This is a genomic window from Pseudobutyrivibrio ruminis CF1b, assembly GCF_000424005.1.
In the GTDB taxonomy this organism is placed as follows: domain Bacteria; phylum Bacillota; class Clostridia; order Lachnospirales; family Lachnospiraceae; genus Pseudobutyrivibrio; species Pseudobutyrivibrio ruminis_C.
Window position 1 is genome coordinate 141853 of record NZ_KE384121.1, and the last position, 54941, is coordinate 196793.

General features: G+C 41.6%; 52 protein-coding genes (1 of these 52 running past the window's edge). 7 read left to right on the top strand and 45 right to left on the bottom strand.

Annotated elements, in window-relative coordinates; genetic code table 11:
* The 13 genes from G592_RS0114880 to priA all read right to left on the bottom strand — a co-directional run.
* On the bottom strand, positions 1-1188 hold the 5' portion of the coding sequence (locus tag G592_RS0114880; protein ID WP_028248496.1) for a heavy metal translocating P-type ATPase. The gene continues 678 nt to the left of window position 1, outside the view; only the first 1188 of its 1866 coding nucleotides appear in the window; the start codon lies at positions 1186-1188; its stop codon lies beyond the left edge, outside the window.
* 15 nt (positions 1189-1203) lie between these two features.
* On the bottom strand, positions 1204-1422 hold the full coding sequence (locus tag G592_RS0114885; RefSeq protein ID WP_028248497.1) for a cation transporter: 219 nt from the start codon (positions 1420-1422) through the stop codon (positions 1204-1206).
* A gap of 101 nt (positions 1423-1523) precedes the next feature.
* Complete coding sequence (locus tag G592_RS16740; RefSeq protein ID WP_051194962.1) at positions 1524-2261, bottom strand: GDSL-type esterase/lipase family protein; 738 nt, start codon at positions 2259-2261, stop codon at positions 1524-1526.
* A 23-nt stretch (positions 2262-2284) separates the two neighbouring features.
* On the bottom strand, positions 2285-2947 hold the full coding sequence (locus G592_RS0114895) for a thiamine diphosphokinase (RefSeq protein ID WP_036953150.1): 663 nt from the start codon (positions 2945-2947) through the stop codon (positions 2285-2287).
* A complete protein-coding gene (gene rpe, locus G592_RS0114900) occupies positions 2944-3597 on the bottom strand; it encodes a ribulose-phosphate 3-epimerase (RefSeq protein WP_028248499.1) in 654 nt (217 codons plus the stop codon). The genes G592_RS0114895 and rpe overlap by 4 nt, the downstream gene beginning before the upstream one ends.
* Before the next feature lie 9 nt (positions 3598-3606).
* Positions 3607-4491 (bottom strand): ribosome small subunit-dependent GTPase A, encoded by an 885-nt coding sequence (rsgA, locus tag G592_RS0114905; protein ID WP_028248500.1) that lies wholly within the window; start codon positions 4489-4491, stop codon positions 3607-3609.
* Positions 4492-4494: 3 nt separating this feature from the next.
* A complete protein-coding gene (gene pknB / locus G592_RS0114910; protein ID WP_028248501.1) occupies positions 4495-6357 on the bottom strand; it encodes a Stk1 family PASTA domain-containing Ser/Thr kinase in 1863 nt (620 codons plus the stop codon).
* A 22-nt stretch (positions 6358-6379) separates the two neighbouring features.
* Complete coding sequence (locus tag G592_RS0114915) at positions 6380-7099, bottom strand: Stp1/IreP family PP2C-type Ser/Thr phosphatase (RefSeq protein ID WP_028248502.1); 720 nt, start codon at positions 7097-7099, stop codon at positions 6380-6382.
* Positions 7099-8163, bottom strand: a complete 1065-nt coding sequence (gene rlmN, locus G592_RS0114920; RefSeq protein WP_028248503.1) for a 23S rRNA (adenine(2503)-C(2))-methyltransferase RlmN — start codon at positions 8161-8163, stop codon at positions 7099-7101. Before rlmN ends, G592_RS0114915 begins: the two co-directional genes overlap by 1 nt.
* Positions 8142-9413 carry a 16S rRNA (cytosine(967)-C(5))-methyltransferase RsmB gene (gene rsmB / locus G592_RS0114925; protein WP_028248504.1) on the bottom strand — a complete coding sequence of 424 codons (1272 nt, stop codon included), beginning with the start codon at positions 9411-9413 and terminating at the stop codon, positions 8142-8144. The genes rlmN and rsmB overlap by 22 nt, the downstream gene beginning before the upstream one ends.
* Complete coding sequence (gene fmt, locus G592_RS0114930; protein ID WP_028248505.1) at positions 9400-10335, bottom strand: methionyl-tRNA formyltransferase; 936 nt, start codon at positions 10333-10335, stop codon at positions 9400-9402. The genes rsmB and fmt overlap by 14 nt, the downstream gene beginning before the upstream one ends.
* A gap of 3 nt (positions 10336-10338) precedes the next feature.
* Positions 10339-10833, bottom strand: coding sequence for a peptide deformylase (gene def / locus G592_RS0114935; protein WP_028248506.1), 495 nt, complete (start codon positions 10831-10833; stop codon positions 10339-10341).
* A gap of 25 nt (positions 10834-10858) precedes the next feature.
* Complete coding sequence (gene priA, locus G592_RS0114940) at positions 10859-13090, bottom strand: replication restart helicase PriA (RefSeq protein ID WP_036953196.1); 2232 nt, start codon at positions 13088-13090, stop codon at positions 10859-10861.
* A 95-nt stretch (positions 13091-13185) separates the two neighbouring features.
* On the opposite strand from priA, the gene pyrB reads away from it, so the two are divergent.
* Together pyrB and G592_RS0114950 are read left to right on the top strand one after the other, a co-directional pair.
* Entirely contained in the window at positions 13186-14100 is a 915-nt protein-coding gene (gene pyrB / locus G592_RS0114945; RefSeq protein ID WP_028248508.1) for an aspartate carbamoyltransferase, read from the top strand.
* Between the two features lie 13 nt (positions 14101-14113).
* Positions 14114-14551, top strand: coding sequence for an aspartate carbamoyltransferase regulatory subunit (locus G592_RS0114950; RefSeq protein ID WP_028248509.1), 438 nt, complete (start codon positions 14114-14116; stop codon positions 14549-14551).
* Between the two features lie 681 nt (positions 14552-15232).
* Here the strand turns inward: G592_RS0114950 and G592_RS0114960 are convergent.
* From G592_RS0114960 to G592_RS0115060, 21 genes are all read right to left on the bottom strand, one after another.
* Complete coding sequence (locus G592_RS0114960) at positions 15233-16861, bottom strand: GH25 family lysozyme (RefSeq protein ID WP_028248510.1); 1629 nt, start codon at positions 16859-16861, stop codon at positions 15233-15235.
* A 46-nt stretch (positions 16862-16907) separates the two neighbouring features.
* Positions 16908-17099 carry a DUF6472 family protein gene (locus G592_RS0114965; RefSeq protein ID WP_028248511.1) on the bottom strand — a complete coding sequence of 64 codons (192 nt, stop codon included), beginning with the start codon at positions 17097-17099 and terminating at the stop codon, positions 16908-16910.
* A complete protein-coding gene (locus G592_RS17645) occupies positions 17087-17263 on the bottom strand; it encodes a hypothetical protein (RefSeq protein ID WP_155942216.1) in 177 nt (58 codons plus the stop codon). Before G592_RS17645 ends, G592_RS0114965 begins: the two co-directional genes overlap by 13 nt.
* 1 nt (position 17264) lies before the next feature.
* Positions 17265-17756, bottom strand: a complete 492-nt coding sequence (locus tag G592_RS0114975; protein WP_036953153.1) for a COG2426 family protein — start codon at positions 17754-17756, stop codon at positions 17265-17267.
* Positions 17756-18820, bottom strand: coding sequence for a histidinol-phosphate transaminase (gene hisC, locus G592_RS0114980; RefSeq protein WP_028248513.1), 1065 nt, complete (start codon positions 18818-18820; stop codon positions 17756-17758). Before hisC ends, G592_RS0114975 begins: the two co-directional genes overlap by 1 nt.
* A complete protein-coding gene (locus tag G592_RS0114985) occupies positions 18804-20510 on the bottom strand; it encodes a L,D-transpeptidase family protein (protein WP_028248514.1) in 1707 nt (568 codons plus the stop codon). Before G592_RS0114985 ends, hisC begins: the two co-directional genes overlap by 17 nt.
* 113 nt (positions 20511-20623) lie before the next feature.
* The gene (gene hslO, locus G592_RS0114990) at positions 20624-21493 is read right to left on the bottom strand and encodes an Hsp33 family molecular chaperone HslO (protein ID WP_028248515.1); all 870 of its coding nucleotides are present in this window, start codon (positions 21491-21493) and stop codon (positions 20624-20626) included.
* Positions 21493-22236: a class I SAM-dependent DNA methyltransferase gene (locus tag G592_RS0114995; protein ID WP_028248516.1), complete on the bottom strand. Its 744-nt coding sequence runs from the start codon at positions 22234-22236 to the stop codon at positions 21493-21495. The genes hslO and G592_RS0114995 overlap by 1 nt, the downstream gene beginning before the upstream one ends.
* A 3-nt stretch (positions 22237-22239) precedes the next feature.
* Complete coding sequence (locus G592_RS0115000) at positions 22240-23283, bottom strand: DUF6709 family protein (protein WP_028248517.1); 1044 nt, start codon at positions 23281-23283, stop codon at positions 22240-22242.
* An 18-nt stretch (positions 23284-23301) separates the two neighbouring features.
* Entirely contained in the window at positions 23302-24246 is a 945-nt protein-coding gene (locus G592_RS0115005) for an alpha/beta fold hydrolase (protein WP_028248518.1), read from the bottom strand.
* A gap of 177 nt (positions 24247-24423) precedes the next feature.
* Positions 24424-24849, bottom strand: a complete 426-nt coding sequence (gene atpC / locus G592_RS0115010) for an ATP synthase F1 subunit epsilon (RefSeq protein ID WP_028248519.1) — start codon at positions 24847-24849, stop codon at positions 24424-24426.
* A gap of 3 nt (positions 24850-24852) precedes the next feature.
* The gene (atpD, locus tag G592_RS0115015) at positions 24853-26250 is read right to left on the bottom strand and encodes a F0F1 ATP synthase subunit beta (protein WP_028248520.1); all 1398 of its coding nucleotides are present in this window, start codon (positions 26248-26250) and stop codon (positions 24853-24855) included.
* A 39-nt stretch (positions 26251-26289) separates the two neighbouring features.
* Positions 26290-27300: an ATP synthase F1 subunit gamma gene (gene atpG / locus G592_RS0115020; RefSeq protein WP_028248521.1), complete on the bottom strand. Its 1011-nt coding sequence runs from the start codon at positions 27298-27300 to the stop codon at positions 26290-26292.
* A 3-nt stretch (positions 27301-27303) separates the two neighbouring features.
* Positions 27304-29313, bottom strand: a complete 2010-nt coding sequence (atpA, locus tag G592_RS0115025; protein ID WP_051194963.1) for a F0F1 ATP synthase subunit alpha — start codon at positions 29311-29313, stop codon at positions 27304-27306.
* 2 nt (positions 29314-29315) lie between these two features.
* Positions 29316-29798: a F0F1 ATP synthase subunit B gene (gene atpF / locus G592_RS0115030; RefSeq protein WP_028248523.1), complete on the bottom strand. Its 483-nt coding sequence runs from the start codon at positions 29796-29798 to the stop codon at positions 29316-29318.
* Positions 29799-29845: 47 nt separating this feature from the next.
* The gene (atpE, locus tag G592_RS0115035) at positions 29846-30070 is read right to left on the bottom strand and encodes an ATP synthase F0 subunit C (protein WP_028248524.1); all 225 of its coding nucleotides are present in this window, start codon (positions 30068-30070) and stop codon (positions 29846-29848) included.
* A gap of 20 nt (positions 30071-30090) precedes the next feature.
* Positions 30091-30777 (bottom strand): F0F1 ATP synthase subunit A, encoded by a 687-nt coding sequence (locus tag G592_RS0115040; RefSeq protein WP_028248525.1) that lies wholly within the window; start codon positions 30775-30777, stop codon positions 30091-30093.
* Between the two features lie 196 nt (positions 30778-30973).
* The gene (locus G592_RS0115045; RefSeq protein WP_330365478.1) at positions 30974-32266 is read right to left on the bottom strand and encodes an amidohydrolase family protein; all 1293 of its coding nucleotides are present in this window, start codon (positions 32264-32266) and stop codon (positions 30974-30976) included.
* A gap of 30 nt (positions 32267-32296) precedes the next feature.
* Positions 32297-32563 carry a hypothetical protein gene (locus G592_RS0115050; protein WP_028248527.1) on the bottom strand — a complete coding sequence of 89 codons (267 nt, stop codon included), beginning with the start codon at positions 32561-32563 and terminating at the stop codon, positions 32297-32299.
* A gap of 48 nt (positions 32564-32611) precedes the next feature.
* A complete protein-coding gene (locus tag G592_RS0115055; protein WP_028248528.1) occupies positions 32612-34720 on the bottom strand; it encodes an amylo-alpha-1,6-glucosidase in 2109 nt (702 codons plus the stop codon).
* A gap of 66 nt (positions 34721-34786) precedes the next feature.
* On the bottom strand, positions 34787-35329 hold the full coding sequence (locus G592_RS0115060; RefSeq protein ID WP_028248529.1) for a glutathione peroxidase: 543 nt from the start codon (positions 35327-35329) through the stop codon (positions 34787-34789).
* A 198-nt stretch (positions 35330-35527) separates the two neighbouring features.
* Between G592_RS0115060 and G592_RS17255 the strand changes: the two genes are divergently transcribed.
* Both G592_RS17255 and G592_RS16750 read left to right on the top strand, forming a co-directional pair.
* Positions 35528-36682, top strand: coding sequence for a D-alanyl-D-alanine carboxypeptidase family protein (locus G592_RS17255; RefSeq protein ID WP_051194964.1), 1155 nt, complete (start codon positions 35528-35530; stop codon positions 36680-36682).
* A 117-nt stretch (positions 36683-36799) separates the two neighbouring features.
* Complete coding sequence (locus G592_RS16750) at positions 36800-37516, top strand: N-acetylmuramoyl-L-alanine amidase family protein (protein ID WP_051194965.1); 717 nt, start codon at positions 36800-36802, stop codon at positions 37514-37516.
* A gap of 179 nt (positions 37517-37695) precedes the next feature.
* Here the strand turns inward: G592_RS16750 and G592_RS0115075 are convergent, their stop codons facing one another.
* The 11 genes from G592_RS0115075 to G592_RS0115125 all read right to left on the bottom strand — a co-directional run bounded on the left by G592_RS0115075 (position 37696) and on the right by G592_RS0115125 (position 50420).
* Positions 37696-38391 (bottom strand): L-ribulose-5-phosphate 4-epimerase, encoded by a 696-nt coding sequence (locus G592_RS0115075; protein WP_028248530.1) that lies wholly within the window; start codon positions 38389-38391, stop codon positions 37696-37698.
* A gap of 10 nt (positions 38392-38401) precedes the next feature.
* Positions 38402-39997 carry a xylulokinase gene (locus G592_RS0115080; RefSeq protein ID WP_028248531.1) on the bottom strand — a complete coding sequence of 532 codons (1596 nt, stop codon included), beginning with the start codon at positions 39995-39997 and terminating at the stop codon, positions 38402-38404.
* Positions 39998-40024: 27 nt separating this feature from the next.
* On the bottom strand, positions 40025-40681 hold the full coding sequence (gene fsa / locus G592_RS0115085; RefSeq protein WP_028248532.1) for a fructose-6-phosphate aldolase: 657 nt from the start codon (positions 40679-40681) through the stop codon (positions 40025-40027).
* A 130-nt stretch (positions 40682-40811) separates the two neighbouring features.
* Positions 40812-42311 (bottom strand): L-arabinose isomerase, encoded by a 1500-nt coding sequence (gene araA, locus G592_RS0115090; protein ID WP_028248533.1) that lies wholly within the window; start codon positions 42309-42311, stop codon positions 40812-40814.
* A 152-nt stretch (positions 42312-42463) separates the two neighbouring features.
* Positions 42464-43531, bottom strand: a complete 1068-nt coding sequence (locus G592_RS0115095; RefSeq protein WP_028248534.1) for a GntR family transcriptional regulator — start codon at positions 43529-43531, stop codon at positions 42464-42466.
* Positions 43532-43588: 57 nt separating this feature from the next.
* The gene (locus G592_RS0115100) at positions 43589-44803 is read right to left on the bottom strand and encodes an LL-diaminopimelate aminotransferase (protein WP_028248535.1); all 1215 of its coding nucleotides are present in this window, start codon (positions 44801-44803) and stop codon (positions 43589-43591) included.
* 26 nt (positions 44804-44829) lie between these two features.
* Entirely contained in the window at positions 44830-45618 is a 789-nt protein-coding gene (gene hisA / locus G592_RS0115105; RefSeq protein ID WP_028248536.1) for a phosphoribosylformimino-5-aminoimidazole carboxamide ribotide isomerase, read from the bottom strand.
* Between the two features lie 62 nt (positions 45619-45680).
* Complete coding sequence (locus tag G592_RS0115110; protein WP_028248537.1) at positions 45681-46985, bottom strand: M18 family aminopeptidase; 1305 nt, start codon at positions 46983-46985, stop codon at positions 45681-45683.
* Entirely contained in the window at positions 46985-47557 is a 573-nt protein-coding gene (locus G592_RS0115115) for a flavin reductase family protein (protein ID WP_028248538.1), read from the bottom strand. The genes G592_RS0115110 and G592_RS0115115 overlap by 1 nt, the downstream gene beginning before the upstream one ends.
* Before the next feature lie 126 nt (positions 47558-47683).
* The gene (locus G592_RS0115120; RefSeq protein ID WP_028248539.1) at positions 47684-48565 is read right to left on the bottom strand and encodes an exonuclease domain-containing protein; all 882 of its coding nucleotides are present in this window, start codon (positions 48563-48565) and stop codon (positions 47684-47686) included.
* A gap of 4 nt (positions 48566-48569) precedes the next feature.
* A complete protein-coding gene (locus tag G592_RS0115125) occupies positions 48570-50420 on the bottom strand; it encodes a GGDEF domain-containing protein (RefSeq protein ID WP_028248540.1) in 1851 nt (616 codons plus the stop codon).
* A gap of 520 nt (positions 50421-50940) precedes the next feature.
* Between G592_RS0115125 and pflB the strand changes: the two genes are divergently transcribed.
* The 3 genes from pflB to G592_RS0115140 all read left to right on the top strand — a co-directional run bounded on the left by pflB (position 50941) and on the right by G592_RS0115140 (position 54551).
* On the top strand, positions 50941-53199 hold the full coding sequence (gene pflB / locus G592_RS0115130) for a formate C-acetyltransferase (RefSeq protein WP_028248541.1): 2259 nt from the start codon (positions 50941-50943) through the stop codon (positions 53197-53199).
* A gap of 18 nt (positions 53200-53217) precedes the next feature.
* Entirely contained in the window at positions 53218-53952 is a 735-nt protein-coding gene (gene pflA / locus G592_RS0115135; RefSeq protein WP_028248542.1) for a pyruvate formate-lyase-activating protein, read from the top strand.
* 143 nt (positions 53953-54095) lie between these two features.
* The gene (locus tag G592_RS0115140) at positions 54096-54551 is read left to right on the top strand and encodes a hypothetical protein (RefSeq protein WP_028248543.1); all 456 of its coding nucleotides are present in this window, start codon (positions 54096-54098) and stop codon (positions 54549-54551) included.
* Positions 54552-54941 lie beyond the last annotated feature (390 nt).

Genomic DNA, 54941 nt, shown 5'->3' on the forward strand with positions numbered 1-54941 from the left:
GTCTACATTAGCCTTAATTCCAGCTCCTGCCACTTCCTGTACATCAACAACCTTAGATGAGTCTATAGGTTTACCATAGGCCTCTTTAAGGCTCTTGGAAATAGGGTGATTAGAGAAAACCTCAGCCATTGCAGTCTTCTCTAAAAGCTCTTCCTCTGAAATGTCAAACGGAACAATCTTCGTAACCTGAAATACACCTTCTGTAAGTGTACCAGTTTTATCCATTACAACATATTTTGCTCGTGATAATAAATCTAAATAATTAGAACCCTTAACCAAAACACCTGCATGGCTGGCGCCACCAATTCCTGCAAAGAATGTGAGTGGAATACTGATAACAAGGGCACATGGACAGCTGATTACAAGGAATGTAAGAGCTCTGTAAATCCACTGTGTCCAAAGTGGATCCATACCGATAATAAGTCTTACCACTGGTGGTATAACTGCAAGTGCCAATGCTGAGTAACAAACCACTGGTGTGTAAACTCTGGCAAATCTTGAAATGAAATTCTCCGGCTTAGATTTCTTTGATGAAGCATTCTCCACCAAATCCAAAATCTTAGAAGCTGTAGACTCACCAAATTCCTTTGTAGTGCGGATTGTAAGTACACCTGACATGTTGATACAGCCAGATATTACCTCGTCTCCTACCTTAGCACTTCTAGGTACACTCTCACCTGTAAGAGCTGCTGTATCGAGACTGGCAGAACCATCGATAACCACACCATCAATAGGTATCTTCTCGCCGGGCTGAACCACTATCTCGCTTCCAATTTCAACCTCATCAGGATCAACCTGAACAAGCTCACCATTCTGCTTAAGATTAGCATAATCAGGTCTGATATCCATAAGGGCTGAAATATTCCTACGGCTCTTTCCGATGGCATATGACTGAAACAGCTCACCAATCTGATAGAACAACATAACTGCGACGCCCTCTGTGTACTCGCCAAGTGCCATAGCACCAATGGTGGCCACTGCCATAAGGAAGTTTTCATCAAAGACCTGCTTATTCTTAATTCCCTTAAATGCCTTTTGTAATATGTCATAACCTATTACGAAATATGGAACCAAAAACAGGGCAAATCTGATGATGCTGCCCTCTTCCAGTGGAAGAACCAGCAACACTCCCATCAGCACCGCTGCAATTATTATTCTATATAAAACCTTCTTCTGCTTCTTAGTCATGCCATCACCTACTTCTTAAAGATATATCTCACAGTCGTCCTCAACCTTTTTACAATTCTTAAGAACCTCATCCATTACAGCCTTTACATCTGCGCCTTCCTCGAACTCTACGCTCATCTTAAGAGCCATAAAGTTTACAGATGCATCTGCAACACCTGCAGTATCCTTAGCTGCCTGCTCCATTTTATTTGCACAGTTTGCGCAATCAACTTCAATCTTATAAGTCTTCTTCATTTTATATTTCCTCCTCGCTTGAACATTTGAATGATTGTTCATATGTTGATATAAATATAACCCCATTAACATCATCTGTCAATGGGGTTCATAATTTTTTCTTATTTTTTATTTTCTTCCTTAACTGCTTTCTTTATGAAATCATATACAGTGTCAGAAATCAAATCATAGCCTGCTGCTGTAAAATGAATTCCATCAGTATATAATTTCTCTTTACCGACTGTTACTGCATTTAAATCTATTAGATTTACACCTGTCTCCTCTGCCACAGAAGAAATAATATCTCCAAGCTCACCGTTTACAATATCGTTTTGAACACTATATTCCGCCTGAATATTATTATCTATTGGGAAGCAATAAGGACTTCTCATCAAATAAACTACCGGCTTAGAATCAAGGTTCTGATAGCTTTTTACCAGATTTAAAAGTCCCTCTCTGTAGTCCTCCTGATTCCAGTTAAAAGTCTTTGTGTCATTTGTGCCAAGCATCAAAATAACAATATCCGGATTAGATTTTAATGATTCCTTATACTGCTCCGACTCCACGTATGGCAAATCACCACTTGCTGATGCTGTAGCATTTCTAAGGCCATAATTTGATACAAGATAACCTGTTCCAAGCTTAGTCTGAAGCTGTGAAGGATAAGAATCTATTTCTCTAGTCTTTAAAACACCACTGCCGTAAGTAAGGCTGTCACCAACACAGGTGATACGAACTCTGGTGTCTTTGCCTCCAAACATTCCTGAATTAAAAAGCACAACAAAAAGCAAAACTATCGCAACTAGTAATACAACCATCTTTCTCTGAAATAAGCCTCTCACAATTCTTCTAATGTCCATGACATCTACCGTAAGCCAATGTATTAGTCTACTGACTCAATTACAATCAGCGTCCCCTCTTCTATAGTTATGACTCCCTCATCTTCAGCAAGCTCGTTGCTGACAGTAAGTGTACTAAAGCCCTGTATTTCGCCATCCTTTACAGGGTATTTGAAACCTGTCATATTCAGGCCCTTTACTGGTCCCATATACGGAAATACGGAAATGTATTTTCCAAACTGGTAATCCTTTTCCACCACGTAGGTTTCACCAGGCTGAATCATCTGAATAGAATTGTGTGAATCCATCATTGTAACCATTCTGCCTGCCTTAAGGCCCTTGCCCACAAGGCTAATATTTCCCAACACATGATCCAGACGGGTACCTGTGGCTCCAAGAAGGAAAATCTCATCATCTTCTGAAGTCTTTTCTATGGCAAGATCAAGGGCGGCCTCTGTGTCAGTGTCGTCCTTAACAGGATTAAGGGTAATCACCTGCACACCTGCTGCCGTGGCTCTGGAACTAACGTCCCCTTTAGCAGAATCAAAATCTCCTATCAACACATCAGGTTTTACTCCCATGCGCTCACATGCCTCGTACCCTTTGTCACAAGCAATCAAAAATAAGGAGGACTCATCTAAATCCTCAATGAATCCTCCTGTAAACTTTTCATCAATATTGCCACCTGCAATTATAACTACTATCACTGCATTTTCTCCAATAATTTTTCAGCGTTAGCTTTCACGTCGCCGTTAAATACAGCTGAGCCAGCAACAATAATATTAGCTCCAGCTTCTAATACATCCTCGATTGTGTCCTCGTTAATACCGCCGTCCACTTCGATATCAATCTTTAACTTTCTCTGGCGAGCCATAACGGAAAGTTCTCTAACCTTATCAATAGTGTAAGGAATAAGGCTCTGTCCACCAAAGCCTGGATTAACAGTCATGATAAGAACCATATCCACCTTTTCAAGGACATGCATAATCTGCGAAATTGGTGTGGCTGGATTGATAGCAACGCCTGCCATAACCCCTGATTTTTTAATTAAATCGATTGTAGCATCAAGATGCTTACATGCCTCAGCATGAACTGTTATAATATCGGCTCCTGCATCTACAAAGTCCTTAATGTAGCGTTCAGGATCCACAATCATAAGATGTACATCAAAAAGTCTGTCTGTATATTTACGAATGGTACGAAGAACAGGAAGTCCAAAGCTGATGCTAGGAACGAATACACCGTCCATTACATCAAAATGAACATACTGGGCGCCTGCCTCGTCAATAAGCTCCAATTGCTCCTTAAGTATTCCAAAATCAGCAGATAAAATTGATGGTGCCAGACATTTTTCCATGGTCTTCTCCTATCGATATTTATTATTTTGTTGCTCAACCATTTCAGAGTAAATCTGTAAATAGTTTTCATATCGGCTGGCTGCGATTTCTCCAGATTCCACAGCAGCCTTGACTCCACAATCAGGCTCCTTGTGATGGGCACAGCCTGTAAATCTACAATTTTCAGCAGGCTCGATAAATTCAGGAAACAGCCTGTATAAATCCACTGGTTCCACCTTTGGGACAAACAAAGATGAGAACCCTGGAGTGTCCATAATGTATGTGTCATCTCCAAGATATAAAAGCTCTGAATGTCTTGTGGTGTGCTTTCCTCGACCAATCTTCTCGGAAACTTCTCCAGTCTCCATAACCTGACCTTCGGTAAGAATATTCACAATGGAACTCTTTCCAACACCGGAAGGGCCAGCCACAGTGGATGTCTTTCCCTTTAAAATCTCTTTTATAGCATCAATACCTGCCTCTTCTTTGGCAGATGTAAAGATAACTTTGTAGCCAGCAGGCTCGTAGGTCTCACGCATCTGCTGTTGAAAACCTTCGTCCGCCAGGTCGTCTTTGTTGAAACAAATGATGATTGGAAGCTCCTGCTCCTCCATCATACATAAAAATCTATCCAAAAGATTGAGATTAGGCTCAGGGCTTTTAGTAGCAAAAATGAGCAATGCCTGATCTACATTCGCCACGGCAGGTCTGATAAGCTCAGACTTTCTTGGCAGAATGCTGATAACATTGCCCGTCATTTCCTCTTCTGAAATAACGTCGATTTCCACGTCGTCCCCTACAAGAGGCTTTATTTTGTCTTTTCTGAAGGCGCCCTTGGCCTTGCACTCGTATACACCGGATTCTGCCTGTACGTAGTAGAATCCGGCGATACCTTTAATAATCTTACCTGTCATAAATTAGTTTGGTGTTCCCTTTACAGTCTGAGTTGATGTTTCAGTTGCATTAGGATTTTCCTTCATAGTTCCATCTCCTGAAAGATATAAAGGAACATATGTGAGTGTTACAGTAAGTGTATCTACCTTAACCTCAGAAATATTAATTGAACCATTCTTTGGTATTGTTCCTGACTTACCAAGCTCAGCGATTTCATACTTGCACTCGCCATCATATGGATTTGGAATGCTGTAGCTGTATGTAACATCTTCCTTGCCCTTGCTGATTACAAGAGTAATGTTTGTGTTAGGTGTTACCTTCTCGCCTGCTTCGATAGACTGGCTTACAACAGAACCTGCAGGAACGTCCTCTGAGAACTCCTGGGTTGTGCTTGTAACAATAATCTGTGAGTTGCTAAGTGTCTGTGTAGCATCTGCCTGAGTCATACCAACAACACTAGGAACTGATACTGTTCCATCAGCAGATGAATCGCCTGAATCAGAACTTCCCGATTCTGACTTTCCTGAATTAGATGAACCATCAGAGCCTTCTACTGTAAGACGAAGTGTGTCACTAAGAGAGAATTCCTTTCCCTCTGGAACTGACTGCTCTGTAATAATTCCATCTTCAACATCATTGTTATCTTCATAAGATACAACTACGTTCTTTTCTGTAAGTCCAAGTTCCTCAAGCTGCTTAAGAGCCTCTTCGTACTGTGTACCAACAAGATTAATCATTGTGACCTTCTTTGAACCAAAGTTGAAAAGGCCTACAAAATTACCAGCGATAACTACAAGGATTGCAACGATAGCGATAGCTGCAACGATACCTGAGATTGTAAGGATGCGATCCATCTTTGAATCTTCCTCTTCATCATCGTAATCGTCGTCATCGTAATATTCGTCATCATAGTACTCATCATCATAGTACTCGTCTTCATATTCATCGTTGAATGTAAGAGCCTCTGCTGCACGCTTTGTAAGAGTCTCCTCCTGCTCTGGTGTAACCTTGTGCATAACACGAGTCTGACCAAGATCTGACTCGACGATAGTAACGAAATCTTCGTTAGGGCTGACGAGAGCTTTCTTTAAATCCATAAGCATGTCTGAAATAGTGGCATAACGTCTGTCTGCCTTTTTCATAGTAGCCTTAAGGATAATTTTCTCAAGTGAAATAGGAAGGTCTGGTGCATAAGCGCTAGGTGCAACCATCTCCTCCTGAAGGTGCTGGATAGCAATAGCTACAGTGTTGTCGCCATCAAATGGAACGCGGCCTGTAACCATCTCGTACATAACGATACCCAGTGAATAAATATCGCTCTTTCCATCTACGAAACCATTTCTAGCCTGCTCTGGTGATGAATAATGAACAGAACCCATAACATCTGCATGGATAGTGTTTGAGCTTGCTGCGCGGGCAATACCAAAGTCTGTAACCTTAACCTTACCCTCTGTAGAAATGATGATATTCTGTGGCTTAATGTCACGGTGAATGATGCCCTTCTGATGAGCAGCCTCAATACCACGACCAACCTGAATTGCAATAGAGATAGCCTCTTTGAAATTGAGCTGTCCCTTCTTCTCAATGTATGTCTTAAGAGTGATACCTTCTACATACTCCATAACGATGAAGTACATACCATTCTCAGAACCTACATCATATATGTTAACGATATTTGGATGTTCAAGACCAGCTGCTGACTGAGCTTCTGTTCTGAACTTTGCTACGAAAGTAGCATCCTCGGAAAATTCTGGTTTTAAAATCTTAATAGCAACCTCGCGGCCAAGGATGTGATCCTTTGCGCGATATACATCAGACATTCCGCCTGAACCAACCTTGTCTATAATTTCATATCTATCTGCTATAAATACGCCTTGTGTAATCATGTATTCTCCTTCTACTCGATATCTATTCTATGATAATAACCGAAATATTATCTTTACCACCATTACTGTTAGCTCGCTGGATGAGCTCCTTGGCTCTTGCCTCCAGTGATTCTGAAGCTGTTATGACTGAATAAATATCCTTATCTTCAACCATATTTGTAAGACCATCGGAACAAAGTAAAACTTTTTCTCCGCCCCTAAGGATAACATCAAAATAATCCGGGGTGATTTTGTCTTCTGCGCCAATGGCTCTTGTAATCATGTTCTTGCGTTTGTCGGTGCGGGCAACATCCTCATCAAGCTCTCCCGTACGAACAAGCTCTGCCACCACAGAATGATCCTTAGTGATTTGCAAAAGCTTTGTAACGGTAGCCACATAAAGGCGGCTGTCCCCAACATTTGCAACGTAAAGATGTCCATCAATGAATGTGGCCAAAACCAGGGTGGTACCCATTCCAGCCTTTGCCGAATCATTTTTAGACTCCTGATATATTATTTGATTTGCTGATTGAATTGCCTGCTCAAGAATTTTAACAGGCTCTGACTCTCTGGAAGTTCTGACACCATCTACTACAATCTCGACACATTTGGCTGAGGCATAATCTCCTGCCAGCTCGCCACCCATGCCGTCGGCGACTATATATAGATTCGGTAAATTGCCAACTCCACTGTCATTGGCATAAACGGTGTCCTGGTTGACTTTTCGCTTAATGCCAACATCAGTTATCTTGTAACTTATCATTAATTATTCCCTTTCAAGGCATCTGAATGCCTCTTTCTAAGTTGTCCACAGGCCCCGTCGATATCGCGGCCCATTTCCCTTCTAATAGTAGCATTATTGACATATTTTTCAATCTTTTTTTGGAATGCGTAGGCTCTATCCATTGAAGGACTAACGAAATCTCGCTCCTTGATAGGATTAACTGGAATGAGATTTACATGGCAATTAAGGTGCCCAATAAGCTGACCTAATTCAGCTGCATCCTCATCTCTGTCATTGACTCCGCCCACCAGTGAATACTCGAAAGTGATACGGCGTCCTGTCTTTTTGAAATAATATTCGCAGGCATCAATAAGCTCATGAATTTCATATTTATTCGCCACTGGCATAAGCTCTGCTCTCTTCTGCTGATTTGGTGCGTGAAGAGAAATGGCAAGTGTGATTGTCAAATCCTCCTCTGCCAGCTGCTTAATACGTGGCACAATACCGCAGGTGCTGACTGTAATATTTCTCTGGGAAATATTAAGTCCATTTTCGTCTGAAAGAAGGCGAACAAACTTAACGATGTTATCGTAGTTGTCCATAGGCTCACCTGTACCCATAACTACTAGGTTGGATACGCGCTCGCCAGTATCCTTCTGGATTGCATAAATCTGTCCAAGCATCTCTGATGGAGTAAGATTTCTAACCCATCCATCAAGAGTAGATGCACAGAAACGGCATCCCATCTTACAGCCTACCTGTGAGCTGATACATACGGAATTGCCATGCTTGTAGCTCATCCATACACTTTCCACCATCTGACCATCGTAAAGCTCAAATAAATATTTGCGAGTGCCGTCGATTTTGGAAACCTGCATATCAATCTTCTTAAGAGGATGATAATTGCAGTTAGCCGCAAGCTTTTCCTTTAGGGACTTAGGGATGTTTTTCATCTCGTCATAATCCTGAGCCAAATGCTGATGCATCCACTCATAAAGCTGCTTTGCTCTAAACTTCGGCTCCCCAAGCTCTGTTGTGACGTAGTCTGTAAGCTCTGTTAAATTAAGTGACCGAATATCGGTTAATTCTTTTTCATTACACATATAAAAAATCCATCGTGCTCTTCATTGGGAAAGAGCTGTTCCATCCTATCTACCTTAAATTCCTTATGTGACGATAAGAAGTTTTCTACCTGATTTTCATTTTCATCTTTATTAATAGTACAGGTGCTGTAGCAAAGAACTCCTCCGTCCTTAACGTACTGGCAAACTGTGTCAAGAATCTGGCACTGAAGCTTTGCAAGCTCAGCCAATGATTCCTCTGTCTGATTATATTTTATATCAGGCTTTTTTCTGATGATACCAAGACCAGAGCATGGTAAATCAGCTATAACAGTATCGTATTTACGAACTGATTCTTCATCTAAAACCGTGGCATCCCACTGCTGTGCCTTGACGTTTGTGGCATCGGTACGTGAGATATTTTCCTGGATCAATGCCACCTTCTGTTCTGTAAGATCTCGTGCTGTGACTGTTCCGTCTGCCACAAGCTCTCCACAGTGAAGTGCCTTCCCACCAGGTGCTGCGCACACATCAATAACCTGCTGCCCTGCTGCAACCTGCGCCATAAAAGGAACCATCTGTGAGGAATAGTCCTGCACATAGAAAAGTCCTTCATTGAACTCTGGTATTGCTGTCAGTGAGTCATAATCTGAAATGTAGCAGGCACTGTCTACTGTATCGCATATACGAATTGAAATTCCCTGACCCTTAAGTCGCTCTGCCAAATCCTTGCGGGAAATCTTATTAAGATTAACTCTGATGCAAAGCTCCTCAGGTGTAAGGAATCCTGCCAAAATCTCTTCTGTCTTTTCTTTGCCATAGTCAGCAGTCCATTTGTCTACAATCCACTGTGGCATAGAATATTTAACGCTTAAAGCCTCGAACTCAAGGGTGCCCTTTTTACGGGAAATGTTTCTGAGGACACCGTTTACAAATCCTGATAAACCTGCGAAGCCTCGCTTCTTGGCAAGCTTCACATATTCGTTGCAGGTCGCAGAATCTGGCACTGCATCCATATAATAAATCTCATAAACTCCCAAACGCATAATGGTGCGAATGAGAGGCTTCATCTTTTTCACTTTTGTTTTAGAGAAGCTGTCAATAATGTAATCCAGCTGAAGCTTACGCTCCACAGTGCCGTTTACAAGACGATTCAAAAAGGCTCTCTCGTTTTTCTCGAGATATCCATATTTATCTAAAACTGCCTTTAGATAAATATGCGAAAACTGGCCATTTTCAAGAATCTCTATGACAGTCTCCATGGCGATTTCTCTTAAATTAATCCCTGCCATTTACAAACCTCTTACCTGCTTCAATGCTATAGCCTCTGAGGAAATCTCCTGATGCCATACGCTTCTTGCCTTCCAGCTGGAGTTCATTAATCTCTAATGCACCCTCTCCACAGGCTACGGTAAATCCGTTTTTATTAACATCTATAACTGTGCCTGGCTCGCCAGACTTTTCTACTACTGTAGCTTTCCAAAGTTTAAGCTGCTTTCCATCTACAAATGTAAATGCTGATGGCCATGGATTAAGACCCCTGATAAGACGCTCAATCTCCACAGCTGGCTTTGTCCAGTCCACAAGACCCATCTCTTTTTTAATCATGCCTACGTGTGTAGCCTGAGCTTCGTCCTGAGGCTCTGGTGTAATCTCGCCTCTGTCAAGAGCCTCGATAGTCTTAACAGCAAGCTGTCCACCATCGATAGCAAGCTTGTCGAAAAGGCTTCCACCTGTCTCGTCTGCTGCAAGAACAACCTCTGATTTAAGAAGCATATCTCCATCATCAAGACCTGGTCCCATAAGCATTGTAGTGTTTCCACTGACCTTCTCCCCATTGATGACTGCCCACTGAATAGGAGCAGCACCTCTGTACTTAGGAAGAAGTGAGCCGTGAACATTTACACATCCAAGACGTGGCATATCAAGAATTACCTTTGGTAAAATCTGACCGAATGCTGCTACCACAAATACATCTGCTTCGTATTTACGAAGATACTCAACAGACTCCTCAGCTCTGATTTTTACCGGCTGATAAACTGGGATGTCGTGCTCTACAGCAAATTCCTTAACAGGAGTAGGCTGAAGTTTTCCGCTACGCCCCTTTGGCTTATCTGGCTGAGATACTACTAAGATAATCTCATGACCAGCTTCATATATTGCTTTTAAAGTCTCCACCGCAAAATCCGGTGTACCCATGAAAACAACTTTCATTTATTACTCCTCGTCCTCGTCGATTTCTTCAACTAAATCTTCTACATCGTAAAGCTCACCCTCTACCTTCTCTGTGTAGATGTGGCCATCAAGGTGATCAATCTCATGAAGAAGTGCACGAGCCATAAGCTCCTCACCCTCTACGATAATCTCTTCCATATCTTCATTGAAAGCCTTAACCTTAGCGTAGTTAGGACGTGTAACAACACCTGTCTTTCCTGGAACTGAAAGGCATCCCTCGTTTCCTGTCTGCTCACCTGATGTCTCAAGTACTACTGGGTTAATAAGAGTAACAGGGCCCTCACCGATATCGATAACACAGATGCGGCGAAGTACGCCAACCTGAGGTGCTGCAAGACCAACACCATCTGCATCATACATTGTGTCATACATATCCTCGATTAATGTCTTGAGCTTTGGTGTAAGCTCCTTTACAGGCTTACATGTCTTTAAAAGAACATCATCCTTACCATATTCTCTAATGTCTAAAACTGCCATTTTATTTCCTTTCTATAAAACACATTTACAAAGTATTGATTGGATCAAAATCGAACCATGTGCTGGTATTTCGATATTGTTTTTGCTCCAATAAAAATTTATCGATTGCATCTTTAATTCGGACAAGCCTGTCGTAATCGTCAGCCCTGAGATAAATTACCCTGCGGTAAACATCCTTAAGCTTTCCGATGTAGGCATCCTCAGGACCCATTATAACAATTTCAGGGTCGGTTCGTCTAATCAGGTCCGCCAGAACATCTGCCTGACCGTAGGCATCCTTTTGCTTGTCGCAGCTCACCTGAATGCCAAGCATATGTGAGCAAGGTGGATATGACAATAATTTTCTATAGGCTATCTCCTGAGAATAGAAGCTGTCATAGTCCTGATTTGCAGATGATACTACAGCATAGTTCTCTGGCTGATATGTCTGAATAACAGCAATACCTGGCTCCACGCCACGGCCTGCACGACCTACAGCCTGGGTAAGAAGCTGGAAGGTACGCTCTCCACTGTGGAAATCAGACTCATTCAAAGAAATATCTGCAGCGATAATTCCTACCAAAGTAACATTGGCGAAATCATGGCCCTTTACAATCATCTGTGTGCCGATAAGCACATCTGCTTCATGGGCTGCAAAAGCTGCTAAAATCTCCTCATGACCGTTTTTGCCTGAGGTGGTATCAGCATCCATGCGAAGTACTCTAGCCTGTGGGAATGATTCCTTAACAATCTCCTCCAGGCGCTGTGTACCAGCCTTGAAGCTGCCGATGTATTTGCTTCCGCAGCTAGGACAAGTCTTTGCCGCTTTGGTAGTAAATCCACAATAGTGGCATTTCATAATACCGCCATTGTGTAAATGCAGGGCAACATCGCAATGTGGACATTTTAACACATGACCACATGCCCTACAAGAAACGAAGCCCATTAGGCCTCTTCTATTTAAAAACAGCATAATCTGCTGCTTTTTTGCTAATCTGTCTGCCATAAGCTCTTTGAGCCTGCGGCTAATCATGGAACGATTGCCAGACTGAAGTTCTGCTCGCAGATCCACGATTTCACATGTGGCCATATCCTGGCCCATGGCTCTGTTTTGAAGAGTGATAAGCTGATACTCCCCAGCAGCGGCTCTGCTGTATGCCTCAAGGCTTGGGGTGGCAGAACCTAAGATAACTGTGGCACCTGCAAGCTTTGCCCTGTAAACAGCTGTCTCCCTGGCATGATATCTAGGAATGACCTCTGACTTGTAGCTTGGCTCGTGTTCCTCGTCTATGATAATAAGCCCAAGATTTGCAAATGGTGTGAACAATGCAGAACGAGGGCCAACCATAATACTAATCTCACCGGATTTGGCACGCTCAAACTGATCGAAACGTTCTCCCGGTGACATGCGGCTGTTTAGAATGCTGACCTTATCTCCGAAACGGGTGTAGAATCGCATAACAGTCTGGTATGTGAGTGCAATTTCTGGAATCAGCACAATAACCTGCTGTCCCATGTTAATCACATGTTCCATAACATCCATGTAGACCTCCGTCTTGCCAGAGCCTGTGACACCATGGATGAGATAAGTCTTGTGGCGCCCTGTATCTATGTCTGCCTTAATCTGTTCAGCTGCAGCCTCCTGCTCCTCATTGAGGGTAATCTGTTTTCTGTTTGCATCTTTATTAAGATGTGGATTACGGAAAGTACGAACTGATTCGATGTGGATAATCCCCTTCCTTTCCAAATCACGAATGTTAGCTGTAGGTACCTGAAGCTTTTTTGTGGCAAGCTCCCAATCAAGAGTGTCCACTTCCAAGAGCTCTCGGAGTAAACGCTCCTTACCAAGGGCATGATTCTTCTTTGTAAGAAGCTCTGTTAATTCAATCTTTGCCTGCTCCAGTGATATAGCAAGTGAAATTTCCTTCTTAAGTTTTTCATTCTCTTTTTTCTTAATAGGAATGACTGTCTTAAGTGCCTGATTCATGGTGCTACCGTAATTACGTTTTAAAAAGGCAGCCAAAGAAATAAGCTGAGACTCTATGGCGATACTGTCCTTTACAACTCTCGCAATAGGCTTCAGCTTAGTAACATCGAAACCCGGCTTGTCATGGCATCCTACCACATAACCTGTGATGGCACGATTGCCCTGACCGAAGGGAATAACTACCTGAACCCCTTCTGTAACCTGCTCTTCCAACTCATCTGGAACTATATATTCAAATGTCTTATCCAATCTCTCATGAGAGATGTCAATAATAACGTCTGCGTATTTCATAAAAAATATTTTAGCATAAAAGGGTTTTATTTTGAATTCAATATGATAGAATAAATTGATTTGAAAACAATCATTCATTTTCAGGGAGGATACATATGCGTCATCTAATGAGCCCTCTGGACTTTACCAGAGAGGAGCTAGAGCAGCTTATGGACCTGGCGGATGATATTAAAGCTCATCCAAGCTCGTACAGCGAGAAGTGCCACGGCAAAAAGCTAGCTACATGCTTCTATGAACCAAGCACCCGTACAAGACTTTCTTTTGAAGCTGCCATGCTTAATCTTGGTGGTTCTGTACTTGGTTTTTCTTCAGCTGATTCTTCATCAGCATCAAAAGGCGAAAGTGTTTCTGATACTATTCGTGTTATTTCTTCTTACGCAGACATCTGCGCTATGCGTCATCCAAAAGAAGGCGCTCCATTAGTCGCTTCTCAGCGATCTCTTATTCCCGTTATTAATGCCGGTGATGGTGGTCATCAACATCCCACACAAACACTTACAGATTTATTTACCATTCGCTCTTTACGTGGCGAAATCAAAGACCTTACTATCGGACTTTGTGGTGACTTAAAATTCGGCCGTACAGTGCACTCTCTTATTAATGCACTTGTTCGTTATCCGGGAATTAAATTCGTACTTATTTCACCAGAGGAACTTCGTGTTCCAGAGTATATTCGCGAGGATGTACTTGATAAAAATGGATACGAGTATAAGGAAGTAGATTCCTTAGATGATGTTATGGGCGAGCTGGACATCCTCTACATGACAAGAGTTCAGCGTGAACGTTTCTTCAACGAAGAAGACTATATCCGCTTGAAGGACTTCTTCATTCTCACTCCTGAGAAGATGCGTCTTGCCAAGAAAGATATGATGGTTCTTCATCCACTTCCACGAGTTAATGAAATCTCTGTTGATGTGGACGATGACCCAAGAGCAATGTACTTTACCCAGGCTAAGTACGGTGTATTCATCAGAATGGCGCTGATACTGACGCTTCTTGAATTAGTATAGGGAGGGAATACAAATGCTTAACATTAGTGGAATTCATCAGGGATTCGTACTTGATCACATCAAGGCCGGCGAATCCATGACAATATACAACGACCTTCAGCTTGGAAATCTTGGCTGCGACTGTACAGTAGCTATGATTATGAATGCCAAGTCAAACAAGATGGGTCGCAAGGACATTATCAAAATCGAGTGTCCTATCGAGAGAGTTGATTTAGACATCCTTGGTTTCATCGACCACAACATCACCTGCAATATCATTAAGGATGATGTTATCGTAGAGAAGCGTGCACTTAAGCTTCCTAAGGAAATCAAAAATGTAATTACCTGCAAGAATCCTCGTTGCATCAGCACTGTGGAGCAGGAACTTGCTCAGATATTCGTACTCACCGACGAAGAGAACGAAGTATATCGTTGTAAATACTGTGAAGAGAAATATACAGGAAAGAAATAAATTAAAGTTTAACTCAGAGGTTTAGTCTATGGCTAAACCTCTTTTTATTTTCACACTGCTTGATACAGCATATCAGCTCAGTCTCAAAGTCAATGCTTCCCTTTGGCGCTGCGCGGCATTGACATCTCGACCTTTAGCTGATATGTGATAATCAAGCAGGGGTGAAAATAGGATTGTGACAGAGCCACACTACATATTTGGAACTGGGACAATTATTTATATAAAAAAATACAGATAGATTATCAATTTTACTATCTAATGGTAAATATATTGATATAGGTAGTAAGAAAAAATTGGAGTTTTACTACCTGAAAAGATTTTGCTTATAGAGGTAGTAGTTTTTGACTTATAAACTACTGCCTATTTTGATAGTTTTTCCTGAGGTAGTAAAAAGTTACTACCTGTGTTCATTTCTTGTATATAGGTAGTAGAATATCTAAAAAAATTTACTACCTTATCAAATTAGTAGGTCTCAGGTAGTAAATGCAATGGGCTTTGCCACAGTCCTATTTTTTTTGAGCTTGTTTGCCTAGTATCTGCCAAAAGAGGCTCTGTCAAGAGGCGGCGAAGCCGAGCCGCCAGGCCTTGCACTTGACTGGGACTCTTGGCAGATAGAATGAACAAAGCTCAATAAAAAGAGGTTTAGCCATCACTGACTAAACCTCTGAATTAAGCTTATCTTTATTGTGCTGGAGTAGCTGGAGCCTGTGCAATTACGATGCCTGCTGCATCAGTCTGATAATACATATTTCCAACCTGTACAAGCTGGTTAACTACAAGCTTGCCATCTGCTCCGAAGAGGTATGGCTTCTTGTCGATGGTGATTACCTGATTGAATACAAGCTTGCCATCCTTACCTGCGTAGTAGATACCGTCAGGTGTTGCGAAGCTTCCTGTAACCATGGCACCATTCTCACCGAAGTAGAAGATTCCATCTCCGATAGTCTGCATGCCTGTCTGCATCTTGCCATCAGCTCCGAAGAAGAATGTTGCTCCGTTAACCTTAACTACACCTACCTGCATCTGGCCCTGCTCGTTGAAGTAGTATACTGCTCCATCGATAGCTGCAAGTCCTGTTACACGATGTGCATCTGTAGGGTCTAAGTAGTAGACACCTGTAGCATCGTTCCACCATCCCTTGTATAGCTTACCGCCATCCAATGGATTGAACATGTATGTAATCTTATCAAGTGTAACCCATCCAACCTGAAGGAATCCCTTCTCGTTGAAATAGTAAACATCCTTATCAATAGCGTTGAGACCTTTAACCAAGTGACCATCTGTGGCATCTAAGTAACGAACGCCCTCTACATCATTCCACCAGCCTGTGTAAAGCTTACCATTTTCTGCTGGATTAAAGAGGAATGTATTTCCACCAAGGTCAATCCAACCTGTCTGAAGCTGTGCAGCCTCATTGAAGTAGTAAATACCTTTATCGATGGTATTTAAACCTGTAACAGCATTCGCTGCTCCTGGAAGGAAGTAATATGCTCCAGTCTCATCTGCAAACCAGCCTGTGGTAACAAGACCTGTAGCTGGATCTGTGTGATATTTAACTCCTGCAATGTCTACCCAACCGTACTGTTTACGGAAGTTGTTGTAGAAGAATACATTGCCCTGTCCAAGGTCGAGTAAACCAACCTGAGGAATGAAAGCTGTGTAATCCTTAACAGCTACGTTCATATCAACACGACCATTTACACCAGGTACTGCTCCGCCTGAAGAGTACTGCCAAATCTGCCATCCTGCAATGTCGTTGTGGTCTGCATACTGAGCAATCCACTTGTCACATGCAAGTGCTGATGTAAAATGTGACTTATAGAAATTTGTGTATGTGTAAAGAATTGGTGTGTAACCAGCCTGGTTGATAACACTTGCAAAAGCGTTTGCCATGGCTGTACATGTGTTGGCATCCAATCCCTTCTGAGTCTTATCCTCAATATCGAAGGCTACAGGGAAATTGATGTTGTATCCCTCAATCCACTGTACTACAAGCTGTGCCTCCTGAATGGCAGCCTCAACTGTTGTGGCATACGAATAGATGTATACACCTGTACGTATACCTGCAGCCTGCGCTCCCTTAACGTTTGCTGCGAAATATGGGTCTATTCCGGTGTTTGTACTACCCACCTTAATAAATGTGTAGGTGATACCAGACTGTGCAACTGCAGCCCAGTTGATGCCTCCCTGATACTTGGAAACATCGATACCCTGAATGCCTGCCGCACTAGCTGTAAGTGGTGTGGAAACCATTAATGCAGCTGAAAGCATTAACGCAGCGCACGCCTTTACCAAACCTTTAAATTTCATAAACTAAACCCTCCTCCATTATATTAAGTTTATTCTATCATATTTGTTAGTTCTGATGTCTAACAACTTTATATTCGTCCCCATCTACGAAATATGGACACTCCTTATAGTGACCTGAAACCAGGCGGACATAATCGTCCTCATCCATATCCATTTCGCAGTAATACTGCTCATCCTCTTCGTCCCAAACGAAGTTATTGCAGTACTCACAAGCTGTTGAGCCTTTTACACCAGCCATCTTATAAATCCTCCTACTAAAACTGCAAAGAGAATTGTTCCAAGCATAATGGCATACTGATAGCCTTCATGCTCCTTCCCCCACTTGGTGTTTGTAACACCAATGTAGAGAAATAACCCTGCTAAAATTGCAACTACGTTTATTAACATATTTGCTGTATCCATACTAAGCTGCCACTCCTATATAAGCACCAAGACCTAATGTACAAACTAAACCTACGATACAACCTGCAAGTGCAATTCCACCTACAACAGCAAGAATTGTTGACTTGAAATCCATATCAAGAATAGATGCTGCAAGTGTACCTGTCCAAGCTCCTGTTCCTGGAACTGGAATACCTACGAAAAGAAGAAGTGCTACGAAAAGGCCACGACCTGCCTTCTCCTGAAGCTTCTTTCCCCCCTTCTCTCCCTTTTCAAGGCAGAAGGTAAAGAAACCACCGATAACTGGCTTATCCTTACCCCACTCAAGAACCTTACGTGCAAATAAATAAATAATTGGCATTGGAAGCATATTTCCGATTGCAATTATGATATATGATGCTAAAAGATTAAAGTTTGGATCTAAAGCCTTATATCCATATGCCCATGGAATAGCTCCTCTAAGCTCTACAAGTGGTACCATTGAAACAAAAAATACAATTAAATATCTAATCATTACTTTACTCCTAAAATTTCCTTAATATTTTTTATAAGCCTCTGCATCTCCTCATCCGTACCAATACTGATACGAAGGTAATCTGCGATGCGCTCTGGCTTTGAGAAGTGACGGACATAAATGCCCTTCTTTTTCAGCTCCTCAAAAATGTATACCGCATTTACGGATTCATGCTTGGCAAAAATAAAATTGCTCTTTGAATCTGGGAAGGTAAATCCCAATGATTTAAGCTGTTCCTTTGTCCACTCTCTTGTGGCAATGACAGCATCAATCTTTTCTTTGAAATACTTATCATCCTGGATAGAGGCTACGCCTGCTGCAAGAGTGATAGTATCCATAGTGTAAGAATTGAATGAGAATTTGCAATCAGACAAATACTTAATCAATTCTGGTGAGCCAATGGCATAACCAATGCGGTTGCCTGCCATGGATCTGGATTTTGAGAATGTGCGAACAACAAGCACATTATCATATTTATCTGTCAAATCTATGCAAGATTTTGAACCGAAATCAACATAAGCCTCATCGATGATAACAACACACTCTGGGTGAGCTGCTACAATCCTCTCGAAAAACTCTACTGGCTCTGCCACACCTGTTGGTGCGTTTGGATTCGGAATTACGATACCGCCACAAGGCTGCTCATAATCTGATGCCTTAATCTTAAACTCCTCATCAAGTGGCTTTTGAACATATGGGATTCTGAATAAATCAGCCCACACATCATAAAATGAATAAGTGATATCCGGGAAAAGAACCGGCTTATCTGAATTAAAGAATGTAAGGAATGCCATTGCCAGAACATCGTCTGAACCCACTCCCACGAAAACTTTTGAAATATCCTGATTGTGATAATCAGCCAAGGCTTTAATCAATACTGAGCAGGCTGGATCAGGATATTTTCTAAGGGAATCCATACTAACTTCAGAAATAGCTTTACCCACCAAAGGACTTGGTGGGTATGGATTCTCATTTGTATTTAACTTAATAATATTTTTGACTTTTGGCTGCTCGCCTGGTGTGTAAGGTATTACTTTTCTAATGTTGTTAGTCCATGATTGCATTTCCATCTACAACTTCTCCCTCTGTAGGTGCCAACTCCGCTGCCTGTGCCTTTAAAGTCTGAAGAACGAGCTCAGCATTTACAAGATCCTCATAATTCGTAACAAGAGGCTTCTGTTCCTCTGAAAGTGAATCATATTTCTGTCTTGCAAGAGCAATCTTTGCCTCAGACTCAAGGGTAACTGTCTCAATATCTGCGATAAGATTCATAACATCAATCTGTGGATTCTGAAGTCTGAAATTCTCCTCTTCAGTATCACCTGTATAAAATACGATTACTGGCCAACCAGCCTCAACGATATCGTAAATCTTCTCAGCCTGTGAAAGTGGAAGATTTACACAACCGTGGCTACCGCTGGTCTTGTAAAGTGTGCCTCCGAACTTAGATCTCCATGTAGCATCGTGAAGACCTTCGCCCAAATTAAATGGCATCCAGTAATTTACGTGAGACTCGTAATTATCTCCTCTAAGGGTGGCATCCTTCTGCTTGTAAGCGATTGGATATACACCTGTGTGTGTGCCATGTCCCTTAGAAATATTTCCTGATACACAGCTTGTATCAAGAACCATTACTCCATCTTTATAAACGTAAACATGCTGAGTGGTAAGATTTACCTCAACATACGAGTTACCGTAATCCTTCTCGCCATGGCTTGTTCCACGGTAAAGGTATGTGAAATCTCTGGTCACATCCTCGCCAGCTTTAAGATCTGCAATGATGGCATCAATCTCACCATCGTATGCGATTCTCCAGCCAAATGAACCTGCAGGTACTTCTATCTCTTCACCTTCTGTAGTAACAAACTGCTTTTTCTTTCCATAGGTGTTGTATTTGTCGCCCATGGAATTAACGTATTCGCCAATGGCCTCTCTGTCGAAATCAACTTTGAAATCGTCATCCCAGGTGAAGAATCCAGCCTTAATATCCTTTGGAATCTCCTCTGAGATGCCCTCGCCTAAATCATAATGAATATTAACATTCATGTATTTATTAAGGAGTTCCTTAGCTGCGATAATATTAGCATCCTCAGCCTTAACTTCTGGCTTGTGATAGCATGTGCCATCTGCAAGACTAATCTTTGTCTGGAGATTCTCTACTGCATAGATGATAGCTTCCTCTACGCCCTGTGCGTCGATTCGGTCTCCATAAACCTCGTCAACAATAACGAACTCATTACCGTCGAACTTAATGTATGCATTCTCAGATTCCTTAGTGGATTTCTGATGACTAAAATCAAGACTTGATGCTACTGCTCTAACCTTTGTCTCATCGTAAGCATTACCTGTCTTTGTGTAATTCTCTTCTGGGATAATAAGACGTCCAATCCAGTTGAAACCAGTCTGCTGGTCCAAAAGAGCCTGAACCTCATCTACCTGATAATTTACATCCACACCAAGGTCAGCAGCGCTAACCTCGTTAATCACTTCGCCTTCTGCATTTTCAAATGTGATGGTGTATTTATCTGCGTTTGTAAGAATCTTCTCGTATGCGCCTTCTGCAGTCTTAAATGATGCCCCTACTCCATTTACCTTGCTTCTGATATAGAAATGGCTTCCAAAGAAAATACTTCCAGCCAGATACACAAATAAAACAATGCCCGCGATGATTTCTATACGAAGCATTGTTCTTTTATCAAAATAAAATTTATGAGCTTTTCTACGAGCTTTTGCCGTCTTCTTAACTCCACTCATTATCTTAATTCCTCTATATCTATATATAAGTACATACTTTGTCCGCTTGATAGTTTACAGGAAAAATCCAAGTAAAATCAACTAAAGTTTTCCCTGTAAACACTCATCTATCATTAATTTTTCCTAAAGCTCTTTAACTCATCAATAGCAAACTCGTAAGCCTCGTTACAGAACTGGCATCTAACCTCAACAGGCTTGCCATCTGAAATGATATCATCCATATCTTCTTTACCTAAAGATGCAAGGCTTTTTATCACTCTGTCTCTTGAGCAATCGCACTTATAACATACCTGGTATGTCTCCTTGAAGTCGATATCAAGACCAGCAAGAACTGTCTCAAGCATCTGCTCTGGTGTCTTGCCAGCTGAAAGCATATCCGTAACTGATGGAAGTGTCTTAAGGTTCTCCTCAATCTTTGCAATAACTTCTTCTGCTGTAAATGGCATAAGCTGGATGATAAATCCACCTGCACAGTTTACAGTGTTGTCCTTATTCATAAGAACACCAAGACCTACAGATGATGGAATCTGCTCTGATACTGCATAGTAATATGTCAAATCTTCTGCAATCTCACCTGTCTGAAGCTCAACTGTACCTACATATGGCTCCTTAAGACCCATGTCCTTAATAACACGCATAATACCAAGGTCAATAGCACCGCCTACATCGAGCTTACCATTCTTTGGAGGTAAATCTACCACTGAAACGTTAGGGAATCCCTTTACCTCACCCTTGCTGTTAGCTGTAACAGTAACGCCCTTAAGTGGACCGCTACCCTGAATCTGAAGAGTGACTAAATCGTCCTCGCCCTTAAGCATAACACCCATCATTGAGCCTGCTGTAAGCATACGGCCAAGGGCAGCTGTAACTACTGGAGAAGTGTTGTGACGTACACGTCCTTCCTCTACTAATTCTCTACTTGTAATTGCAAATGCACGGATGGCATCATTTGCTGCTGTTGCTCTAACTATATAATCACTCATTATTTTGTTACCTCTCTTGCTATAAAATACAACCTGTCACTATCTGCTTTTGGTTCTGACATGGATGCCACATCAAGAACTTCCAAAAGCTCTAATCCGCTTTCTTTAATAGCGGTCTTTATCTCATCTACTGTAAAGCCATGCTGAAGATGCTCCTCCTCATATCTGTCGAAGGTACCTTCTTCATTTTCCTCGTAAATCGTAAGATAATAAGCATTATCTCTGGTCTCAGAGTCATAATCATTTTCCCAGATAAAGCTGCCCTCTTCACGATTCTCTGCTATGGTGCTGCACCCTAGCTGCTGATAAAAATGCTCTGTCTTTACATCAAAAATAAACAATCCCTTAGGATCAAGATAATTGTTTGCAAGTTTACAAACTGTAAGAAGCTCTTCGTAATTACGAAGATAATTTATGCTGTCACAGAGACTAACAACAGCGCCCACTGTACCGTACAGCTCGAACTCGCGCATATCCTGACATAGATAAAGGATTCCTTCGGAATCCTCTGCAGTCATCGCCTCCATAAGCATATCATAGGAAACATCAATGCCAATCATGTCATATCCTGCTTCCTTAAGCCTTCTGGTAATCTGACCAGTACCGCAACCAAGGTCGCAGACAATCTCCATTGGCATATTATATTTTTTAAATAAAGTCTTTATATTTTCTGTCCAGGTGTCGTATGGCACATTATCCATGTACCTGTCATACACACTGGCAAAACCTGTATAAGCTTCCATCCTCTATACCCTCTTAGATAAAAAGCCTGATATCTTTCTAATAATTTCGAAATCGTCCTGGATTTCTTCCACCTTGAGACGATTCTCCTCTGAGAAGCCCACAAGAATGTCATGATTGGCCTCTGCAAGGTAGTCCATAATACCGTCGATATCACTCTTAATATTCTTAGGGCACTTGATGTAATGACGCTTAGCCGCAGTAATATAAAGAGTGTAGGTGATTGAAAAATGATGCCATAAGAACTTATGCATAGTGGAATATTTATAAATCCAAATGATGGCATCAATAGGAACGATAGCCACGCCGTAGCTGCTGGTCTCGATGAAGTAATGCTCAGTAATGAACATATCCTCTGTGGCCAACTGTGGAAGTGTGGCAAGCTCTTCCTCTGCCTCCGCCAAAATCTCCGCAGGCTTTCCGTAAGCCCTTGTCTTTTGGACCGGAATAGATACTACAGGAAAAGCTATAAAAACGCAATATACAATGATAGATATAATGCTATATATACTAGAAAAAACATAGAAAAACTCGAATAGTTCAGATACCAGTCCTGTGGCATCAGGCTCCGAGATAGTATAGCTGGAAACAGTAGACAAAATACCTTCTTCACTCCAATTAAGATCTCTGGCCAGATTAGAAAGCAAGGATCTGGCTGCCTCTGACTCATAGAGAATCTGTCCCTTTACAGTAAGTTCATCTATAGTAGGTGCGCCCTGCTCGCAAGTATCTGGATCCAAAAGGACAATAACACACTCTGAATTAAACATAGTGTAGTAATAGTAGCCTCTGGTTCTATCCAGCCATTTACTGGTGTAACCTGTAAAATAAAGATTATTCAGCTTAAATTTGCCGTATGTCTCTTTATTATTATAGAGCTGGTACAGGCTAACATTGTCTGCAGTGTAGGTCTTTGGAAAAAGCATATGCTTTACCGGAAAAATTGCTGCCAATGTCAGAAGAATAACCAGAAATATGATAGGAGCATAAAGCCTATTTTTGTAATATGTTTTTATTGACCTTGTAATTAAATGCTCCAGTGAATCCATATAATCTCCAGAATATAATTATCTATGTGCCTCTAACCACTGATAGAGATCCTGGAAAACCTGCTCTCTATCCATCTCGTGGAGAATCTCGTGTCTGTCCCCTCTGTAAAGCTTCATAGTGACATCTTTAATGCCACCCTTTCTGAAAGCTTCAAACGCTGCTGTTGTGCCTTCTCCGAGATTTCCAACAGGGTCAGAATCTCCAGAAACCACAAAAAGTGGCATGCTAGTGCGCATCTTTGAAACACACTCTGCTGTGCCTACATATTTAACTGCTTCAACCAAGCCCTTATAGGCATTGACTGTAAACAGGAATGTGCAATATTCATCGCTGTAGTATTTCTCTACCTCTTCAATATTCTTTGTGAGCCATGAATTGGCATAGTCCTTACCAAAACAATCGAACTTTTTATAAGGAGCGCTGTAGCTCATATCCCTTACAAGTGTGCTTCTGAAGTTCTTACCTCTGAATATTGATAAAAGCTTAATAACTGCCAGACCACCATTACATGTAGCTGCAGTTTCCTGACCAGTACCCATGATAATGGCACCGCTCATAGCCTCAATATATGCTGATTTAACAGAAAGAAACTTTCTTACCATGTATGAGCCCATTGAATGGCCCAAAATAAAATATTTTAAAGCTGGATAAGCTTTTCTTGTCATTGAATAGTGTGTATAGATGTCCTCCACCATATCATCTGATGGATGAACTCCTGTCATAACACCAAGTTCATCATTACTTGCAACTGAATGACCATGACCAATATGATCATGTCCAACAACCACGTAACCTCTTTCAGCCAAAAATGTAGCAAACTCATCATATCTTTCAATATATTCAAGCATTCCATGAACCAACTGCAAAACTGCAACAGGTTCCCCCTCTGGAAGCCATTTTCTACAGTGAATCACCGAGTGCCCATCGGCTGAATTAAATGTATACTCCTGCTGTGTAATCATAACACATCCTCCAATCCTACCCTTAAGTACTACCATTTTATTGTATTTCACATGGTTATTCAATATAAAACTAAACCCCTGGTTTCACTATCAAGCCTGATGATTTCTCCGCTCGACTACATGTCTCGCTAAAGAAATATCAGAACTTGATAGCTACCAGGGGGATTGTGGTATACATTAAATTTTATAAAGATTTTTCGCGCCTGCGCCTTTGAGTCGGGCCATGGCACGAGCCATATTATTTGTAGAAATCTGATAGTCGATGCGGCTCTGCTTCTGCTGAAGCTGTTCCTGAGCACGCTCAAGAGCTTCCTGCGCACGGAATGTATCAATATCCTCTGGGCGCTCGCATGAATATGCAACTACTACAACCGAACCATCAGGCTCAACTGTAACTAGTCCATCGGAAATAATAGCATGTCTCAATTCGCCATCACCTGTTGTGAAGCGGATGTTACCAATCTCCACAATGCCGGTAAATACCTCGTGATGATTGAGAATAGCATACTCACCATCGGCGCCTGGAAATACTAAGATTTCACATGGCCCATCATAGAAGATTCCATCGCAGGCAATTATTTTAAGATTAAATAAAGATGCCATAGGTTACTCCTTTGCAAGATCTGCAGCCTTCTTCTTAACATCCTCGATTGTACCAACATTGAAGAATGCAGCTTCTGGATACTCGTCCATCTCACCATTTAAGATAGCCTTGAATCCGCGAACTGTCTCTTTTACAGTAACAAACTGTCCCTTTACGCCTGTGAAGTTCTCAGCAACTGAGAATGGCTGTGAAAGGAAACGCTGCACCTTACGGGCACGATATACTGTAAGCTTATCCTCGTCTGAAAGCTCTTCCATACCAAGGATAGCAATAATATCCTGAAGTTCTTTATACTTCTGAAGAATCTCCTGAACGCCACGGGCAACTGCATAGTGCTCCTCACCAACAACGTCTGGCTCAAGGATACGCGATGTTGACTCAAGTGGGTCAACAGCTGGGTAAATACCCTGCTCAACAATCTTACGTGAAAGAACTGTTGTAGCATCCAAGTGAGAGAATGTTGTAGCTGGTGCTGGGTCAGTTAAATCGTCAGCTGGTACATATACAGCCTGTACTGAAGTGATAGAACCGTTCTTTGTAGATGCGATTCTCTCCTGAAGCTCACCTAAGTCGTTTGCAAGTGTAGGCTGATAACCTACGGCTGATGGCATACGACCAAGAAGGGCTGAAACCTCAGAACCTGCCTGTACGAAACGGAAAATATTATCAATGAATAAAAGCACATCCTGATTCTTAACATCACGGAAATACTCAGCCATTGTAAGTCCTGTCTCAGCAACACGCATACGTGCTCCAGGTGGCTCATTCATCTGACCGAAGACTAAGGCTGTCTTATCAAGAACTCCTGACTCAGCCATTTCTGTCCAAAGGTCATTACCTTCACGGGAACGCTCTCCAACACCAGTAAAGATTGAATAACCACCACTCTCTGTAGCGATGTTGTGGATAAGTTCCTGGATAAGTACGGTCTTACCTACACCGGCACCACCGAAAAGTCCGACCTTACCACCCTTAGCGTAAGGAGCAAGAAGATCGATAACCTTGATACCTGTTTCAAGCATCTCAACTACAGGGCTCTGATCCTCGAATGTAGGTGGCTCACGGTGGATACTCCAATGTTCCTCATTATCAAGCTTCTCACCCTTATCAAGTGTATCGCCGAGAACATTGAATAAACGACCAAGAGTACATTCACCAACAGGAACAGTAATGCTCTCTCCTGTGGCTACAACCTCCATATCGCGGGCAAGTCCCTCAGATGGCGCAAGTAAGATACATCTTACAACGCCAAGACCGATGTGCTGAGAAACCTCCATTACTCTCTTTTCGTCCCCTACCATTACGTAAAGGGCATCTCTGATGGCAGGAAGGTCATTCCCTGAAAATTCTACATCTACGACAGGTCCTGAAACCTGTACGATTTTTCCTTTTAATTTCATGTTTGTTCCTTTCCTAATGTAGAACTGCCTACAAAAAAATTACTTTTTTGCTTTTTTCTTTTTGAGTGCCTTGGCACCACTGATTACCTCGGTAATTTCCTGGGTAATAGCGGCCTGACGCACTCGGTTGTATTCAATAGATAATTCACGAAGAATTGCCTCTGCATTATCTGTAGCTGACTGCATGGCCATCATTCTGGCATTTTCCTCACTGGCTGAACATTCTACAAGTGCTCCGTAAATGAAGCCTGTAAAATTATTGTGAACCAGCTGTTCCAAAACTGCCTTAAGTGATGGGAAGAATGGCATCCATTTGTCGCCACCCTTTGTTACAGCCTCGTACTCATAACTGTTAATTGAGTGAACATGCTTAACTCCGGATTTCATTTCCTGAGCTGCCTTACCTGTTCCCTCAATATCCTCCTCAATCTCTTTAGCCTTTTCCTTAATGAACTTGTGTGTTCTAAGAGGAAGAAGACGTTCTACACAGGTTTCCTCTGTTACAGAATTAAGCATCTTAGTGTAGACAACATCAATTCTGTCCAGCTCGCCATTGTTATACTTTTCAATCATGTACTCTGAGATAACTCTGGCTCTGTGCATGGATGGATTATTTGAAGAAAATCTAAAATTCTCATCCACATTGTATCCGCCATTGATAAAGAAATTTCGTCCAACCTCACCAACTACGAACAATGTGTACTCATCCTTTTGCAAATCAGAAATTCGATCAAGGGCCATCTTAATGGCGTTATGGTTATAAGCACCAGCCATGCCCTTATCACCAGTGAAAACAATAAAACCTCTGTGCTTTAAGCACTCCTGCTCATCCTCCACACGATTATCAAAATATATATGTCTGATATCTGGGAAATGAACAAGGTTCTCTGCAAGCTCTCGCTGAACTGCATCGAAGAAAGGCTCTGTATCGGCAAGCTTCTGCTTTGCCTTTCTAAGTTTCATTGAGGACATCATGTACATGGCATTGGTAATCTTCATCGTATCCTGAATACTATTTATTCTATTCTGGATTTCTTTTGTACTTGCCATAGCTTACTCCTGATTATTTTTAAACTCAGTAGCTGCCTCGATGATACTTTCCTTTAACTCATCTGTCATATTCTTAGTCTGATTAAGCTGATTGATAATATCGCTGTGCTCCTCGTGGAAGAATGCAAGCATATCAAGTCTGAACTTCTTAATCTTCATAACATCTAAGTCACTAAAAATATGTGCATTTGCGGCCACAAGAATAATAACCTGTTCTGCCATTGAGAAAGGTCTGTTAAGTGGCTGCTTTAAGAGCTCCATAAGAGCACGTCCGTGAGCAAGCTGTCTCTTTGTTGCATCATCAAGATCTGATGAGAACTGTGTAAAGACTTCCATCTCACGATACTGAGCCAAGTCGATACGAATTGAACCAGCAGCCTTCTTCATAGCCTTAGTCTGAGCTGCACCACCTACACGGGATACTGAAAGACCTACGTTAACCGCTGGTCTCTGTCCTGCGTTAAACAGCTGTGACTCAAGGAAAATCTGACCATCAGTAATTGAGATTACGTTGGTAGGGATATAAGCTGACAAATCGCCTGCCTGAGTCTCAATAATAGGAAGGGCTGTGATAGAACCGCCTCCTGCCTCTGGAATGATTCTTGCTGAACGCTCTAATAATCTTGAGTGTAAGTAGAATACATCACCTGGGTATGCCTCACGTCCTGGAGAACGCTCGAGCAAAAGTGAAATAGCACGGTATGCAACTGCGTGCTTTGATAAATCATCATATACGATAAGTACATCCTTGCCTGAGTACATGAAATACTCTGCAAGAGCTGTACCTGCATAAGGTGCAATGTACTGAAGTGGAGCTGGGTCTGCTGCTGTGGCACTAACGATGATAGTGTAATCCATAGCACCGTGCTCCTTTAATGTATTAACAAGCTTTGCAATAGTAGATGCCTTCTGTCCGATTGCAACGTAAACGCAGACAACATCCTTGCCCTTCTGATTAATAATTGTATCTGTAGCAATTGATGTCTTACCTGTCTGTCTATCGCCGATGATAAGCTCACGCTGACCACGACCGATTGGGAACATTGAATCGATTGAAAGAAGACCTGTCTCCATTGGTTGGCTAACTGATTTTCTATCTACGATACTTGGTGCCGGGCACTCTACTGGTCTGAATCCATCAGCATCAATCTCACCCTTTCCATCAATAGGTGTACCAAGTGCATCTACGATTCTGCCAAGGAAGCCTTCGCCTACAGGGATACCAGCCATCTTGCCAGTACGTACTACCTTCGAACCTTCCTTTATATCTACGTCACGGTCGAAAAGGATAATACCGATTTCATCACGGCGGATATCCTGAACCATACCCTTGACGCCACAATCAAAGATAACAATCTCACCATAAAATGCGTGGTCGATACCGTTAACGTTAACAATACCATCACCAACCCACTTTACGATTCCGACTTCCTTATCCTTAACCTCGAAATCATCAATACTAGATCTTAAGATTGAAAGGATATTTTCATCTACTGTACTCTTCTGAACAGCCTCATTAATTCTCTGAGAAAGCTGCTCGATACGGCTCTGCTCGCTCCAGTCGTACTCCCTTGAGCCAACTGTAAGAACGAAACCGCTCTTAAGTGAAGGATCTTCTTCCTTCTTAATAAGGATATCCTCACTGCCATATTCCTTTGCAAGGAACTTTCTAATTCCTGCAAGCTGCTCATCTGTAGGTGCTGTAACATATCTAAGTGTTGCATACTCAATGTTCTCTCCCTGATTCTCAAGGAAAGCCTTGTAGTCAGCAACGATTTCACCAAATGAGTCAAAATCACTATTGTCACAGAGTAGCTTAATAAAATCTCTGATTTCACGTGGAAAGATTTTATCAACTATCATGTGCTTTTTAGTGTCAGGCACAGTAGGATCTGCGAGCTCCTCACCAATTGCTGGCACCATCTCGATGATAGATGCAGCATTCTGCAGGTGAGATCCCGCGTTTTTGATACTATGTAAATCACTAATGTAATTAAAAGACTTATCTGTCACTGTTATTCACCTGCTTTATCAATAAAATCATCAAACAACTGGCTGTCAATATCAGCCCCTGTTCTTCCTCCGATAACCTTTGCTGTAGCTTCTACAACCATATCAGCAATTTCCTTCTTTGCACTGGAAATAATCTTGTTCTTCTCGATTGTAGCCTCAGCAATAGCGTTCTCCTGGATAGTCTTTGCATCTTCCTGAGCCTCTGCAATAATCTTCTGATAGTGATTATCTGCATTCTTTCTTGCTTCAAGAATAATCTGCTTCTTCTCAGACTCAGCATTAGCAAGCTTATCCTCATACTGCTTTGCGTACTCCTCAGCCTGTCGGTTTGTCTCCTCAGCCTTGTCGTAGATTTCTTTAGCTTCTTCCTGACGCTTCTCGATGATATTATCGATTGGCTTGAAGAAGAACTTCTTAAATGCAAGACAAAGAATCAGAAGATTCACAACAGTCCAGAGTATATTCCAAAATGAAACGTTAATCATTTTTTAATCCTCTTATTTTTATATTTACAATGAAGTACTGGTTTCGATTACTGAAGCATTACGATAATCATAAGTGCGATAACGAAACCGTAAATAGCTGTTGCCTCTGCAAGGGCACAACCTAAGATAAGGTTCTTCTGAATCTTTCCTTCTGCCTCTGGCTGACGTGCGATACCTTCGCATGCCTTACCTGTTGCGATACCGATACCGATTCCTGCTCCAAGTCCTGTTACAACTGCGATACCTGCTCCAATTGCTATAAGTGTGTTCATAAATTTTTCCTCCTAGAGTTTTATTCTACTGCCTCTTTAATATATAACGATGTTAAAAATACGAAGACGTATGCCTGCAGCAATCCATCGAATAGATCGAAGTATACACTGAAGATTGCTGGGATAACTGGTGGGCATACAATCTTAAGTAATTCCATGATTACGAATGCGCCAAGTACATTTCCGAAAAGTCGCATGCACAAAGACAATGGTCTTGTGAATACATCAAGGATATTGAATGGAGTAACGATGGCCACTGGCTCTGTAAAGTTGTGTAGCCACTTTCTAACTCCGTGCTGATATATTCCTGCGCCCTCAACAAGAATGATACTCATAAGCGCTAAAGCTAATGTAACATTCAAGTCTTTTGTTGGTGACTTAAATCCAATTAATCCGATTATATTTGAAAGACCAATATATAATAGGACTGTTGAAAGGTAGACCGTGTACTGCTTAGCTTCCTCGCCTAGCATTCCGCCTACGATACTGTGCAGCTTTTCGTAGATAAACTCAGCGAAAGCCTGCTTCTTGCTGATATTTTGTGTCTTTAATCCCGTCGTTAAGAATATAGCTAACGGAATAAGAATGCCCATTACAATCCAGGTAACTACAACTGACTCCATAACCGGAATTTCATAACTACCTATGTGGAGGGTAAAAACGGCTTCACAATTTAGCTCTTCAATAAGCTCTTCTGCTAAATTCAAGAAAACACCTCCTTATCTTATTCATATGTCCTCTATTTTAGACCTTTTAGACAAAAATATAAGATACAAATTATGAATATTGTATAATGCACGACATATAGTTCTACATTAATGGATTATAGTAGAAGTTTTTGTTAGAACTGTGTTTTAAATGTTATTTTTAAAAATAAACAAATAAAGAACAGAGCAGCTTTCGCTACTCTGTTCTTGTATATACTTTTCGACCTTTTACAAATTTATCTTTTATAACAGCATCCGCATCGTTATAACACATTCTCTCTATACGTTCTCGAATCGACATGTCTCTCATAGAGCACATCTTACTGTCGTCAACAACCACTGCGTCAAAATCATATCCTGGCTTGAATGTTCCAACTTTGCCGAAGTAACTTCCACCGCCTTCTGTAGCAAGATAGAAAACTTCTTCGAAAGTAAGCGGCTTAACATTCTGATCCACCAGACGATAATACATCTTTGATGCCTGAAGTGTGATAAGCATTGTCTTAACCATGTTCATTGAAGAACCGGCTGCCACATCAGTAGCAAGGCCAATGTTAATTCCTGCATCAAGGAACTTTCTGATTGGTGCAATTCCTGATGTAAGATTCATATTTGAATCAGCACAGTGTGCTATGTAAGCTCCATGATTCTTGAGGATCTCCATTTCCTTTTCATCTGAGTGAACACAGTGAGCCATAATAGTAGGACACTCTGGTGTACCCATTGTATCGAAAAGTTCATAGGCATTTGCATAGCAGCTTGAAGCTGGAACAAGCTCCTTAACCCATGCTATCTCTGAAAGATTCTCTGAAAGGTGAGACTGAATTCGAAGTCCCTTTTCTTTTGAAAGCTCTCCAAGACCTTTCATAAGTTCATCGGAACAAGATGGAATAAATCTTGGTGTGAGGATTGGCTTCGTATTTACGTATCTACCCTCACATCTTTCAAGCCACTCTCTTGTAGCCTGAAGGGAAGCTGCTGCATCTGCCTCCTCTAAATTCTCTCCACCGTTTCTGTCCATGTTGACCTTACCAACATATGTGATAAGACCTGTCTGGTCCAGCTGATTCATGAGCTCTAATGTAGCTTCATTATGAAGAGTGCCAAATACAACAGCACGTGTAGAGAAACATCTGCGCAAATCCTCTGTAAAATAATTATATGCGCGATGAGCATACTCCATATCAGAATACTTTGCTTCCTCTGGGAATGTGTATGTAGAAAGCCACTCTAAAAGCTCTTCATCCATACCTATTCCTCGGAAGGTATACTGAGGTGCATGAACATGCAAATCTGTCATTCCTGGAATAATAAGTCTCTCGCCATAATCATAAAGCTTGAGCCCTTTATATTCCTCCGGAAGAGCAGGAAAGGCTCCCTTGCATATTCCATCGACACATACAAGGTAGCCTCTATAATATGTAGTAATATTATTTTTGTTATCGGAGAAGGCAATGCCTCCTCGCAACACAAATGATTCTTGAATCATGAATTCTTTATCCTCCTAGCGGGAAAGCTATTAGCCCTGAAGACCTCTAGCCTGTCTATCCATATCTTCAACTACGATATCGTAGATCTCGCCAAGGGTACGACAATACTCTAATACCTTCCATGGCTCGTTTGTATGATAGTGAATCTTGATGAGCTCCTCATCACCTACAGCAAGAAGGCTATCGCCTACAAAGTTCTCTGTAATGTAATCGTTGATAGCATCCTCATCAAGGTCCTCTCCTTCGATAAGAAGCTGTGTATCATATCTAAATTCAATTGACTGCTCTGGTAACATATTTTTGTCCTCCAAAAATTATTTATTAATCGTCTATAATTTAACATTTTATTCTGATTTAAGCAACGCATAGGCTCGTAACACCTCTCCAACAGACCATGCCTGTGCATAACAGCCGCGACCTGGATGTGGTTCGTCGCCATCAAAAATCTCCGAGATAGATCCGATGCAATTCTGCACAAGGTGCTTTTCTACAGGCTCAAAGAAGGCCTTTGCTTCCTCGATAGATTGAGGGCTGCCGCCACCAACCTTAAGGTAACTTTCAATAAACGCTCCTAGTAGAAATCCCCAGGCTGTGCCCTGATGATAAGCGTGGTCACGTTTCTCTAAAGTCCCCTGATATACGCCTACATACTGTGGGTCATCTACATCAAGCGAACGAAGTCCCACACCTACATATAATCTATCCTTTACCACCTGTACAACAGATTTCTCCTTTGCAGGATCAAGCATTGTAAATGGAAGGCTTACTGCAAAAATCTGATTTGGACGAAGAGATGCATCCTTAAAATCATCACCTACAACATCGTAAAGATATCCACCCTCTTCGTACCAGAATTCCTCGTTGAAAGCTTCCTTTACCCACATGGCAAGCTGGCTGCAGCCACCTGCATAGGCAAGGTAATTTTCTGGTTTGTTATGGGTACGACGTGCGATTCCTCTGGAAATCTCATCCATTGTCATCAGTGCATTGTACCAAAGAGCGTTTATCTCTACTGGCTTACCATGACGAGGTGTGACTACCTCATCATTAATGCGGACATCCATCCATGTAACCTGATCAAGTCCACTTCCGGCACGCATAAGTGCGTCGTCATCCATACCAATAGAAAATAGTGTGCCCTTTCTGTAAGCACCCATTATTTCCTGAAGACCTGGATAAATTTCCTCTTCTACAAACTTCCATGCCTCATCCGTATCTACGTATTTCAGATAATTGTATACTGCGTAGAAATACCATAAAGATGCATCTGCTGTATTGTAGAGTGGCTCCTTTCCATCATCTGGAAACATGTTTGGAACCAGTCCATTTTTAATATATTTTGAGAACGACAAAAGAATTGATTTGGCATCCTCAAATCTTCCTGTTTCAAGACAAAGACCTGTGAAGGAAATCATGGTATCTCTTCCCCAGTCAGTGAACCAAGGATAGCCAGCCATGATAGTCTTCTGTCCTGTAGACCTTCTGTCTACGATAAACTGATCTGCTGCAACAGTAAGCAGCTGAGCCAGCTCATCCTCCTCAGAGAACTCTGCTCTCTCAATCAAATCAGCAACACGCTTCTTTGCTTTTTCTATCTCAATAAATGCTGTGTCCTTTTCAATGGCAGGAAGCTTTTCAAAAGCTCCTCTCTTTTTTCCAACATTTTCACGTACATCAACTGTGCAGACAAATGAGCACCTTGCCACTCCACCTGCTTCTACTTCCATTACGAAATCGTATGGCTTAAGGTGGCAATCTAATCCATCTGCCTCGTTATCAAGCTCAAACTGAAGCTCCATATTCTCGTCGTAAATGTTGTTTCGCTTTACCATCTCGCATCCGGCACTCATTAGAGAAATGCGAACATTAGAATGGCCAACCGGCTTATAGAAGAAACCAATATTTCCACTGGCCTCATCTCTTACTTCCTGGAACACTTCCTCTGGAAGCTCCCAACGTAAATCATCCACAGTCATGTGCTGACCATGCTCTCTGAAGTTCATGAGAGGTGTGATAACAACACCGGCAGCTGGACCATTATTTTCTAACGTATATGCGATAACGCACTGATTCTTTCCATACACTAAAGATATGGTCTTTGTAAGACGCATTCCGCCTGCCTCATAGATATAAGTGATGGTGCCGTCATATTTAAAAAGCTTCAGGTGCATATTGCCCTGATTAAACTCACTGGTGTATGGACCTTTGTGCTGGGCAGTGGTCAAATCGTAGATTCTACTGCCGCACACAAGTCTTTCATTAGTCTTGGAAAATACAAGGTATCTGTCCACTGGTGGACGAAGGCTGGCAATCAAATAGCCCTGATGGGTACGCATATGAGCACCGATGACGGTGCTTCCCGCATAGCCACCAAGGCCATTTGTCAAAAGCCACTCCTTGTATAGATTAGCTTTATAGTTATTTAACTTGTCAAAAACATATTCAAAATTCATCACAATTCTCCATTCTTACCCCTCAGATAATTGTAACGATTTTGTCCTCAAATGACTACCCCTATATTAGATAAGAGAAGCTACACATTCCTCCACCTTCTTCATGTCTGCTGTAGGCTCAAAACGTGCCACAACATTACCCTGACGATCGATGATGAACTTAGTAAAGTTCCACTTGATTTCTGGGTTGTTCTTGTAATCCTTGTCAATCTTCTTAAGCATTACGCCCATAGCAAGAGCTGCAGGACCCTTACCGAATCCTTCGAAGCCCTTCTGAGACTTAAGATACTTGAATAACTCTGTAGCGTTCTCGCCATTAACATCTGTCTTCTTCATCTGTGGGAACTGTGTGTTGTAGTTAAGCTGGCAGAACTCATGAATCTCATCATCATTTCCAGGTGTCTGACCTGCGAACTGGTTACAAGGAACGTCTACTACCTCGAAACCTTTCTCATGATATGTCTCATAGATACGCTCGATATCCTTGTAGTGTGGTGTAAAACCACAGCCTGTAGCTGTATTTACAACCATTACTACCTTGCCTTCAAATTCCTTCATTGAAAGCATCTCGCCATTTGCCTGCTCTACTGATAAATCATAGAATCCCATTGTGTAATCCTCCGTTTTCATTGACTTATATTTTCGTTACTTTTTTTCTCAATAAATTGCGTGCAATCGATTTTATAATTAGATTGTACGCAATTAAATTTTATTTGTCAACAATTATTTTGTGAATTTTTATTGATTGAGCATTTATTGCCTTATCTGTTACAATAATTATAGTATTTTTATTGGGGAGGGTGATTTATGAGAAAGTCTATTTTTTCCAGGGGGATTGTCTTAAACTTTCTTAAGTTCGCATTTGTTATCTCACTATTGCTAGGATTCATTCCTGCAAATTCAATTCATGCAAGAGCAGCATCCTACACCGTTTCAGAAGCAAACGGTACACTTTTGTCCTGCAACGGTACAGAAGTCTTTGCTGACGCAGATCCAGCTACATATGTAACTACATTGACAGCTAATAGTCCTGTACTTGTAACAGGCTTAACCAGCAACGGCTACTGGCGTGTTGATATAGGAGGTTCACCTTTTTATATTTCACAGCAGGCTCTTTCCATGCAGCCAAATACTACAGCTTACAAGCTCACATCCATGGATGCCAAAGCTGCACTTGTTATGAATCTAAGTAATGGAAAGCCACTTTATTCACAGGGGGCCACAGACAGATTAGAACCAGCCAGCACCACAAAGATAATGACAGCTTTACTTACTATAGAAGCAATCGAAGCTGGCCAGTTCACTCTTGATACCCCTGTAATAGTCTCTGCTACATCTATTCAGGGAATGCCACGGGATGCCAGCCATGTTTCTCCACGTCTGCAGGCCGGAGAAGTATTCAATGTGGATCAGCTCCTTACAGCTATGATGGTAAGCTCAGACTGTCATTCGTGTAATGTTCTTGCAGAATTAGTTGCTGGTTCTGTTCCAAACTTCGTAGCAATGATGAACGCAAGGGCTGCTCAGCTTGGTTGTGTGGATACCAATTTTACAAATCCTTCAGGTTATCCAGATAAAAATATGTACACCAATGCATACAGCCTATACTTAATAGCAGCTAACGGAATTCAACATCCTTTGTTTAATAAGTACTTCAACGTTACTACTGCTGTTCTTCCAGCTACAAATCTGTGTCCTACACCAAGACTCCTTGAGAATACCGATTCATTAATTAATCCTAAAAGTGGATACTACAATCCATATGTAATCGGTGGTAAGACGGGAACTGCTAACAGAGCCGGCCAGTGTCTTGTTTGTGTAGCCAAGCAAAATGAAAAATCAGTTATTTCTGTTGTTCTTGGAGCTAAAAACCGCAAGATGTTCGATGGCAATACAGTCTCAATGAGATACTATGAAACTAACAGATTAATCAATATGGGCTTCCAAAATTATTATTTGTAAAACCTAAGAAAACTTAATCGTTTAACATTATTTTTCAATGAAAAATAACATACATTTTTCACAGGAAAGGTCGATAATATACTTAGGTATTGAAATTATAAGAAGGGAGTGTTGTCCATGATTAAAAATCTTAAAAAGTTCAACTCAATAATTCTGGTAATTCTCCTTTTTGCCACATTTAGTTTGTCCAACCTTAATGTTCAGGCTAAGCAACGTGTCATCGTTATTGATCCTGGATGTCAGGCTATAGAGAACAATGATAAAGAATCTATTGGACCAGGAACATGGAAATGGGTTTCAGAGGATATGGTTGGTGCAAAGGGCGTTACTACTGGCACGAACGAATATGACATGAATCTTTCCGTTGCTTTAAAAGTAAAAGAGCTTCTTGGTGATGAATATAAAGTTGAGCTTACACGTAGTACTAATGACGTGAACATGTCTAATTCAGACAGAGCTATGATTGCAAATACTCTTAAAGCTGATCTATATATAAGCATCCACGCAAGTGGTCCTGAGGATGATTCAAGTGGCGTGAAGGTCATTTGCCAGACAAAGGATAATCCTTATAGCATGACCAACTACAGAAACAGTAGATTGCTTGCTGATACTTTACTTGGTAGTATCACTGAGAAAGCAGCACCTAAGAAATATGAGGTGGCTGAATCTGATAAATTATTGGGGATCAACTGGTGTACAGTTCCTAATGCTGTAGTTATTATTGGAAACCTTAAAAATCAGGAAGATGACGAAAAGCTTGCAGATTCTGAATACCTTCTGAAAATCGCCGAAGGTATCGTTTCTGGAATTGACAGCTATTATTCTCAGAAGTAAATAAGAATAGTGTTTTGGAGATAGCCTTAGCGCTATCTCCTTTTTTGTTATACACGTCGAAAAAGCCACCCGCTACCCCGTTCGGTAACGAATGGCTTAATCTATTATTAGTGATACCATTATATAACTTCACGTATTTCTAATTGTGAAGATTCTGAGTAAAAACTGAGAAAAAAGTCTTAATTCTGTCCGTAGTATGCGTTTGCTCCGTGTTTACGGTTGAAATGCTTGTCGCGGATGCAATCTGGAGCTGGCTCAACCTGTGGATTTACCTGCTCTGTGAAAAGTGCCATTTTTGCAACCTCTTCAAGTACTACTGCGTTGTATACGGCCTGATCTGCATCCTTGCCCCATGTGAATGGTCCGTGGTTCTTGCAGATAACACCAGGCACATACTTTGTATTAACACCTCTCTCCTCGAATGTCTCGATGATAACCTTACCTGTGTTAACTTCGTAAGCCTCATCGATTTCCTCAGGTGTGAGATTTCTGGTACATGGGATTGTTCCGCAGAAGTAATCTGCGTGGGTTGTACCATAAAGAGGAATGTCTCTGCCTGCCTGAGCCCATGCTACTGCATAGGTAGAGTGAGTGTGAACAACACCACCAATATTCTCATATTTCTTATAAAGCTCGCAGTGAGTAGCTGTGTCTGAGCTTGGACGATACTTACCTTCTACAACTTCACCATCAAGATTTACAAGAACCATATCCTCTGGCTTTAAATCTTCATATTCAACGCCTGATGGCTTGATAGCAAAGATTCCAGAAGCTCTGTCGATACCTGAAACATTTCCCCATGTATAAGTAACGAGGCCACGCTTAGGCAACTCCATATTTGCTTCGTATACCTGTTTTTTTAATTCTTCTAACATTAAAGTTCTCCTATCTCCAGTTCTCTACTGCAGCTGCCTCAGCCTTAAGAGCCTTCTTGTACTCTGCAATCCACTCATCGTAACCCTTTACCATCTCTGGATCTGGCTCCATTGTTGTAGACTCCTGTCCTGCGAATACTTTCTCATCAAGATAGCTCTGGAAGTCCTGAGCCTTGTCATCACGGATGCAGTAATTTGCAAGTACTGCCATACCCCAAGCGCCGCCTTCACCAGCTGTAGCCATTACAGTGATAGGTGCATTTAAAGCTGCTGCAAGTACTGACTGTCCAACACCCTTTGTCTTGAAGAATCCGCCGTGTCCTGTAATAGACTTGATGTTAACCTTCTCCTGCTTTAAGAGAATGTCGTTACCAATCTTAAGAACACCAAGGGCTCCGTAAAGGTTTGAACGCATAAAGTTTGCAAGTGTAAACTTGGCATCTGGCTGACGAACAACCATAGGACGTCCTTCGTTTACACCAACTACTGGCTCACCACCAAAGTAGTTGTATGATAATACTCCGCCGCAGTTTGCATCTTCTGTAAGAGCCTTGCGATAAAGAGTACCGTAAATATCATTCATAGAAATATCTACACCAAATGCATCAGCAAACTCCTTAAAGATACCAATCCAAGAGTTAAGGTCTGATGTACAGTTGTTGCAGTGTACCATAGCTACTGCCTCACCTGTTGGTGTTGTTACCATATCGATTTCCTCGTATGGCTTAGAAAGAGCCTTCTCAAGTACAACCATAGAGAATACAGATGTACCAGCTGATACGTTACCTGTTCCAACAGAAACAGCATTTGTAGCAACCATACCTGTACCTGCATCACCTTCTGGTGGAGCAAGTGGGCATCCTGGCTCGAGCTCTCCTGTAGGATCAAGAAGCTTAGCACCTTCTGCTGTAAGAGTACCAGCATCATCACCAGCTACAAGTACCTCTGGAAGAAGATCCTCAACCTTTGTGCTAACACCGTGTGCTGCTGCAAGCTTGTTGAACTTCTCAAGCATAGCCTTGTCGTACTGGCATGTTGTTGAGTCGATTGGGAACATACCTGATGCTTCACCAACGCCTGCAACTTTTCTGCCTGTCATCTTATAGTGAACATAGCATGCAAGTGTCATAAAGTAAGCTACATTTGGTACATGTGGTTCTTTATTAAGGATGCACTGATAGTAGTGTGAAATACTCCAGCGCTGAGGCATGTTGAAGTTGAGTTCCTTAGAAAGTTCTGCTGCTGCCTCTCCTGTAATTGTGTTTCTCCAAGTTCTAAATGGAACTAAAAGATTATCATCTTTATCAAATGCAAGATAACCATGCATCATAGCTGAGAAGCCAATTGCACCAAGCTTTTTTAGCTTTACATCGTACTTGTCGCTAACGTCTTTCTTAAGCTTAGCGTAGCAGTCCTGAACACCTTCCCATACCTCTTCAAGTGGGTATGTCCAGATACCGTTATCAAGGTGGTTCTCCCACTCATGATCTCCCTGCGCAAGAACCTTGTTCTCCTCGTCAACTAAAACTGCCTTAATACGTGTTGAACCGAACTCGATTCCGAGGGCGGTACGTTTACCCTCCGCGATAATTTCATTAATATTCATAAATTATTTCCCCCAATAATTTAATTTTTACTCTCCAAATACTGCGATATAGTCTTTCTGGAATTTCTCAATTCCTGCAGTTGTAAGAGGATGATTAATCATTGTCTCAATTACAGAGTATGGTACTGTTGCAATGTGTGCACCTGCAAGTGCGCAGTCTGTAACATGAATTGGATTACGAACTGATGCAGCAATAATCTCTGTCTCATATCCATAGATGTCGAAGATCTCTGCGATATCACGGATAAGATCAATACCTGCCATGTTGATGTCATCAAGTCTACCAAGGAATGGTGAAACATATGTAGCTCCAGCATTTGCAGCAAGAATAGCCTGGTTTGCTGAGAAGATAAGTGTAACATTTGTCTTGATGCCCTCAGCTGAAAGAACCTTTACTGCCTTAAGACCTTCTGCAGTCATAGGAATCTTTACAACCATGTTTGGATGCATAGCAGCAATCTCACGACCTTCCTTAATCATACCTTCAGCGTCAACTGTAGTAGCTTTAACCTCTCCTGAGATAGGTCCATCAACGATTGAAGCAATTTCCTTAAGGATATCTTCCTGAGCACGTCCACCCTCTTTAGCGATAAGTGATGGGTTTGTAGTAACTCCGCAGATTACTCCAAGATCATTTGCCTTCTTAATGTCCTCAATTTTTCCAGTGTCAACGAATAACTTCATTTCTTTTCTCCTTCTTTCTACTGCTCAAATACTTGAGCCATATTTTTAATCAATTGTGTCTGTGATAACAATTCTAGTACTACGTTAAAACCTCCACAATCAAATTAATGACTAACTAATGGCAAGATTTTTACTTTCCATACACAAGACTTCCAAGTGCAAGGTCGCGCTTAAAGTCACGAATCTTTGTATCAGCGTCAATGTAAACCGCCTCAATTCCCATAGCTGCAGCCCAGTCACCCATCTGCTCAGCAGTAAGATCATATGTAAATGCTGTGTGATGAGCGCCACCTGCAAGGAGCCATGCCTCTGTTCCTGTATAGAAGTCTGGCTTTGGTGTCCAGAAGTTGATAGCTGTAGGAAGCTTTGGAAGTGGCTTCTCAACCTTCTTGCAATCAACATCCTGAATAATAAGACGGAAGCGATTTCCTAAATCGATAAGAGAGGTAGCAATACCCTTGCCTTCCTTTGACTGGAATACAAGACGTGCTGGATCTTCACGATTTCCCATTGAAAGTGGCTGGCACTTAATCTGAATTGGGCCGTCAGAAATAGTTGGGCAAATCTCAAGCATGTGAGCCTGTATAATACCTTCCTTGCCCTTTACTAGGTTATATGTGTAATCCTCAAGCATTGAAGTACCCTTTGCATCCTTCATGCCTGTAGTCATTATCTTCATAAGGCGAACCATTGCAGCAACCTTCCAGTCACCTTCTGCACCAAAGCCATAGCCCTTCTCCATAAGTCTCTGAATAGCAAGACCTGGAAGCTGCTGTAATGCGCCAAGGTCACCAAAGTGTGTTACGATTGCCTGATAGTTCTTTTCCTCAAGGAATCTCTCAAAACCAAGCTCAATCTGAGCCTGAACAGCTACATGTCTTCTAAACTCCTCAGGATTACGTCCCTCGAGACAAATATCGTATTTACCATAATATTCATCTACAAGTGCATTTATATCTGACTGAGAAACTGCTGCAACTGCCTCTGCAATTTCATTTACTGGATAAGCATCTACCTCCCAGCCAAACTTAAGCTGAGCCTCTACCTTATCTCCTTCTGTAACTGCAACGTTACGCATGTTGTCTGCAATTCTCATTACACGGATATGGCTTGACTCTACTACACCTATTGCTGTGCGCATCCATGATGCAAGCTTCTCCTGAACTTCAGCGTCCTGCCAGTATCCAACTATTGTCTTTCTCTCAACACCCATTCTTGAAAGGATATGAGCATACTCTCTGTCACCATGAGCGGCCTGATTTTCATTCATGAAATCCATATCCATTGTCTCGTATGGAATCTCACGGTTGTACTGTGTGTGTAAGTGGCAAAGTGGCTTTCTAAGCTCCTGATGGCCAAGAATCCATGACTTTGCTGGTGAGAATGTGTGCATCCATGTGATTACACCAGCACATGTCTCATCATTGTTTGCCTCGTTAAAAGTACGTCTGATTACTTCGTTTGTAATCATTGTTGGCTTCCAAACAACTTCAAATGGAAGCTTTCCTGATTTGTTAAGACACTCAACGATTTCCTTTGAGTGTGCTGCTACGTGTGATAAGCACTCATCACCGTAGAGATCCTGCGAACCTGTGCAGAACCAAAACTTGTAGTTAAGCTGTGTCTTCATAAAAATTATCCTCCAATACTACAAAAACTATAGTCCTTAAAAAAAGAATACAACTTGTACACTTTTATGCACAAGTTGTATTCCTTATCAACAAATTCGTTATAAAATCAATAGTTTTCCACAGTAGACATGTTTATTCTAGGGTGTACAAGTTACACGGTGCTTTTCCTCTCCACCAACTCAGGTGTCAGCAAAACCTGAGCATCCTTCCTGCTAATACTTCCCTCAATAAGTCCTATAAGGGTCTCAGCAGCCCTGTGCCCAAACTCTTCCTGTGGATGAGAAATAGTGGTGATTCCCCTGCTCTGTGACAACAGTGAATTATCAAACCCTGTCACCGATATGTCCTCGGGTACATTTCTACCAATATTTTTAAGTCCCTTAATTACATCTGCCGCAATCTCATCGTTGTAGCAAACTACCCCATGAAACGCCAGTCCTTTTTCTATAAGTCCAAGTATACCTTCCATAGGCTTCATGGTTCTGTCCTTGGTGTGAAACCAAATTACCATATCAGGGTCGTAAGCAATTCCGGCATCCTGTAGAGCTTTCACATAGCCCTTGTGACGAAGAATTCCCTGAGTATCATCTGCCTTAAAAATACCTGCTATACGCTTATGTCCAAGCTTTATCAAATGCTCTGTAATAAGCCTGCCACCTTCCACATCATCAAGCATTACGTGTGGTCTGTCCATCATGGATTCATAGCAGCCCTGGATGAAAACATAAGGTATTCCCATGGCATCCATCTGGTCATACAGTACCTGATGCTGACAACTGATGGCGCTTTGGCTAGGTTCAATAATCATGCCGTCTATGTTCTTTGAAAGCAGCTCCTCCATACACCAGGCCTCACCCTTACGGGAATTGTTAGTAGTCTTCAACAGAATACTATAGCCATTGTCAGACAGGACCTGATTGATTCCCTGAATGACTCTTGGGAAAATATAGTCCGACATGTAAGTGGAAACCACGGCGATATTCTTGCTCTTTCCTCTCTTTTGAAGACGCTTAGCCACAAAGGTTCCACTGCCATGTTTAGCATAGAGATAGCCCTCGTCTATGAGCTTTCCCAGGGCCTTACGCACAGTCTGTCTGGTGACATCATAATCAAGGGCCAGCTGATTCTCCGAAGGTATCTTCTGCCCCGGCTCATATTTACCAGAATTTATTGCCTTCTTTATATCTTTAATTATCAATTCATTCTTCGCTTTAACCATAGATTAATAATAACAAAAGAGCTAAGGAAAGTTAATTCCTTAGCTCTTAAAATAATCTTATAAAGTCTTGATTCTCTCAATAGCTCTTGCAGTATTTTCTGCTGAACCGAAAGCTGTCAGTCTGAAGTAACCCTCACCTGAAGGACCAAATCCTGCACCAGGTGTACCAACAATCTGAACCTTCTCAAGAAGATAATCGAAGAAGTCCCAAGATGTCATGTTGTCTGGAGTCTTTAGCCAGATGTATGGAGCGTTAACACCACCATATACCTCGAAGCCAGCGTCCTTAAGACCTGTGTAGATTGTTTTAGCATTGTTCATGTAGTAGCCAACCTGCTCTTTAATCTGAGCCTGTCCCTCTGCTGAGTAAACAGCCTCACCAGCACGCTGGATGATGTATGGTGCACCGTTGAACTTTGTACCGTGACGACGAGCCCACATAGCATTAAGTGAAGCACCATCAAATACAAGATCCTTAGGTACTACTGTGTAGCCAAGACGAACACCTGTGAAGCCTGCGTTCTTAGAGAATGAGTGAATCTCGATAGCGCAAGTCTTTGCACCAGTACACTCGTAAATTGAGTGAGGAACATCAGCCTCTGAAATGTATGCCTCGTAAGCCGCATCAAAGATAATAAGACTGCCGTTCTTATTTGCATAATCAACCCAAAGCTGAAGCTGGCTCTTTGTAAGAGTTGTACCTGTAGGGTTGTTTGGAAGGCAAAGATAAATTACATCTGGAACTTCCTTAGGGAACTCAGGAACGAATTTGTTCTCTGCAGTTGTTGGCATGTAGATAAGATCTGACCACTTGCCAAGCTTCTCATCGTAAGTACCAAGACGGCCTGCCATAACATTTGAATCAACGTAAACTGGATATACTGGATCACAAACTGCAATCTTAACGTCTGGTGCGAAAAGCTCCTGAATATCAGCTGAGTCGGACTTAGCACCATCTGAAACGAAGATTTCATCTGCAGAAATATCGCAGCCTCTAGCCTGGTAATCATTCTTTGCGATTGTCTCGCGAAGGAATGGATATCCTAAATCTGGAGCGTAACCATGGAAGGTAGAAGCGCTTCCCATCTCATCAACTGAATCGTGAAGAGCCTTAATCATTGCTGGTGCAATTGGCTGTGTAACATCACCAATACCAAGTCTGATGATATCTGCATTTGGATTAGCCTCGCTGTAAGCTGCTACCTTCTTAGCAATTGTAGAAAATAAGTAGCTGCCTGGAAGCTTCTGAAAATTAGTGTTTACCTTAAACATGTGTACCTCCTTAAGTGACCGAAAAACTATCGGTTAACAATTCTCTTAACTATTCTGTCATATGAAAGATGTCCACCGAATAAGTCCAAAGCTGAACCAACGGTGAAATCCATATTATTATCAGAAAGATAGCTGATAAGCTCGATGTCGCCATAATCGGAAACACCTCCGGCATATGTAACCGGCACCTTTTTATATGATGACAACAAACCAACTAAATCTCTGTCTATACCATTTTGTCTGCCCTCTACATCTGCTGCATGAACTAAAAATTCATCGCAGTAGAAAGCAAGTTTATCAAGGAAATTATATGTAATAATTTCGTCTGTTCTCTTCTGCCATCTGTCAGTAACAATGTAGAATTTGTCGTCTACTCTTGTGCATGATAAATCAAGAACCAGATGCTCTCGACCTACCACCTTAGACAGATGTTTTAATGCGTCGTAATCAACGCGACCACCATTAAATACAAATGAAGTTACAATAACGTGGCTGGCTCCGGCCTGGATATAATCCAAGGCATTTGTGTCGTCTACACCACCGCCATATTGTAATCCGCCAGGGTAAGCTTTCAGGGCCTTAATTGCCGCTTCCTTTGATGCCTCGTATTCCTTAGTACCCTTCTTGTTGAGATTAATAATATGTCCACCCTTGAGACCATCTCGCTTGTAAAGATTAGCATAGTAGACTGCATCTTTATCTGCTACAAAATTCTCCTGAGGATGACCGTTCTCCTTCCACAAATCTGAAATTGTGGAACCAACGATTTGCTTGACCTTACCATCATGAATATCAATGCATGGCCTGAATTCCATACTCCCAAAATCCTCCCAGTGAAATTTAATTTCCAGCGCTCTTTATCACGCTAAAGTAAAAATCACTTCAAAGTATAACTGTCTACGGCTGTACTTTCAATGATAGTTTCGTAAAATTTGGTAGCAATTTTCAATAAATATTCGGTATCTTTCACACCTGCTGTCTCATAAGGTGAGTGCATGGCAAGCTGAGCCAAACCGATATCCACGCCGTTAATAGACACGTGGGCATTTGAGATATTTCCAAGTGTAGATCCACCTGCCACATCAGAACGGTTTACAAATGTCTGGAATGGCACCTTTGCCTTCTTGCAAATTTCTGAGAAAATGCCGAATGCCAGACCGTCTGTCATGTACTTCTGATTAGCATTGAACTTAATAACCACACCCTCATTCATATATACCTTGTTAGTAGGATCGCTCTTCTCAGCATAGTTTGGATGAAGTGCATGAGCATTGTCAGCTGATACCATAAATGAATTTGCGATTGTTTCAAGAAGCTTTGAATTGTTTCCTTTCATCGCTTCGTTTATACGAACCAAAGTATCATAAAGGAATGTAGAATCAGCACCCTGCTTTGTACCACTGCCTACTTCCTCGTTATCAAATGTTACATGAATCTCCACAGCCGAATCATTGTTCTTCGCATTTACGATACCCATCATTGAGCTGTATGCACACTGTAAATCATCAAGACGTCCGATGGAAATGAATTCATCTTTTGCGCCCCATACGCGACCAGCATCTCTGTTATATAAGAATAAATCAGAGCCAACGATGTCATCAGCCTTCACGCCAAGAGACTCTGCCACAAAATCCTTAAGATTGAACTTTTCGTCCATGGAAATAAGTGGAAGCAAATCTTTCTGTGCGTTGTATTTGTAGCCGTCATTTGCCTCGCGATTCATGTGAATTGCAAGGGATGGAAGCATACATAAATCTCTGTCTAAATTAACAAGCTTTGTCTGAATACCAGTCTTTGTTCTGACAATGGCACGGCCTGCAATAGAAAGAGGTCTGTCAAACCAAGGTGCCATAAGCATTCCGCCATAGCGCTCTGTATTGAGCTTTACATAATGACCTTCCTTCATCTCTGGCATTTCCTTGATTCTGAATGTAGGTGAATCACTGTGTGATGCCATAATCATGAAGCTCTTGTATTCCTTCTTTGGCATTCTGAATGCAAGAATTGATGAACCATTTCTTGTAACGAAATAATTGCCACCAAGCTTAAGCTTCCAGCTGCTTGCCTCTGTCAGCTCCTCAAAACCGGCATCTAAAAATATCTGACGCTGATTAGCTACAACGTGAAACTGTGATGGACTCTTCTCTATAAAATCAAATAAACCCTTTACTGTCTTGTTCATTATTTTTTCCCTTCTTTCTTTACTGAATATCCAAATGTGCCCTGAGGCTTTGTCAATCCATAATAAGTGCCATGGCTGTATGCCAAAAGTCCTGCTTTTTCCAACTCGAATTTGCCTGTCTCATTCATATATTTTTCATCTGCATGAACACAGAGAACATCTGCCACAAACATAGTGTGACTGCCATACTCATGAACCTCGCGAACCCGGCATTCGATGTTAACTGGAGATTCCTCAATAAGAGGAACATTTATCTCGTCAGCCTCCACCTTATGAAGACCGCACTTTTTAAATTTATCTACATCTTTTCCAGATGTAACACCGCAGTAATCTGTAGCAAATGACAGCTCCTCTGTGGTGAGATTAATAGCAAACTCTCCTGTCTCCATAATCATTGGATAGGAATGTCTGCTAGGTCTAACTGATATATATGCCATAGGCGGATTAGTGCAAACTGTACCTGTCCAGGCAACAGTCAAAACATTGTCTTTCCCATCTTTTCCGCGGCAGGTGACCATAACCGCTGGAAGTGGGTAAACCATATTTCCTGGTTTCCATTTTTGCTTTGCCATAAGCACCTCCTAAACGCTCTAAATCTATACCAATATACCTTAATTCCCTAGTAAAAAAAAGAGGTTAAAATGCAGGCGCGGAATTCTACATTTTAACCTCTAAACCGAAAATCGGGTAATACTTTCTTATTCATTCATCATCTCAGAGAAAGTACCCATATATACATTTCCCTTACCAAGAATAAATCCCAGATCATCCATGAAAGCTTTGGTCTTAGGGTCATCAGCAAAACCTCTGCCCTTAAGCTCCTCTAAGAACTGCACTCCAAGTGGTGAATCGATAATATAATCCTCATCCACCTCTGGATCATCGAAGCTTCGATTCTTCACATATTCACCTCGGAATTTCTTATATTCTGCAGCCTCAATGCCATCGTATTTCATCTCATCTCTCTCGATGATTCTGATACACTCAAGCATATCTTCCGCATCATTTAATGCATTATGGGCTACATGACCACCAAGTCCACAGATAGTCTTCATATCTGCCAGTGAAAGATTGGCATCCAAACCACCTGTGATATCCAGACTCACGTCCTTTTGAATATTCTCAAAAGTGCTGATAAATTTTGCCACGCTTCTCTTGAGAGGCTTCTCCAGATTTCTTGACTCAAAATCTCTCTGGAAATTATTTTTATCGCCACCCCAGACGCAAATCTTACCAACCTGCCATTTCTTAATAAGGTCAATAAGCTCTGTCATAACATCCTCGTAACTAGGTGCGAATTCAAGCTCTTCATTTGTAAGGCCTGTAAGCTCTGTAATAAGAGGTGGAAGCTTATGTCCTCTGGTAAGCTGAACAGTAGAATAAAATCTGTCCAACTCCTCATGCTCTGGATTAGTAATGACCACTCCCACAGAAATAACATCCTCAATCGAGGTCTTTTTAAATCTGGCACTTAAGTATTCGGCATCCAGGAATGCTTGATTCTTTCCTTTGAAGCCTAATGGTGCAGTCTGACTTGGCCCCTTTTTCTTTGTAGTTTGTTTTGCTGTGTTAGTGCTCACTAAATTACCGCCCTTCTTTGACCTTGCGCTTCACGCTGTACATCTGCTCATCCGCATGGCCAATAACCTCTTCCAAGTCTATTTCTTCATGGAAGATTGTTTCATATATTCCAAGGCTGGCAGAAATATTGTATTCCAGCCTCTCGCTTTCATCATTTAATTCGTCTTCAATATCAGCAATGATTTCGTCTGTATTACAGTCACCGATAACAAAACTAAACATCTCATCGCCACCGAATCTTACGCTGATAGCGCTAGGTGGGCATGCGTCTGTAAGTGCCTTGGCAACTGTAGCAATGGCATGGTCACCAGCACTATGGCCGCAGGTATCGTTGATAGATTTCAGACCGTTTAGATCAGCCATAATAACTGTGAGTGGCTGTCCGTTATTAACAGGATTCTCCTTCAACTCCTCAAAATGACCCTTGAATGCCATTCTGTTATAGAGCCCTGTAAGAGCATCATTCTGATACATTCTCCTGATTTTATCACGGAGATATTGCTGATATTTCATTGAAACATAACCGCCAATTCCCATTCCAATACTGTTGGTAATAGCCGGCATTTTCGCGTAGTCAATAATATCAAATCGTGGGTATGTATAGCAAATAAATCCTGGGGATTTACCCATGTATTCAAGTGCATTGAAAACCAATGGATAACCCTTCTCCAAAATTCCATCTAAATGAGGAATGATTGTCTCTGAATCATAAGGTTTAATCTTGTCCTCGTCAGAATATGAATCAAGGAATACGCACTTATTCCCACTGGTAGCTTCTTCAACGAAAAAATTGTTTTCCAAATCAAAACAAGACTCCTCTATAACGCAACAGGTATGAGCTGTCATAGGATTCTTCAGATAATGAATACATTCCTCCAAAGACTGTCCTCCCATTGTGCGGGAAGCGATGTTTTGCATAATATGGATATCATCCTGATGATGATAAAATCTATTGTTCAAACCATCTACAACTGACAATAAATCAAGCTGACATCTTGGACATCCGCAGGATTCGTTTGCAATAAATGATGGTGTAATCCACTTTTCAACATATTTCTCGCCCTTAACCAACTGCTTAACTACTTCCATTATAGCTGCAGCAAGCTCCTTGCTATTGCAGGCTGCTGTAGTAATTCCAGGAACAGACCAAAATGCTTCTTCTATACCATCAAAACCTGTAACGATAATGTCATCAGGTATCCTAAGCCCTGCCTCCTGAAAAACATCACAGACATTAATAGCCATGATGTCGTTGGCACAAATAACTGCTTCTGGAAGGCTGCCTTTTCTAATGATTTCCTGGGCTGCAAGTCTGGCTGGCATAGACCAGAAATCACCATAGCTAAGCATACTTTCATCGAAAGCTATTCCGTTTTCAGCAATTACCTTTTTGAATACCTCTATTCTGGCATTTGAAAACTCGCTTGTGCGTTTTCCTGCCATGAAATGAGGACGGGTAACATGATGATCTTCGATGACATGGCGCACTACGGCCTCAAAGCCCTTTTCATAATCATAATTTACAAAGGAAACGCCATCATAATGACCATCTATCACAACTGAAGGTACATTATAATTATCCGCCTTTTCGATAATACTCTGGACAAGCTCGCGACTCTTTATTTTCTCATCCATGATAACAAGAGCATCGGTCTTGTCGTATGGAATCAAATCAAAGACTGCAGTTTCCGCCTGATTGTCACCGCTGTTGCCAATCTCCGTATTCAATGCATAGACAAACAGGCAGCAATCCTTTTCATTTAAAAGCCTGTTTAACTCTGCTACAAAACTAAATACCTGCGCATCGTAAACTCGATATGCGCATAGAACCACTAATTTCTTGCCGTTGATCATAGCATTTCTCCCAATACGAAATTCACCCCATACTACTGTGACTATTGTACTCTATTTTTATGTTTTTTTCGTTATTTATTTTTAAAAAAGTTACTATTCACAGTTATAAAATATTAAAATATATTCTGTCCAAATTCATTTGGTAAAGAATAATTTTTAATATTTTATAAACTGGAATCAGTGGCTCTACCATATGAATAATGTTAAGTGCTTTAGCACTGAGAAAGAAGTCTGAAAAACTTCCATTATGAATATGGGTAGAGCTACTGTGAATAGTAACTTAATTATCAATAAGTTTCCATCTCTGGGGTCAAAAAATTTCCTTATTTTTGGTTAATTGAACAAAAATTATATCTGCAATGTATTAATTGAAGTACATTGTTATTTTCTTGTCAGACATATGTTATAGTATTTCTCAGCTAGCGTGTTAGACGCATCTAACTGTCCAATGATATGCGTAAGCACAACCCCAACTAGCGTGAAGCATTTAATGTTATTGTAGTAGAAAGGAAGAATAATCATGGCAAATCACGATTTCTCACAGTGGGATGGATTCGTAGGTCGCGTTTGGAAAGACAACGTTGATGTACGTGATTTCATCCAGAACAACTACACTCCATATGATGGAGATGAATCTTTCTTAGCAGACCCAACAGAGGCTACAAACACTCTCTGGGGAAAGCTTCAGGAACTTCAGGCAGCTGAACGTGCAAAGGGTGGCGTTCTCGACATGGATACAGATATTGTATCTTCACTTACTTCTCACGGCGCTGGTTACATTTCAGAAGAGACAAAGGATCTCGAGCAGATTGTTGGTCTTCAGACAGACAAGCCTCTTAAGAGAGCTTTCATGCCATTCGGTGGTATCACAATGGCTGAGCAGTCTTGCAGAATGTATGGTTATGAGCCAAGCGAGAAGCTTCACGAGATCTTTACAAAATATCACAAGACACATAATCAGGGTGTATTCGACATCTACACACCAGAGATGAAAAAGGCCCGTCACAATAAAATTCTTACAGGTCTTCCAGATACATACGGACGTGGACGTATCGTAGGCGATTACAGACGTGTTGCTCTTTACGGTATTGATTACCTTATCGAGAAGAAACAGGCAGATTTCGCAGCTACAGCTCGTCAGGGTATGCGTCGTTACGATTTCCAGCTTCGTGAGGAAATCACAGATCAGATCAATGCTCTTAAGGGCATGAAGGAAATGGCTGCTATCTACGGCTACGATATTTCTAAGCCAGCTGGTACAGCTAAGGAAGCTGTTCAGTGGTTATACTTCGGTTACCTTGCAGCTATCAAGACACAGAATGGTGCTGCTATGTCAGTAGGTCGTGTTTCTACATTCCTTGATATCTACTTCTCACGTGACCTTGCAAAGGGAATCATCACTGAGTCTGAGGCACAGGAAATCATCGATCACTTCACAATGAAGTGCCGTATGGTTAAGTTTGCTCGTATCGAGTCTTACAACCAGCTCTTCTCAGGTGACCCAGTTTGGGCTACTCTCGAGGTTGGTGGTATTGGTCTTGATGGTCGTCACCAGGTTACAAAGACTTGCTACAGATTCCTTCACACACTTGAGAACATGGGACCTTCACCAGAGCCAAACCTTACAGTTATGTACTCAAGCCGTCTTCCTGAGTCATTCAAGAAGTACGCTTCAAAGATTTCTGTTACTACATCTTCTATCCAGTACGAGAATGATGATGTAATGCGTGTAACATGGGGCGATGATTACTCAATCTGCTGCTGTGTATCTGCAACAGAGACAGGTAAGGAGCTTCAGTTCTTCGGTGCTCGTGCAAACCTTGCTAAGTGCCTTCTTTACGCTATCAACGGTGGTGTTGATGAGAAGTCTGGCGACCAGGTTGGACCAGAGTACAAGGCTATCACATCTGAGTACCTTGACTATGATGAGGTTATGCAGAAGTTCGACCAGATGATGGATTGGCTTGCTCACCTCTATGTAGGTACACTTAACATGATTCACTACATGCACGACAAGTACTACTATGAGGCTTGCCAGATGGCCCTCATCGATACACACGTACGTCGTTCATTTGCTACAGGTATTGCTGGATTCTCACACTGTGTAGATTCACTTTCAGCTATCAAGTATGCAAAGGTTAAGGCTATCCGTGATGAGAACGGCATCACAAAGGACTTCGAGATTGAGGGAGATTTCCCACGTTACGGTAACGATGATGACAGAGCTGACGAAATCGCTATCTGGCTTCTTCGTACATTCATGGGCAAGCTTCGTCACATCCATACATACAGAGATTCAGAGCCTACAACATCAATCCTTACTATTACTTCAAACGTAGTTTATGGTAAGGCTACAGGTGCTCTTCCAGATGGTCGTCCAGCTGGCGAGCCACTTTCACCAGGTGCTAACCCATCATACGGTGCTGAGGTTAACGGTCTTATCGCTTCCCTCAACTCTGTTGCTAAGCTTCCATATGAAGAGGCACTTGATGGAATCTCTAACACACAGACAATCAACCCAGGTGCTCTTGGTCACACAGATGAGGAGCGTACAGCAAACCTTGTTAACGTACTTGATGGTTACTTCGATCAGGGTGCTCATCACCTTAACGTTAACGTATTTGGTAAGGAGAAGCTCATCGATGCTATGGAGCATCCAGAGAAGCCAGAGTACGCTAACTTCACAATCCGTGTATCTGGATACGCTGTTAAGTTCATTGACTTAACAAAGACTCAACAGCTTGACGTTATCGCACGTACTTGCCACGAGGCACTTTAAGATATAAGAGGTAATATAATGAGTGAAATAGTTGGTTATGTTAATAAGCTGGAAAGCTTCGGTGCCGTCGATGGCCCTGGGGTCCGCTACATCATTTTCCTAAACGGCTGCAAAATGCGCTGTGCCTTCTGCCACAACCCAGACACATGGGCTGAGGGAGTTGGCCAGGAATTCACTGCAGATGAGCTTTTGAAAAAGGCTCTTCGCTTCAAGCCATACTGGAAAAAAGATGGTGGCATCACAGTAAGTGGTGGCGAGCCACTTCTCCAGATTGACTTTATGCTGGATTTATTCAGAAAAGCTAAAGCTCAGGGTATCAACACCTGCATCGATACAGCAGGCCAGCCTTTCACTCATGATGAACCTTTTTATTCTAAGTGGAAGGAGCTAATGAGCCTTACTGATACAGTTTTACTAGATATTAAAAATATTGACCCTGCTGCTCATAAGGAGCTTACTGGAGTGGATAACGCCAACATTATTCAGATGGCTCAGGAAATTTCAGATATGAATATTCCTATCTGGATCCGCCACGTTCTCGTTCCAGGTTGCAGTGATAATGATGACTACCTACGCCGAACTCGAGAATTCATTGACACATTAAAATCAGTTGAACGTGTAGAAGTTCTTCCATATCATACACTCGGTGTTCCAAAATACATGGAGATGGGTATTCCATATCGTCTCGAAGGTGTGGAATCACCTAGTGCAGAACGTATTGCAAATGCAAAAGAGATTTTAGGCGCAAAATAATTTTTGGGGTTACAAAATTTAATTTTCTGTGATACAATCTCTCAGCAATACAAAAATGGTTTTATTGGAAACGAAACATCCTCCGGATGATAACGAACAACACATTTTTATTATGTTATTCATTATCAGAAGGAGGATTTTTTATGCCTAAAAACAAATTTCAGGATGTAGTATTTACAATTATTATGGCCACAGTCATGGTCTATGGAATGGTAGTTTACAACGTAGCACTTAACATGGGTGGTGTTACAAACGCTACTTTCGTAATCGCCCTTTCAGAGCTTCCTATCATGGTGCCAATCGCTTTCGTATTAGAGTTTTTCATTGTTGGAAAGATTGCAAAAGGACTTGCTTTTTCAGTAATTGATCCAACTAAGGACAATCCACATTTCATCACTTATGCTATTTCAATTTGCATCTGCTGTATCATGTGCCCTACAATGAGCCTTATCGCTATGTTCCTTTTCAAGGATACACACTCATTTGGAACATGGATTCAGACATGGGGTATGAATTTCCCAATGGCGCTTTTATATCAGCTCTTCTACTGTGGCCCATTCGTAAGATTAATTTTTAGAACTATTTTTAGAGAGAAATAAAGATAAGTTTATCTCAGAGGTTTAGTCTATGGCTAAACCTCTTTTTATTTGAGCTTTGTTCATTCTATCTGCCAAGAGTCCCAGTCAAGTGCAAGGCCTGGCGGCTCGGCTTCGCCGCCTCTTGACAGCGCCTCTTTTGGCAGATACTAGGCAAACAAGCTCAAAAAAATAGGACTGTGGCGAAGCCCTTTGTCAAAAGATAACGAGAATATGCAATTTATAAGAATGGCTCTGACAAAAATTTGCCTGCAAGTTCCTTATTTTGTCACTGGACAACGAAGGTATGCGACTTACAGAACGCTTCCTGACAAAAAATGACTATTATTAAAGTTTTTTGTCAAAGGCTAACGAAAGAATAAGCTTTATCAATTGTTTTATGACAAAATGATT

What these genes read in the sequence shown, in the direction of transcription:
- G592_RS0114885 (WP_028248497.1), bottom strand. Translation starts at nt 1,422, where the DNA reads ATGAAGAAGACTTATAAGATTGAAGTTGATTGCGCAAACTGTGCAAAT.
- G592_RS16740 (WP_051194962.1), bottom strand. Translation starts at nt 2,261, where the DNA reads ATGGACATTAGAAGAATTGTGAGAGGCTTATTTCAGAGAAAGATGGTT.
- rpe (WP_028248499.1), bottom strand. Translation starts at nt 3,597, where the DNA reads ATGGAAAAATGTCTGGCACCATCAATTTTATCTGCTGATTTTGGAATA.
- rsgA (WP_028248500.1), bottom strand. Translation starts at nt 4,491, where the DNA reads ATGACAGGTAAGATTATTAAAGGTATCGCCGGATTCTACTACGTACAG.
- pknB (WP_028248501.1), bottom strand. Translation starts at nt 6,357, where the DNA reads ATGATTACACAAGGCGTATTTATAGCAGATAGATATGAAATTATAGAC.
- G592_RS0114915 (WP_028248502.1), bottom strand. Translation starts at nt 7,099, where the DNA reads ATGATAAGTTACAAGATAACTGATGTTGGCATTAAGCGAAAAGTCAAC.
- rlmN (WP_028248503.1), bottom strand. Translation starts at nt 8,163, where the DNA reads ATGTGTAATGAAAAAGAATTAACCGATATTCGGTCACTTAATTTAACA.
- rsmB (WP_028248504.1), bottom strand. Translation starts at nt 9,413, where the DNA reads ATGGCAGGGATTAATTTAAGAGAAATCGCCATGGAGACTGTCATAGAG.
- fmt (WP_028248505.1), bottom strand. Translation starts at nt 10,335, where the DNA reads ATGAAAGTTGTTTTCATGGGTACACCGGATTTTGCGGTGGAGACTTTA.
- def (WP_028248506.1), bottom strand. Translation starts at nt 10,833, where the DNA reads ATGGCAGTTTTAGACATTAGAGAATATGGTAAGGATGATGTTCTTTTA.
- priA (WP_036953196.1), bottom strand. Translation starts at nt 13,090, where the DNA reads ATGAAATACGCAGACGTTATTATTGACATCTCTCATGAGAGATTGGAT.
- pyrB (WP_028248508.1), top strand. Translation starts at nt 13,186, where the DNA reads ATGCGTCATCTAATGAGCCCTCTGGACTTTACCAGAGAGGAGCTAGAG.
- G592_RS0114950 (WP_028248509.1), top strand. Translation starts at nt 14,114, where the DNA reads ATGCTTAACATTAGTGGAATTCATCAGGGATTCGTACTTGATCACATC.
- G592_RS0114960 (WP_028248510.1), bottom strand. Translation starts at nt 16,861, where the DNA reads ATGAAATTTAAAGGTTTGGTAAAGGCGTGCGCTGCGTTAATGCTTTCA.
- G592_RS0114965 (WP_028248511.1), bottom strand. Translation starts at nt 17,099, where the DNA reads ATGGCTGGTGTAAAAGGCTCAACAGCTTGTGAGTACTGCAATAACTTC.
- G592_RS17645 (WP_155942216.1), bottom strand. Translation starts at nt 17,263, where the DNA reads ATGGATACAGCAAATATGTTAATAAACGTAGTTGCAATTTTAGCAGGG.
- G592_RS0114975 (WP_036953153.1), bottom strand. Translation starts at nt 17,756, where the DNA reads ATGATTAGATATTTAATTGTATTTTTTGTTTCAATGGTACCACTTGTA.
- hisC (WP_028248513.1), bottom strand. Translation starts at nt 18,820, where the DNA reads ATGCAATCATGGACTAACAACATTAGAAAAGTAATACCTTACACACCA.
- G592_RS0114985 (WP_028248514.1), bottom strand. Translation starts at nt 20,510, where the DNA reads ATGAGTGGAGTTAAGAAGACGGCAAAAGCTCGTAGAAAAGCTCATAAA.
- hslO (WP_028248515.1), bottom strand. Translation starts at nt 21,493, where the DNA reads ATGAGTGATTATATAGTTAGAGCAACAGCAGCAAATGATGCCATCCGT.
- G592_RS0114995 (WP_028248516.1), bottom strand. Translation starts at nt 22,236, where the DNA reads ATGGAAGCTTATACAGGTTTTGCCAGTGTGTATGACAGGTACATGGAT.
- G592_RS0115000 (WP_028248517.1), bottom strand. Translation starts at nt 23,283, where the DNA reads ATGGATTCACTGGAGCATTTAATTACAAGGTCAATAAAAACATATTAC.
- G592_RS0115005 (WP_028248518.1), bottom strand. Translation starts at nt 24,246, where the DNA reads ATGATTACACAGCAGGAGTATACATTTAATTCAGCCGATGGGCACTCG.
- atpC (WP_028248519.1), bottom strand. Translation starts at nt 24,849, where the DNA reads ATGGCATCTTTATTTAATCTTAAAATAATTGCCTGCGATGGAATCTTC.
- atpD (WP_028248520.1), bottom strand. Translation starts at nt 26,250, where the DNA reads ATGAAATTAAAAGGAAAAATCGTACAGGTTTCAGGACCTGTCGTAGAT.
- atpG (WP_028248521.1), bottom strand. Translation starts at nt 27,300, where the DNA reads ATGGCAAGTACAAAAGAAATCCAGAATAGAATAAATAGTATTCAGGAT.
- atpF (WP_028248523.1), bottom strand. Translation starts at nt 29,798, where the DNA reads ATGATTAACGTTTCATTTTGGAATATACTCTGGACTGTTGTGAATCTT.
- atpE (WP_028248524.1), bottom strand. Translation starts at nt 30,070, where the DNA reads ATGAACACACTTATAGCAATTGGAGCAGGTATCGCAGTTGTAACAGGA.
- G592_RS0115045 (WP_330365478.1), bottom strand. Translation starts at nt 32,266, where the DNA reads ATGATTCAAGAATCATTTGTGTTGCGAGGAGGCATTGCCTTCTCCGAT.
- G592_RS0115050 (WP_028248527.1), bottom strand. Translation starts at nt 32,563, where the DNA reads ATGTTACCAGAGCAGTCAATTGAATTTAGATATGATACACAGCTTCTT.
- G592_RS0115055 (WP_028248528.1), bottom strand. Translation starts at nt 34,720, where the DNA reads ATGAATTTTGAATATGTTTTTGACAAGTTAAATAACTATAAAGCTAAT.
- G592_RS0115060 (WP_028248529.1), bottom strand. Translation starts at nt 35,329, where the DNA reads ATGGGATTCTATGATTTATCAGTAGAGCAGGCAAATGGCGAGATGCTT.
- G592_RS17255 (WP_051194964.1), top strand. Translation starts at nt 35,528, where the DNA reads ATGAGAAAGTCTATTTTTTCCAGGGGGATTGTCTTAAACTTTCTTAAG.
- G592_RS16750 (WP_051194965.1), top strand. Translation starts at nt 36,800, where the DNA reads ATGATTAAAAATCTTAAAAAGTTCAACTCAATAATTCTGGTAATTCTC.
- G592_RS0115075 (WP_028248530.1), bottom strand. Translation starts at nt 38,391, where the DNA reads ATGTTAGAAGAATTAAAAAAACAGGTATACGAAGCAAATATGGAGTTG.
- G592_RS0115080 (WP_028248531.1), bottom strand. Translation starts at nt 39,997, where the DNA reads ATGAATATTAATGAAATTATCGCGGAGGGTAAACGTACCGCCCTCGGA.
- fsa (WP_028248532.1), bottom strand. Translation starts at nt 40,681, where the DNA reads ATGAAGTTATTCGTTGACACTGGAAAAATTGAGGACATTAAGAAGGCA.
- araA (WP_028248533.1), bottom strand. Translation starts at nt 42,311, where the DNA reads ATGAAGACACAGCTTAACTACAAGTTTTGGTTCTGCACAGGTTCGCAG.
- G592_RS0115095 (WP_028248534.1), bottom strand. Translation starts at nt 43,531, where the DNA reads ATGGTTAAAGCGAAGAATGAATTGATAATTAAAGATATAAAGAAGGCA.
- G592_RS0115100 (WP_028248535.1), bottom strand. Translation starts at nt 44,803, where the DNA reads ATGTTTAAGGTAAACACTAATTTTCAGAAGCTTCCAGGCAGCTACTTA.
- hisA (WP_028248536.1), bottom strand. Translation starts at nt 45,618, where the DNA reads ATGGAATTCAGGCCATGCATTGATATTCATGATGGTAAGGTCAAGCAA.
- G592_RS0115110 (WP_028248537.1), bottom strand. Translation starts at nt 46,985, where the DNA reads ATGAACAAGACAGTAAAGGGTTTATTTGATTTTATAGAGAAGAGTCCA.
- G592_RS0115115 (WP_028248538.1), bottom strand. Translation starts at nt 47,557, where the DNA reads ATGGCAAAGCAAAAATGGAAACCAGGAAATATGGTTTACCCACTTCCA.
- G592_RS0115125 (WP_028248540.1), bottom strand. Translation starts at nt 50,420, where the DNA reads ATGATCAACGGCAAGAAATTAGTGGTTCTATGCGCATATCGAGTTTAC.
- pflB (WP_028248541.1), top strand. Translation starts at nt 50,941, where the DNA reads ATGGCAAATCACGATTTCTCACAGTGGGATGGATTCGTAGGTCGCGTT.
- pflA (WP_028248542.1), top strand. Translation starts at nt 53,218, where the DNA reads ATGAGTGAAATAGTTGGTTATGTTAATAAGCTGGAAAGCTTCGGTGCC.
- G592_RS0115140 (WP_028248543.1), top strand. Translation starts at nt 54,096, where the DNA reads ATGCCTAAAAACAAATTTCAGGATGTAGTATTTACAATTATTATGGCC.